We start from the raw sequence: 57,168 nt of genomic DNA, 5'->3' as shown, positions 1-57,168 counted from the left end.
CGCATCGGCAATATGTACTCGTCGCCTACCTCCTGGATGGTGCGTGAGTTTTTCTCGCAGGAATTGTGCCGTCTGGCCGTGCCGGGCTTTTTCCTGATCTCCGGCTACATGTTTTTCTGGAATTTCCAGGGCTCGCTCCAGGGCTATGCCACACGCCTCAAGAAGCGTGTCCCGACGCTGCTGGTGCCCTACATCTTGTGGAACCTGCTGGTGATTGGCCTGTATGCCGCTTTGCAAAGCGTGCCGGCGGCCAGCGGGTTTATCTCCGGACAGAACGTGCCGGTGGCGCAGTTTGATGCCATGGACTGGCTCAACGCCTTTATCGGCTGGCGCGGCTATCCGGCGGCTTACCAGTTCTGGTTTATCCGTGACCTGATGATCATGGTGCTGCTCTCGCTGCCGCTGTACTGGCTGTTGCGCTATGCCAGCCATGTGGTGATGGCGCTGATGCTGGCGGCCTGGTTTTTGCAGCTGTTGCCGGGGATTCCACCGTTTGATGAACCCCCGCTGTTTTTTGTCGCCGGTGCCTACATTGCCTACCACCGCATCGGCCTTGCCGGGCTGGACCGCCTGGGCCCGTGGCTGAGCGCGCTGACGCTGGCGCTGGCCTGCGTGTCGACTGCCAATGAGGTGAATAACCTGGGGCTGGGCGCCGTACCACACCAGCTGATGATCCTCTCCGGCCTGGCCAGCATTTACTGGCTGGTCGGGCACATTCGGGCGCAGTCGGCCTTGTTCAAGGGCCTGATGTGGGGCGCGGGTGCCAGCTTCTTTGTGTTTGCTGCCCATGAGCCGCTGATGATGGGCGTGCGCAAGTTGATCTATTACGTGGTGCGGCCGGACGCCGACGGTGCGCTGCTGCTGTATTTCCTGATTCCGCCGCTGGTGATCGGCATTTGCCTTGTCGTGTGGAGTGCCATGCGGGTGGTGATGCCGCGCGTACTGGCGGTACTGACCGGAGGCCGAGCATGACCCCCATTCCCGCTGTGATCCGGACTGCAGAAGAAGCCGCGCTTGATTTTGTGCTGCTGACCACCTGCGACTATCAAGGCGGTCGCCGCGACGAGCTGGAACGGCTGATCGAGAGCGTGAAAAAGAGCGTGGCCGAACACGGTCTGCGGGTGCGCCATTACCTGCTGCTGCAACGCTGCCAGGAGACCGACCCCGCGCCGGAAGTGCCGGCGTATACCGAACTGATGCGCGTGGGTCGCCAGGTATCGCTCTCCGCCGCGCGTAATCTGATGTTGCGCAAAGTGCATGCTGACGGCGTGCTCGCGCAGGCCCGCACCGTGTGTTTTCCCGATGATGATGCCTGGTATCCGGACGGTACGCTCAGCGCCATTGCCACGCTGTTTGCCCGCGATGCGCAACTGGGCGTGATCATTTGCCGTTACGCGTCCAGCCCGGTCACCATCAAGGAATGCCCCGGCGGCCTGGCGCTGGCCCGGCGGCCTGGCTCCAAAGCGTTTGTGGTCAACGCGTCATCCAACACGCTGTTTGTGCGGGCGTCGGTAGTCGAACACGTGCGCTATTTTGATGAGCGGCTTGGTGTCGGTGCCGCGCTCAATGGTGGCGAAGACCTGGATTTCGCCCTGCGGGCACGGGCCTGGGCCAAGGGGCACGCCTTGTGGCTGGATGCCCCGCTGGTCGGACATCGCGACAAGAACCGTACGCTGCGGGCCCGCTACTTTACCGGCAGCCTGTATGCCATTGCCCGTTCCTCGGGCGATCCGGGTGTTGCGGTGCAGGCTTTGCGCAAGATTGCGGTGGGCCTTTATATGGTGGTGACCGGCGACTTTGCGCCGCGCGACTGGCTGCATTCGGTGCGCGTGGGCCTGCAAGGTCGCAGCCAGCCAGAGCCGGAGGTCAGCAGTCAATGACCCAGGAATCTGCATCCGCCATGTACCCCGGCCAGATCCTGGCCAATGCCCCGGGCCGTGAAGCCGCCAGCACGCGCTGGCCGGATATCGAGCGGGGTAAAGGGCTGGCGATCATTCTGGTGGTGCTGGGGCACTTGCTGCGCTACGACACGCTGTCAGAGCCGGCATGGTACGAGTGGGTCAAGCACACCATCTACTACTTTCACATGCCGTTCTTTATGTACCTGAGCGGTTTTGTGTTCTTCCTGACCGGCGCGCAGACCACCTGGGGCCATGCGTTCGGCCAGTATCTGAAGCGCCGGGCCAACCGCTTGCTGCTGCCCTTTGTGCTGTTTGCCGTGCTGATCATTACCGGCAAATACCTGGCCGGCTTTTACATGTATGTGCAAGACCGCCCGGAGGGGTACTGGGCCGGCTACTACCACCTGTTCTTCCAGACAGAAGACAGCCCGGCATTGTCGGTCTGGTATGTGCTGGTGCTGTTTGTGTATTCGCTGATCACGCCGCTGCTTTGGCGCGTGTCTGGCGGGCGCATTGTGTTGCTGGTGGCGCTGGCGGCCTTGCTGCACTTCGTGCCGCTGACAGATGACCTGTATCTGGATCGCATCTGCCGCTTCTTTGTGTTCTTTCTGTTTGGTGGCGCCATGGCGCTGCACCGCGCGCAATGGCTAGCCTGGCTGGACCGCCTGACCTGGCTTGCGCTGGGGCTGTTTGTGGCAGCGGCGGTCAGCATGAACGACGGCCCGTACACCATGTTTGTGGTCGGTGGCCTGTCCCTGTTTGCCCTGCATGGCCTTGTGCGGTTGCCGTTCCTGAGCCAGGACAAGCTGCTGTACTTCTTTGGCCGTAACTCCATGGTGATCTACCTCTTCAACACGATCTTCATCGGCGTGGCCAAAGGGGTGTTCATCAAGTTCTTTCCCTACACCGGCAACTGGATGTTCGTGCTGCTGCTGGTGACGTTCTGCGCCGGGCTGTTGCTACCCGTGCTGCTCAAACAAGTGATAGACCGCTTTGAGGTGCTCAAGCCGGTCTCCCGCATCATTGCCTGAGCCTGGGGTATCGCCATGTGCCAATGTGTTGAATCCGTTCATGATCACGCCGCCCTCGCGGCCCTCAGGCAAGGGGCCCGCGCATGAGCAGCCAGGTAGATGGCGGTGTCGCCGTGCTGGGCAAAGAGAGCGTTGCCGGCAAAGTACGTTCCGGTCTGATGTGGTCGGCCATCCGGAACTGGGGCGGCCGGCTGGTGGGCTTTGTCATTTATTTCCAGCTGGTGCGCTTGCTGGAACCGGCCTCTATTGGTGCGTTTGCCGCTGCCTTTGCCGTTTTCTCTTTCCTGGAGCTGTTTGTCGACCAGGGTCTGGGTGACGCGATCGTCCAGCGGCCGGATGTCACCCAGGGCCAGCTCAATACGGTGTTTCTGGTCAATTTCCTGCTGTCGCTGGTCGTCGTCGCGTGCATCTGGCTGCTGGCGCCGCTGATCGAGCACGCCATGAAAATCCCGGGGCTGGTTTCGATCTTGCAGATCGGCAGCCTTTCCTTGCTGATCAATGCGCTGGGTTTTTGCCAGCTGGCATTGTTCCGGCGTGACTTTCAGTTCAAGCGCCTGGCCATGCGCGGGCTGGTGTCCACCATTGCCGGCGGCGTGGCAGGCGTGGTGCTGGCCAGCCTGGGCTTTGGCGTATGGGCGCTGGTTGCGCAGTTGCTGGTGGCGGCGGTCGTCAATCTGGCCATGTTGTGGTGGCGTTCGCGCTGGTATCCCTCACGGCAACTGGACTTCACGGGTCTGGGGCAGATGAGCCGGTTCGGCCTGAACATTCTGGGTGTCCGGGTGATCGAGTTTGGCGCGTACCGGGTGCTGGATCTGGCGGTCGGGTTCTGGATGGGCGTGGTGGCGCTGGGGATGTATTCGGTTGGCTCCAAGCTGTATTACATCTTTGCCCAGTTGCTGGCCTCGGTCTTGCTGGATGTTGCCATGCCGGCGTTCTCGCGCATTGCCGGAGATCGCGTGCGTTTGCGCGAAGCCTATTACCAGGCGGTGTCGCTGACCGTGTTCTTTGCCGTGCCGGTGTGGATTCTGGTGGCGGTGCTCTCGCCGGAAATGTGCCATGTGGCGTTCGGTGCGCGCTGGGCGGGCAGTGAACACATCCTGTTCCCGCTGGCGCTGGTCGGCGCGGTGCTGTCGACCCAGTACTACGACAGCACCATCCTGAATGCCAGCGGCAAGCCCTCGCATTCGCTGATGCTCTCTTCGGTCAAGGCGCTGGCGGTACTGATCAGCATCTGGTTCACCCATCACTATTCCTTGCAGGTGATTGTCCAGGGGTATGTGCTGGCCTTGCTGGTGCCCATGCCACTGAGCTTCTGGCTGACCCGGTCTGCGCTGGGGCTGTCGTTGCCGGCATTGCTTAAACGGATCATGCCGTTTGCGCTGGCGGTGCTGGTGATGGCTGCCGGCGTGGTACTGCTCAAGGAGCCGTGCGCCAGCATGCCGGCCCTGATGGCGTTGTTGTTCAAGGGCAGTGTCGGCGTGTTGTTGTATGTCGCCACGCTCTGGCTGTTTGCCCGTCAGCGCCTGCTGACCGTGCTGTCCACTGTGAGGAGCATGAAACGTGGCGCGGCTTGATCCGGTTTACCGTTGCGTTGTGAATGGCGTGCTGGCGCTGCTGCTGGCACCGGCGCTGGCGCAGGCCGCCGATGACGACCAGGCCGTGCGCGCACGCATGGCAGAGGTCAAGGCCGGCAGCGGACCGTATGCGCCTGCCCGCCAGGCCCAGGAAGACTGGGGCCGTGCCCGCAAACTGATGAGCAGCGATCCCGCCTGGCAAGACTTCCTTAACCAGCGGCGTTATGCGCTCAACGCCTGGATGAAAGACCAGCACGATGACCCGACCCAGCCGGTGGGCTGGGGCCATGACTATGTTGATCTGGCCACGGGGGCCTGGCTGACCTGGACGCCGTCAACGCCCATTCCGCCGGCCACGGGCAACAACCAGAAACAGCGTGCCGCCTGGGTAGCGCTGACGCGCATGTACAACGTCGATCGCATGCTTGATGCCGCGCGCTTTTACAAGCTGAACGGCGATACGCGGTATCGCGACTGGGCGGCGGCGCAAATGGATATCTACGCCCGCAACTATCAGAAGTTCCCGCTGCAAAGCTGGAATGGCCAGTCGCGCATGTTCAGCCAGGCGCTGGATGAATCCGTCCAGATGTTCGCCCTCATTGAGATCGTGCGCTTGTTGCGCGGCGGGGTGGAGCCCTCCCGGATTACCGACTGGCAGAACAATCTGTTTGCACCGATGGTGGATTTGCAACTGCAGTCGCGCCGCCAGGTGCACAACATTTCGGTGTGGGAGGCCGCTGCGGTGACCGCCGCCGGTATGGAATTTGGCAAACAGGACTGGATTGCCGCCGGCACGCAAGGGCCACTGGGCCTGCGCGGGCTGCTGGATGCTGGCGTATCGCCGGATGACTTCTGGTTTGAAGGCACTTTGTCTTATCAGGAATACGTGGTGCAGGCGCTGGTATGCGTCCTGACCGCTGCGTCGGTACGTAATCAGCTCGACGGGTTGAAAGACGTACTCTGGCGCGCCCAGAATCTGATGATCGCCCCGGCACAGCTGACTTTCCGCCCAGGCGTGACCCCGGCGATGAACGACACCCAGCCCAACCGGCCCAGCCCCAACCGTCCCCTGTGGTTGCAATCCTGGCGCGTGTTGCCGACCTGGGTTGCGCTGGCTGACGTTGGCAAAGCCCGTGACTGGAGCACCTTGCTGGATGCCCCCCCGGCCGCCAGCAAGCCCGAAGTCATCCCGGTGGTCAAAACCGCGCATTTTCCAGGGCTGGATGCAGTCCAGCTGGTCAACGGGCAATGGCATGCGCTGCTGGTGTACGGACAGAAATCACGCTCGCACGCGCATCAGGAAGGGCTGAACCTGCAACTGCAATACGGCGACGACTGGATTTTGCGTTCGCCCGGCACGGTGGGTTATGGCTCGCCCTTGCATGCACGCTACTTCCGCCTTGGGCCATCGCATAACGTGCCGCTGGAAGAAGGCGACGGGCAATTGCCGTATCCGGCGGAAGGGCGCTTTGTCAGCCTGACCGACGATACCGCCGCGGCCGCGCAACCCGAATGGCGCAAGGATGCCTCGGCCCAGCGCCAGGTCTCTGTACGCGGTAACGAGCTGACCGACACGGTCGAGATCACCCGCCAGCAGCCCACGCAAGCGCGGCTGGGCATGACCTACAACACCAACTGCCAGGTCAAGGCAGAGGGCACGGCTGGCGACGGCGCCTTGCCGGGCTCCACGGCGTTCTCGTACTGGAAGAACACGGCGGCTTACACCGTGCCGGGCAACTGGTCTGCGGTCTTGCAATGCGGTGCACACAACTATCGCCTCAGCGTATCCGGCACGGCTTTGCAGCGAGTGTTTGTCGGCACAGTGCCCGATTCGGTCAAGCCCTGGACGCGGACCGGTATTTATCTGGAAGGCACCGCGGCCACCGCGCGGTTTGTCACCCGTTTCACCCCTTTGAATTGATACCAGCGAGACACGGTTCATGCGATTGACCATGATTTGCGGCGAACTGCCTTATCCCCCTAACCATGGCGGCACAGCCGACATGTGGCGGCGGGTGTGCGCGCTGAACGCGGCCGGGGTGAAGGTGCGCATTGTGTGCTGGCATCAGGCCGCAGCAGAGGATGCCGAACTGGCCGGGCATGTGGCCAAAGTGCGCGAAGTCGCTGAAAGCGTTGCTGTTTATCCATTTCAGAACAGTGGAAGCAGCAAGATCTGGCGCCTGGCCAGTTTGTCCTCGTTGCCATGGGGCGCCAGCGCCCGCGCGCTGTCAGGCAAGAACTTTGCGGCTTTGCTGGCCAATGAGCGCGCTGCTGCGCCGGATGCCATCTGGCTGGATGGCCTGTTTGGCGGGGACGTGGCGCTCAAGCTCACCCGCGCCTTGAACAAGCCGCTGTTCTACCGCTCGCAAAATATCGAGCATCGTTACATCGGCTATCAATTGGCCAGTGCAAAGGGCATCAAGGCATACCTGCATTGGGGGCTGCGCAACCAGGGCATCCGCCAGTTCGAACTCAAAGTGATGCAGACGGCGCAAGCGTTTTTCGATATTTCGGTCGATGACCTGGCCTGGTGGCAGCAACAAGGATTTCGTCACGGCCACTGGCTGCCGACGCTGGTCGATACCGGCATGACCAACGCGCTGAGCGCACCGCTGACCACGCCGGCCACGTATGACGTGGGCTATCTGGGCAATCTGTTCATGCCCAACAACGTGTTCGGGGTCAGCTGGTTTGTCCGGGAGGTCGTGCCCTTGCTGCTGCGCCAGCGGCCGGAGCTGCGCATTTTCATCGCCGGCAATCGCCCGTGCGCACAGATCCGCGAGTTGCTGGCCGGTACGCCGCACGTTCAGTTGATCGAAAGCCCGGCGGACGCAGTGCCAGTGCTGCGCAGCGCGCGCGTATTGATCAACCCGGTGTTCGCCGGTAGTGGCGTCAACGTGAAATCCGTGGAAATGCTGTTCACCCCGGCCCACCTTGTCAGCACGCCCAAAGGCTTGGCGGGTTTGCCGCAAGCCGTGGTGGATTGCTTTCAGGTGGCAGACCAGCCGCAGCCCTTCGCCGAGTCCATTCTCAAAGCCCTGCAAGCGCCCGCCGCTGAAGCAACCCCGCTGCCGCGGCAACGCGCCCGGCGCCTGTTCATGCCTGCGCGCATTGCCGACATTCTGCCCATTTTGCAGGAGGCCCCCAGCCAGATAACGCACCCTGAGGTGATGTGTGATACGCCGCAGCCCCAGGAAAGCGCGCAGTGACGGATACGTTTATTTCCAGACCAGAGGGATTCTAACAATGTCAGCCCAAGCACCGACCGTCAGCGTCGTGATTCCCAGCTACAAGCGTGCGCATCTGCTGGAGCAGACCTTGCCGACGTATCTGCAGGACCACGTCATTGAGCTGATCCTGGTAGATGACTGCTCGCCGGATAACACCCCGGAAGTGATGGCCCGGCTTATGGCGGCCGACAGTCGTATCCGCTATTTGCGCCAGGATCGTAACCAGGGGCAGATGGCCGCCAAGAATCGCGGCAAAGCCGAGGCCCGCGGTGATTTTGTTTACTTTGGCGATGACGACTCTGTGTTGTTACCGGGCGCAATCGGCGCGCTGCTGGAAACCCTGCGCCAGCACCCCGGCAGCGTTGCCGGTGCGGCATCGGTTTACATGAACCACAACGAAACTTCAGCGGTGGCTGCCGCAGCGCGGCGGCGCAAGGTGCAAACCCCGCTGGAAGTGGTCGATCTGCGCCATCTGCGTTTTCGCTTCGACTGTGTGGCTGATCGCCTGCTGGAAATTGCGGTGTGCCCTAACTGCTTCATGGTTGAAACCAGTCAGGCCCGCAAGCAGGACTTTGACAGTGTCTACAAGGGCAACGCCTATCGCGAGGAAACCGATTTCCTGCTGCGCGTGCGGGCGCAGGGCGCCCCCATGATTCTGGATACCCGCGCAGTACAAGTGAACCTGCCGGCCCGAATGTCTACCGGTGGCTCCCGCAAGGGTTTCTGGCGTACCGAGTACTACGTCATGGCCAATTCCTTGCTGATGCTCAAGCGCAACCGGCAAATCCTGCGGGAACTGGCCCCCGGTTTTTCTGGCGCCACCGCCATGACCTCATTGCTGGGCGAGCGGATCGGCGGGGTGATCCGGCGCAATCGCCAGCGGGGCAGAAAACTCTGGAGGATGCTCAGCGCCCGTGCCTGAGCGTCTTCACGACCATTTCATCATTTCAAAAAGAGGTACAGGAAAATGAAAATCAGCATCTTTGGTATGGGTTATGTGGGCGTGGTGGCTGCGGGTTGTCTGGCCAGCGAAGGCCATACGGTGATCGGCGTCGAGCCCAATGCCGGCAAGGTGGAACTGATCAACAAGGGGGTGCCACCCATTGTTGAAAAAGACATTGCCGAAATGGTGGCCGCCGCTGTCAGCGCCGGTCATCTGCGCGGCACAACCGACGTGCACTCGGCCGTGCTGGCGACGGAGATGTCGTTTATCTGCGTCGGTACGCCCAGTCAGCTCAACGGCGCGCTGGATCTGCGCTATGTGCGCCGTGTGTGCGAAGAAATCGGTACGGCCATCAAGGAAAAGAGCGATTTTCATATTGTCGTGGCACGCAGCACCATGCTGCCCGGCACCATGAAAGACGTGGTGATTCCGACGCTGGAACAGTATTCGGGCAAGAAAGCCGGTGTGGACTTTGGCGTGTGCAACAACCCGGAATTCTTGCGTGAAGGCACCGCCGTGTGGGATTACCGCAACCCGCCCAAGACCGTGATTGGCGAAACCGACCGGCGTAGTGGCGACGCCCTGGCGGCGCTGTATGCTGACCTGAAAGCCCCGCTGATCCGCACGGATATCGAAACGGCCGAAATGGTGAAGTACGTCGATAACGTCTGGCACGCGCTCAAGGTGTCGTTTGCCAACGAGATCGGCAATATCTGCAAGAGCCTGACCATTGATAGCCATCAGGTCATGGACATTTTCTGCAAGGACACCAAGCTGAACCTGTCGCCGTACTATCTGAAGCCCGGCTTTGCGTTTGGCGGTTCTTGCCTGCCCAAAGACGTGCGCGCACTGACCTACAAGGCGCGCAGTCTGGATCTGGAAGTCCCGATCCTGAACGCGATCCTGCCCAGCAACGAGCGCCAGATCGAACGCGGCTACAGCATGATTACCGCCAAGGGCAAACGCAAGATCGGCGTGCTGGGTTTCTCGTTCAAGGCCGGTACGGATGACCTGCGTGAAAGCCCGATTGTGGAAGTGATCGAGCGCCTGATCGGCAAGGGTTACGACCTGAAGCTGTACGACCGCAACGTGAACCTGGCCGCGCTGACCGGCGCCAACCGCGATTACATCTTCAACATGATTCCGCACATCTCCCGCATCATGGAGCAATCGCTGGATGCCGTGCTTGATCATGCCGAAGTGCTGGTGATCGGCAACAACGCTGCCGAGTTCCAGGATGCCTTCACTCGCCTGCGCCCCAACCAGGAAGTGATCGACTTTGTCCGCGTGCTGGATCACAAGAGCGAGGAGGGCAAGTACGATGGCATCTGCTGGTAAAACTCGCAAAGTATTGATTATCGTAGAGAACCTGCCATCCCCGTTTGATCGTCGGGTATGGCAGGAAGCCACCACACTGCGCGATGCCGGTTATGAAGTCTCGATTATCTGCCCGACCGGCAAAGGCTATGAACAGCACTTTGAGGTGATCGAAGGGATTTACATCTATCGCCATGAATTGCCGCTGGAAGCCGAAGGCGCCAAGGGTTACTTGCTGGAGTATTCCGCTGCGTTGTTCCACGAGTTCCGGCTGGCTTTCAAGGTCATGTTCAGCCGTGGTTTTGATGCCATTCATGCGTGCAATCCGCCCGATCTGATCTTTCTGGTGGGCGGGTTTTTCAAGGTCTTCTTTGGCAAGAAGTTCCTGTTTGACCACCATGACATCAACCCGGAACTGTACGAAGCCAAGTTTGGCCGGCGCGACTTTTTCTACAAACTGATGGTGCTGTTTGAGCGCTGGACTTTCAAAACCGCCAGTGTGTCGATTGCGACCAACGAATCGTACAAGCGCATTGCCATTGAGCGCGGCGGTATGGACCCGGCCAAAGTGCACGTGGTGCGCAGCGGCCCCAAGCTGGACCGCCTGCGCACGGTGCCGCCAGTGCCGGCGCTCAAGAACGGGCGTGACTATCTGATCGGTTATGTCGGGGTCATGGGCAAGCAAGAGGGGATTGATTACCTGCTGCGCGCCATGGCCTACATCGTGAAAGAGAAGAAGCGCACGGACATCCAGCTGGGCCTGGTGGGTGGCGGGACGTCGCTGGATGAAATGCAGGCGTATGCCGCAGAACTGGGCATTGCCGACTACGTGACCTTTACCGGGCGCGTGCCGGACCAGCAACTGCTGGAGATGCTCAATACCGCGGATGTCTGCGTGAACCCGGATGTCGCCAATGAAATGAACGACAAGTCCACCATGAATAAAATCATGGAGTACATGGCGCTGGCCAAACCGATCGTCCAGTTTGATCTGACCGAGGGACGTTTCTCGGCCCAGGATGCTTCGCTTTACGCCAAACGTAACGACGAAGTCGACATGGCAGAGAAGATCCTGACCCTGCTGGCCGACCCGGCACTGCGCAAAACCATGGGTGATTACGGCCAGCGGCGTGTCATGAATGAACTGGAATGGAAATACGAGGCCCCCAAACTGCTGGCTGCCTATGATGCGCTGTTTGCGCAGGCAAGCGTCAAACCGGTGATCGCGCAGACGCAGACGGCCAACGAGTCCATCCGGCCTGATTAACCCGGCAGCACTGTGTTCCCGTGTTGCTGACAAGCGCGGGGCCTGGCTTTATCGCCGGGCCCTTTTTTTATGCGACGCGCGCAGGGGTGACCAGGGTTGACGTCTTGCGGCAGCCCAAAAAAAAAGCCCATGGCGGCATCCATGGGCTTTTCATACGATTCGCACTTTGTCATACCGTGCTGGTTTCACCGACAGGGCGAAAAACAACGAGGCAGACGGAGTGCATCAACAACTGCTCAGGCGGCAGAAGCTTCAGTGGTGAAGCTAGCGCCAGTCTTGCGACGACGGGCACGTGCAGCAACCAGAGCCACCAGACCCAGACCCATCAGGGCATAGGTTTCGGGTTCCGGCACCGGGGTCAGGGTGCCCTGAATGCCGTAGGTACCAGTAGACTTGCCAGCTGCCAGGCTACCCAGGACAGTCAGGGTATATTGGTGGCCCGAATAGAACAGTTCCGCTGCGGTGAACGCTGGCTCATTGATGGGGACCGAGCCGTAGTCTGTATGCGTCGTCAGGTCGTACAGGCTCAGGGTCGTCGTCGAGGTGTCAAGGCTCTGATTGGTGCCGCCACTAAAGATGAAATTGGCGAAGACCACGCTGGTTGCTGCGGAGGTCGGGTCCACCATGAACATGTAAACATCTTTGAACGTGCCATCGGGCAAAAGATCGCTCTTGGTGATGGTGTTATTGATGTTGAAGTCAGCTGGAGCCATAGCAGTCCCCAGATTATAAGAAGTGCCATCCACCTCGGAGCCACCGCCCAGCGGAGTGATAGTCCAGCTAGGAACGGCAAATGCACCGGCAGATGCACCAATGAAGGCTAAGCCTGCAACTAAAGTACGAAGTTTCATGACCCACTTCTCCTGATTCGTTGTTGCTTGATGCTAAGAAGACCCGTGGCAGTACGGGTCCGGTTAGTGCCCGGAAAAACGTAGGGTTAAAAGCGGTCTCAAGCTGTGGGCAACCTGCTTGTGACTGAATCCTCGGGATGCCCCCCCGTGGTCAGGCTCAGTGACGTGTTTTGTTAGGTCTGAGGCCGTGTCACCTTGCGATGTACTGACGAGTTCCTTGACTCATCGCATCAGGACAAATTCTAACAAGTAAGTAAACTGCTTTCAAATACTATTTATTAAATTTAACTTAAATCGAAAGAATTTGTAAGTTTACAAAAACTGGAATGATATTTGCTGCATCGCAATATTTACAAATACGAGATTTTTGACGAGGCGTTTTTTTAAAAAACTCTTTATAAATAATGAGTTTGTATTGTTTTTTTGATGAAAAGCATGATTTACAAACGTAAGAAATATGGGTTTTCTTCCCTAAGTCTTACCAAATTTTGTAAGTTTGTTGCTTTCCCGGAAATTGCCGTTTATCGGTTTTGCAAGCCCAAAAATGTATTATTTTAGCTAAAAACCGTTTCGTGTAAGGTTTGTGTGAGAATGACAATGAGCTGGAGCGTGTTTTGCCGGGTGGTCGACAACTACGGTGACATCGGTGTGTGCTGGCGTCTGGCACGTCAATTGCACCTTGAATATGACGAGCAAGTGACCCTCTGGGTGGATGATCTGGTCGCCTTTGGCCATATCGCGCCGGTACGGGCCGATGCTGAAGAGCAGTTGCTGGAAGGGGTACGCATTTGCCATTGGCATGCGGCGGCGCAACCGGCCGATGACGCTGATGTCGTGATTGAAGCCTTTGCCTGCGAGTTGCCTGCCAGCCAGAAAGCGGCCATGCGGGCGCGGTCTGTGACGCCTGTATGGCTGAACCTGGAATATCTGTCGGCAGAGGACTGGGTGATCAGTTGCCATGGTATGGCTTCGCCCCAGGGCGGCGGTCTGACCAAGTATTTCTTCTTTCCGGGTTTTGCGCCGGGCACCGGTGGGGTGCTGGCGGAACAGCGCATGCTGGCGGCCCGGGCGGCGTGGACAACGCAAGACCGCTTTGCCTTGCTGGCCGGCCTTGGCGTGGCGCGGCCGGATATCACCACCCTCAGTCTGTTTGCCTACGAGAATTCGGCCATCGCTGACCTGATCGGCCAGTTGCGGGCCAGTGGCGAGCCCGTCAATCTGCTGGTGCCCATGGGGCGGGCGCTGCCGCAAGTAGCGGCGGCGATCGGGCATGGCACGCTGACCCCGGGTCAGCACGTGCAGGTGGACGCACTGAATATATATACAGTGCCCATGCTGCCGCAGCATCGGTACGACCAGCTGCTGTGGAGTTGCGATCTGAACTTTGTGCGGGGCGAGGACAGCTTTGTCCGGGCCCAGCACGCCATGCATCCGTCGGTCTGGCACATTTACCCGCAGGATGACGCCGCGCACGAGATCAAACTGGAAGCATTTGTTGATCGCTATACGCGCCATTGGCCCGCGCAGGATGCGCAAGTGCTGCGCGCGTTCTGGCTGGCCTGGAACCGTGGCGCGCTGGTACCGGGGCAGTGGGCGCTGCTGCGCGCCTTGTTGCCGCAGTGGCAGGGCTATGCAAGAACCTGGTCGGCGCGTCTGGATGCACTTGGCAATCTTGCCGGCAATCTGGTCAAATTTGCCAAAACCAAGTTAAAATAGCAGGTTACCAAGTTTCGTTTTATTTGCCGCCCGCTGTGATTGCTATTGATAAGCGCACCTGGGCAGCATTCGCAAACCCCATCCAGGCCTTTGGCAATCAGGAAACTTTAGCAAATGAAGACCGCACAGGAAGTCCGCTCTGGCAACGTGATCATGGTTGATGGTCAACCGCTCGTTGTGCAGAAAACCGAATACAACAAGTCGGGTCGTAACTCGGCTGTTGTGAAGATGAAGATGAAGAACCTGCTGAACGACAGCCCGTCCGAAGCAGTGTACAAGGCCGACGACAAGTTCGACGTGGTTGTGCTGGACAAGAAAGACTGCACCTACTCGTACTTTGCTGACCCGATGTACGTGTTCATGGATTCCGAATACAACCAGTACGAAGTGGAAGCCGAAAACGTCGGTGACGCTGCTGCGTTCATCGTTGACGGCATGGAAGAACACTGTGAAGTGACCTTCTACGAAGGCAAGGCGATCTCTGTTGAACTGCCGACCACCATCGTGCGCGAAGTGGAATACACCGAACCGGCCGTCCGTGGCGATACTTCGGGCAAGGTGATGAAGCCTGCCAAGCTGAAGGGCTCCACCGTTGAGATCCCGGTTGCTGCTTTCGTTGAAATCGGCGACAAGATCGAAATCGATACCCGCACCTACGAATTCAAGCGTCGCGCCTGATCGTTGTTGCCGTATCCAGCAAAAAACCCGCCAATGGCGGGTTTTTTGTTTTCGGCCTGCCGCTTACGGTACGGCCCAGCCCAGGGCGCTGATCACGGCGGCAAACTCGTCCGCCAGCGGGCAGTGCAGCGACAGGGGTTCTCCCGTGACCGGATGCAAAAACGTCATTTGGCTACAGGCCAGAAAGAGCCGGTTGACCCCCAGTTCTTCGGCAAATTTGCGGTTGTGAATCCCTTTGCCGTACGTGGCGTCGCCAATGATGGGGTGGCTGATGTGTTTCATATGGCGGCGTAACTGATGCCGCCGCCCCGTGACCGGCGCTAGCGCCATGAGTGCATAGCGCGTGTGCGGGTAGCGATCGACGCTCCAGGGCTGCTCGGTGATTGCCAGGCGTTCAAAATGCGTGCAGGCCGGCTGGATGGGGCCTTGCGGCGCACCGGCGCGGATTTCAGATTCATCAAGCTGTTTGGCGAGGGCATGATCAATCACTCCATTGGCATCTGGCCAGCCGCGCACAATGGCGTGATAGCGTTTTTCTACACCTTGCGCTTCAAAAGCCATTGCCATGGCGCGGCCGCTCTCGGGGGTCAGCCCGAACAACAACAGGCCAGATGTGCCCTTGTCCAGCCGGTGTGCCGGATAGACCCGACGCCCCAGCTGGTCGCGCAATAACTGCACGGCAAAACGCGTTTCGTGCCGGTCCAGCATGGAGCGGTGTACCAGCAGGCCGGCAGGTTTGTGGATGGCGACCAGGTCTTCATCCTGATAAATGATCTGCAACACGCGTCAGTCGTGCCCGAACGCGCGTTCGCGCAGCGTCTTGAGTTGATCGCGCAATTGCGCGGCTTTTTCGAACTCCAGATTCTTTGCCGCCGTCATCATGTCCTTCTCCAGTCGCTTGAGTTCGCGCGCCAGGTCTTTCTCGTCCATATCGGTCACTACGCGCTGGCGTTTGGCTTCCAGACGCTCTGCTGCGGCTTCTTCGGCGTTGTAGACGCCGTCGATGATGTCCTTGATGCGCTTGGAGACCGAACGCGGCACGATGCCGTTGGCTTCGTTGAATGCCATCTGCTTGGCGCGGCGCCGCTCGGTTTCGTCGATCGCCCGTTTCATGGAGTCAGTAATCACGTCGGCATACAGAATGGCCGTCCCGTTCAGGTTCCGCGCGGCGCGGCCGATGGTCTGGATCAAGGAGCGTTCGCTGCGCAGGAAGCCTTCCTTGTCGGCATCCAGAATCGCCACCAGTGAGACCTCCGGGATATCCAGGCCTTCACGCAGCAGGTTAATGCCGATCAGCACGTCAAACACCCCCAGGCGCAGATCCCGCAGGATTTCCACGCGCTCGACGGTATCAATGTCCGAGTGCAGATAACGCACCTTCACGCCGTGCTCGCCCAGGTATTCGGTCAGCTGTTCAGACATGCGCTTGGTCAGCGTGGTCACCAGCACGCGCTCGCCCACGGCCACACGTTTGCCGATCTCCGACAGCAAATCATCCACCTGCGTGCCAACCGGGCGGATTTCGACCCGTGGATCAACCAGGCCAGTCGGGCGCACCACCTGTTCTACGACCTGGCCCTGGTGTTCTTTCTCGTAATTGGCTGGCGTCGCCGAGACAAACACGGTCTGCGGCATCATGAGTTCGAACTCTTCAAACTTCAGCGGGCGGTTATCCAGCGCCGAGGGCAGGCGGAAACCGTAGTCGACCAGGTTTTCCTTGCGTGAACGGTCGCCCTTGTACATGGCGCCCACCTGGCCGACCAGCACGTGTGATTCGTCCAGAAACATCAGGCTGTCTTTGGGCAGATAGTCGATCAGGGTTGGCGGGGCTTCGCCGGCTTTCTTGCCAGAGAAATGGCGCGAGTAGTTCTCAATGCCTTTGCAAAAGCCCATCTCGTTGAGCATTTCCAGGTCAAAGCGCGTGCGCTGTTCCAGCCGTTGCGCTTCCACCAGTTTGTTTTCGCGGTGGTAGAACGCCAGCCGGTCGGACAGCTCGGCCTTGATGGTATCGACGGCCCGCAGCACGGTGGCGCGCGGCGTGACGTAATGGCTGGCCGGGTAAACCGTGAAGATGCCCATGCGCTGCTTGATATGGCCCGTCAGCGGGTCAAACAGCTGGATGGTTTCCACCTCGTCATCAAATAAACTGATGCGCACGGCCAGTTCGGCGTTTTCTGCCGGGAAAATATCAATGACATCGCCCCGCACGCGAAAATGCCCGCGGCTGAATTCCATTTCGTTGCGCTGGTACTGCATGCCGGTCAGGCGCTTGATGATCTCGCTCTGCGGACGCGTTTCGCCTTCTTTCAGGTGCAGGATCATCTGATGGTATTCAGACGGATCGCCAATACCGTAAATGGCCGAGACGGTGGCGACGATAATGCAGTCGCGGCGTTCCAGCATGGCCTTGGTGGCCGACAGCCGCATCTGTTCAATGTGCTCGTTGATGGCCGAGTCTTTCTCGATGAACAGGTCTTTGGACGGGACGTACGCTTCTGGCTGGTAGTAGTCGTAATAAGACACGAAATACTCCACCGCATTTTCCGGGAAGAACTCGCGGAACTCAGAGTACAACTGCGCCGCCAGTGTCTTGTTGGGCGCCATGACAATGGCGGGGCGGCCCGAGTGGGCGATCACGTTGGCCATGGTGTAGGTCTTGCCCGAGCCCGTGACCCCCAGCAGTGTCTGGTATTTAAGGCCGTCATCCAGGCCGTCCAGCAAGCTGGCGATGGCGGTGGGTTGATCGCCGGCCGGAGGGAAGGGCTGGAACAACTTGTAAGGTGAACCGGGAAATTCAACAAACACGTGGCACTCCTTCGCGCGGGGCGGGCCTGGGCCGATGACAAGCGCGTTATTCTACGCCCATGTTGCAGCAAATGAAACGATCGTTCTACGTTGATTAACCAGCAAGATGTGGCCAGCCGCCGCCAAAAAAAAGACCCCATGCGAACATGGGGTCATTGTGCGCTGCCGGTGTCGGTCGACAGCAATTGCTGCCGTGAACCCAACCCTGCTTGCTGCGTTACGCTCACAGGCCGTACTGATTTGTACTGTCTGCGTTCGCGTGCCTTGCCAGCAGGGCGGTGTTCACGGCTTTGGGTGGATCGGATTACAGCGCGCTATGGCGCAGTTGATCCAGAATCGCCGGGTTTTCCAGGGTGGAGACGTCCTGGGTAATTTCCTCGCCCTTGGCGATCACGCGCAACAGGCGGCGCATGATCTTGCCGGAACGGGTCTTGGGCAGGTTGTCACCAAAGCGGATTTCATCAGGCTGGGCAATCTTGCCGATCTCGTGCGCCACCCATTCACGCAGTTCCTTGGCGATGCGGCGGGCTTCATCGCCTTCCGGACGGGCTTGTTTGAGCACCACAAAAGCTACCACGGCTTCACCCTTGATTTCGTGCGGCTTGCCGACCACGGCAGCTTCGGCCACCAGCGGGTTGGCCACCAGGGCAGATTCAATTTCCATGGTGCCCAGGCGGTGGCCAGAGACATTCAGCACATCGTCGATGCGCCCCATGATCCAGATGTAGCCGTTTTCATCAAAGTGGGCCGAATCGCCAGCCAGATAGAGCTTGCCGTTGAATTCTTCCGGGAAATACGTTTTCTTGAAGCGGTCCGGATCATTCCAGATGGTCCGTACCATCGACGGCCACGGGCGCTTGATCACGAGTGCGCCGCCCTTGCCCGGATCAACCGGGGCGCCGGCTTCATCCACAATATCGGCCATGATGCCCGGCAGCGGCAGGGTGCAAGAACCCGGCTTGGTCGCCACGGCGCCCGGCAGCGGGGCAATCATGTTGGCGCCGGTTTCGGTCTGCCACCAGGTATCCACAATCGGGCAGCGGCTGCCGCCGACCACTTCGTAATACCAGATCCAGGCTTCGGGGTTGATCGGCTCACCCACGGTGCCCAGGATGCGCAGGCTGGACAGATCATGCTGTTTCGGCAGATCTGCACCCAGCTTGATCAGCGAGCGGATCGCGGTCGGTGCGGTGTAGAAAGTGGTGACCTTGTGTTTGGCGATCATGCTCCAGAAGCGCGAGGCATCCGGGTAGGTTGGCACGCCTTCAAACACCACCTGGGTGGCGCCAATGGCCAGCGGGCCGTAACACACGTAGCTGTGGCCGGTAATCCAGCCCACATCGGCCGTGCACCAGTACACGTCGCCTTCGCGGTAATCAAACACCCACTTCATGGTGACCAGTGCGCCCAGCAGATAGCCGCCGGTGGTGTGCTGGATGCCCTTGGGCTTACCAGTGGAACCGGAGGTATACAGAATGAACAGCGGGTCTTCCGCGTTCATCCATTCCGGCTCGCACTGGGCGGGCTGGTCCTGGGTCAGTTCGTGCCACCACAGATCACGGCCGGCCTTGAAGGCGACGTTGTCGTGATCGGCGCGGCGATAAACGATGACGTTCTTGATGGATTCGCTGCCTTCCAGTGTCAGGGCTTCATCCACTACGGCCTTGAGCGGTACCGGCTTGCCGCCGCGGACGCCTTCGTTGGCGGTAATCACCAGCGTGGCTGCTGCATCCTGAATACGATCGCGCAGGGCGCCGGCAGAGAAGCCACCAAACACCACCGAATGGATCGCTCCGATGCGGGCACACGCCTGCATGGACACCACGGCTTCGACGCTGTGCGGCATGTAGATGACCACGCGGTCACCCTTTTTCACGCCTTGTGCCTTGAGCGCATTGGCAAACTGGCACACCTGGGTGTGCAACTGGCGGTAGGTGACGTGTTTTGACGAACCGTCGTCTGCTTCGAAGATGATGGCGGTCTTGTCGCCACGGGCATCCAGATGCCGATCCAGACAGTTGTAAGAGATATTGAGCTCGCCGTCTTCAAACCATTTGAAGAACGGGGCGTTGGTCTCGTTCAGGACCTTGTTGAACGGTTTCTTCCAGGTCACCAGATCACGGGCCAGTTCAGCCCAGAAACCTTCGTAGTCATTGTTGGCTTTCTCGCACAGGGCGTTGTAGCCCTCCATGCCAGACACATTGGCCTTGACGCGGAAGTCTTCGGACGGTGGGAACAGCCGGTTTTCCTGGAGAACAGAATCGATAGTACTCATGAGGGTTCCTTTATTGCACGCCAACGTAGGTAATTTTGTGTATGCCGACTGTAAACGGCACATCGCAAGCAATCCAATCGTGTTTTCTGATGCGCTGAATCAGTTCCGCTGATAGTGCGATGCAGCATGAAAACGGCCCCGACACATCGCCTCAATGAATTTTGAGAATTTGATTCTTCAATCATTTGGCATATGACAAGCCATTGAATTTACGTAGTTATTGTTTGATCCAGTTGCTAGATTTCGCCGTTTTCAAGTAAATGAGGCGAGGGGGGCAACATGGCAAGCAAGGCATTGGGTGCCGAATTCCTGGGGACAGCCATTCTGGTGTTGTTTGGCTGTGGGTCCGCAGTCTTTGCGGGTGAATACATTGGTTACGCCGGGATTTCGCTGGCATTTGGCCTGGCGATTGTCACCGTGGCCTACGGTTTTGGTCATCTGTCTGGTGCGCATGTAAACCCGGCGGTGACGCTGGGCGCGTGGGTTGCTGGCCGCATGCCGCTGAACCGCGCACTGGGTTATATCACGGCACAGTGTCTGGGCGCGCTGGTCGGGGCAGGGGTGATCTATCTGATTGCCTCCGGTCTGGGCGCTCATGCCGGCCAGTACGGCCAGAACATGTTTGCGCCGGGCGCAGTGCAAGCCGCGCTGGTGTTCGAGTTTGTCGCCACCTTCATCTTTGTGCTGATGATCCTGGGTACCACTTCACGCGTGGATAACGGCCTGGTCGCCGGCCTTGCCATTGGCCTGACGCTGACGGCGATTCACCTGGTGGGTATTCCGCTGACCGGCACGTCGGTCAACCCGGCGCGCAGCTTTGGCCCGGCGTTGCTGGCCGGGGGCCAGGCGCTGGATCAATTGTGGCTGTTTGTGGCGGCACCGGCCGTGGCCGGCATTGCTGCCGGCCTGGTACACCGCAAGGTGCTGGGCCAGTCCTGAGCCCGTCTGGATGTGCTGAAATGGAAAACGCCCCGCAGTGCGGGGCGTTTTCGTTTCTTCTTCTTGTTTGCAGTGTCGTACCTTCTTTTGAGGTCTCGCTCTGTCCATCCATCCTGTTGTTACGGTGACAACGTCTTGTTAGTGCTTGGCGGCGCCTTCTGCCCCAACGCCCGTCATGGAGCGCACAAACTGGGCCGGGAAGGCAGCGTGCTCGCGCTGCGCTGCGGCGCTGGTATCCAGTTTGGACACCACGTAGATCACGAAGAACGCCAGCGGCATGGAGAAGATCGACGGGTTGTCATACGGGAAGATTGGTGCCGCATTGCCCAGAATCTTCACCCACACCGTCGGGCCGGTCACGATCATGCCCACAGCGCAGATCAGGCCGACCGAGCCGCCTGTGACGGCGCCACGGGTAGTCAGGCCACGCCAGAACATGGACGTGAACAGCACCGGGAAGTTGGCCGAAGCCGCAACCGAGAACGCCAGACCTACCATGAACGCCACGTTGGTCTTCTGGAAGGCAATGCCCAACAGGATGGCGATCACACCCAGGGTCAGCGTGGCGTACTTGGACACGCGGATTTCCTTGGCTTCATTGGCATGGCCACGGGCAAACACGTTGGCGTACAGATCATGCGATACCGCCGAGGCGCCCGACAGTGTCAGGCCGGAAACCACGGCCAGGATGGTGGCAAAGGCCACGGCCGAGATAAAGCCCTGGAACAGGTCGCCACCGACAGCATCAGCCAGGTGAATGGCCGGCATGTTGGCGCCCCCAATCAGTTGCGTCACGGCCTTGCCCTTTTCCATCACGGTAGTGGTGTACTCCGGCTTGCCCATGACCAGCATGATCGCGCCAAAGCCGATGATGAAGGTCAGGATGTAGAAGTAACCGATGAAACCCGTGGCAAAGAACACCGACTTGCGGGCTTCCTTGGCGTCTTTCACCGTGAAAAAGCGCATCAGGATGTGCGGCAGGCCAGCCGTACCAAACATCAGGCCCACGCCCAGTGAGATCGTCTCGATCGGCGCGCCGTTACCCGGTGCCATGATGGCGGCGGCTTTCGGGTGCACCTTGATCGCAGCAGCAAACAGGTTGTCCAGGCTAAAGCCGGCGGCAGAAAGCACCATGAACGCCATGAAGGTGGCACCAGCAAGCAACATGACCGCCTTGATGATCTGCACCCAGGTGGTTGCCAGCATGCCGCCGAAGGTGACGTACAGCACCATCAGCACGCCGACGATGACCACGGCGTAGGAATACGGCAGACCAAACAGCAACTGGATCAGCGCACCCGCGCCCACCATCTGGGCGATCAGGTACAGCGTGACCACCACCAGCGTACCCACGGCCGCAAAGGTGCGGATCGGGGTTTGCTGCAGACGGTAAGAAGCGACATCGGCAAAAGTGTACTTACCCAGGTTGCGCAAGCGCTCGGCTACCAGGAAGGTGATCAGCGGCCAGCCCACCAGGAAACCCAGCGAGTAGATCAGGCCATCGTAGCCCTTGGTGAACACCATGGCCGAAATGCCCAGAAACGACGCGGCAGACATGTAGTCGCCGGCAATCGCCAGGCCGTTTTGCAGGCCGGTAATACCGCCGCCAGCGGCATAGAAGTCTTTGGCGGAACGGGTGCGTCGCGAGGCCCAGTAAGTAATGCCCAGGGTAAACGCGACAAAAATGACAAACATGATGATGGCGTGCCAGTTGGTGGCACGCTGGGTGACCGGGCCTTCCAGCGCGCCGGCAGCCATGCTCTGCAGGCTGGTACCCAGGGTCAGCGCAGCCAGACCCAGGCGGTTGACGATACCTGTTTTCATCGACGTGCATCCTCGACAAGTTGTTGATTGAGCTGATCAAACTCATTGTTGGCGCGGCGTACGTAAATGCCGGTCAACACAAATGCCAGAACAATCAGCGCAAGGCCAAGCGGAATGCCCAGCGTCATGACCCCGCCTGCAGACACGGGGGCGCCCAGCACGGCAGGCTCAAAGGCAATCATCAGGATCAGCCCGAAATAGGCCACGAGGATTACCGCCGTCAACAACCAGCTCAAACTGCTTTTCTTCTGTACCAGTTCGTGGAACTTGGGATTGTCCTGGATTCTTTGAATCACCTGGTCATCCATGTTGCTCTCCTCTCATCAGTGCGGAACACCCTGCATTGGTGCACGGGCACGCTCTCCCGACGTGCTTGGTCCATGCGTACAAGGCCCACGGCTAATGTATGAGCAGCGCCAGGCATAAGCTAATTGCAAATTTTGATGTGCGAAATCAGGAATGCTTATGTTGCGTTGCACGAATCTTACGCAAAGTGGCGTAGTTGCTTGATTGCAACTACATGCCGCACAGCTTTGCGGCACCCGCCAGCGATCTGCGCAATAATCGGGCATATGGAAATCTATCAACTGCGTACATTTGTTGCGGTTGCACAGCAGGGCCACCTGACGCAGGCGGCCGAGCTGTTGCATCTTTCCCAACCAGCCGTCACCGCCCAGATCAAGGCGCTGGAAGAAGAACTGGGCATGTCGCTGTTTGAACGCTACCCCGGCGGCGTGCAACTGACTGAAGCCGGCAAGGCGTTCCTGCCCGATGCCGAGCACATCCTCTCGGTCTCCCGCGATATGCTGTACCGCGCCAAATCCATGTCGGCAGAGCCGCGCGGCAAGATCCGCATTGGTACGGTCGGCGTGCCGGCCCGCCTGCGCATCGGCCCATGGCTGGCTTTGCTGCGCCAGCGTTGCCCGCTGATTACCGTACAGACCACGCACGGCATCTCTGGCGTCATTCTTAACGACGTGCGTAAAAAGATTCTGGATGGCGGTTTTTATTTTGGCCGTAACCCGTTTCAGAACGTGAATACGGTGCAACTGGCTGAACTGGGTTTCTGCGTGGCCATGCCGCCCGCCATGGGGCATGAACACCATGAAGCAGACTGGAAAACCCTGGGCAAACTGCCCTGGCTGGGTTTGTCGCAATTCATGAGTCTGTGCGGCATTACCCAGGAATTGTGGCGCACCCACAATATCTCGCCCAAGCGGGTGGGGGAGTTTGACGACGAAGGCACGCTGGTCGAACTCGTCAAAGCTGGCTTGGGGATTTCCTTGCTGGCCGAGCGCACGGCGCGGCGCTTTGCCGCAGATGGCTCGATCGTTCTGTGGCGCGGTGGCGAGATTGCGATCTCAGCGCCGCTGCAGTTCCTGTATTCGGCAGAGCGCCAGAGCGACCCGATGATCGCGATGCTGCTTGATACCCTGCGCGAGGTCTGGATGCCGGAATAAGCCTGTTGCGCGGCTGGCCCGCCGCGCATGGGGCATCTCGGCGCGACAAATAAAAAACCCGCTCGATGAGCGGGTTTTTTATTTCCGGCACGGGACCAGGGAATCCGTTTGCCGTTGGAAAAGCCAACGACGAAGCTGAATTACTTCAGCTTGATTTCCTTGTAAATCACGTGCTTGCGAACAACCGGATCGTACTTCTTGATCTCGAGTTTTTCGGGAGTGGTGCGCTTGTTCTTGGTCGTGGTGTAGAAGTGACCGGTACCGGCGCTGGATTCGAGCTTGATTTTTTCACGCATGATCGTTTACCTGGTTACAGTTCGCCGCGGGCGCGCAGGTCAGCCAGGACGGCGTCGATGCCGTTCTTGTCGATGGTGCGCAGGGCAGCATTGGATACGCGCAGGCGCACCCAACGGTTTTCGCTTTCAACCCAGAAACGGCGAGATTGCAGGTTCGGGAGGAAACGACGCTTGGTTTTGTTGTTGGCGTGGGAAACATTGTTCCCGGTCATCGGACGCTTGCCGGTGACTTTGCAGACACGTGCCATGGTTAGGATTCCCTGACTTCTGGAAAAAACACGATTTATATCACGACTTGGTCTATTTGTTCAAGCCAAATCAGCGGGCGACATATTCTACACGCGACAGGGCTGTGCTGTGTAAACAAGCAGTTAAGTCTTGTCGGTCCCAGGCCAGAAGCGTTGCGGCTTTGGCCTGCGGCGCCCGGTTTCGTGATGTCGGACGCGTATGCTAAAGCGCAAAGGCGTATTTGGGAATAGTTGTGATGGGATGTGTGGTGGGCTGGTTAAATTTTTGTGACGAAATGACAAGCCTGTCCGTCTTTGATTCCGGAGTTGTTGTATGCATCCAGCCAGGGTAAAGCGTGAACGCGTGGTGCTGTTGACTGACCTGCCCAATATCGGGCCGGCCATGGCGGCGGATCTGCAGTTGCTGGGGATAAGCCGGCCTGAGCAGTTGTCTGGCCGTGATCCTTATGTGTTGTATGAGGCGCTTTGTGCCAGGACGGGGGAGCGGCATGATCCTTGTGTGATTGATGTGTTTATTTCGGCTGTGCGGTTTATGGAGGGCGGGGAGGCGCGGGTGTGGTGGGATTTTACTGCTGAACGGAAGGGGGCTTTGTTGGTGCCTGACGACACGGTGGTTTGATTGCCAGAGGGAAGTGGGAGGGTGGATTTGGAGGGGTGGCGATAATCCAACTTGGCTGGCTGTGGAAGCTTAACCTCTTGTTAGCGCCTGACGGCGCGGTGTTTTGATACCGGCGGTGGCCGGAGCACGTTACTTTTCTTTGCTTCGCCAAAGAAAAGTAACCAAAAGAAAGGCGACCCCTGCGACGGCGCCCCTTCGGGGTTCCCTGCGCTTCTCGCAAGGCGCGGCTGGCTGCGGGAACTCGCTTCGCTCAAACACCCCTCCGCCGAAACCCCGCGCCTTGCTGCGATGCTCGGCGCAGTCAAGGGGGCTCAACGTCAAAGGCAACGGCAACTTCGAAAATCAACGGCAAGTTCAAGAGCAACTTCAACAGCAACTTCAAAAGCAACTTCAAAAGCAACTTCAAAAGCAACTTCAAAAGCAACCCGACCCTGCAAACCGTCCGTTCGCAAGAATGGTGGGTTTAGCCCACCACCTCGTCATTCCTGCGAAGGCAGGAATCCAGGCCGCAGCCCAACGGGCTGCTTTCGGTGGTCTATCACGGCCGTCTTGTGGTGGTTCCGTGGTGCTTGCATGCATTGCAGCTGGATTCCGGCCAAGGGGGCCGCCGAGGTCCGGAATGACGAGTCAATGGGGTGCGGGTTGGATTTGCCGCTGCCACTGCCATGGGCAGGTATTGCTGTGGTTTGGGTTTTGCCGTTGTTGTTGCCGTTGTTGTTGCTGTTGTCGTTGTAGTTGCTTTTGACTTTCCTCCCCCATTAAAGCCAAGCGCCGATGGAGCGGAGGGAGACCTTAGGCTCCCGACCGACTGAGGGAAGCCCGGAGGGCCGCCAGGCTGGGGTCGCCTTTCTTTGCCTACTTTCTTTGGCGAAGCAAAGAAAGTAGGGTGGGCCCGGCACCCCGGGTATCAAATGCTTTTAAACCCGCGCCGAAGGCGCTAACAAAATGTCCAGGTTTTCAAGGCTCCGGCCCCCAAAGGCCACCTTCGGCGGCCAGACTGGATTCCTGCCTCCGCAGGAATGACGAAGCGGAGTGCAGCCTCTCAGCAAACCAGGCCCACCCCCGCGCCACCGCGCAAAAATAGTTTGCTGCCCACACCCCCCAAAAACAAAAAAGCGCCGGATTCCCCAGCGCTTCTCCGTGCTCCGAAAAGCAAAAACCTCATTCCCCCGCAGCCGGCGCCAGCACCGTCCGGTTGCCATTACTCTCCATGGCACTCACCAGCCCCGCATTCTCCATCTGCTCAATCAACCGGGCCGCCCGGTTGTAACCAATGCGCAGTTGTCGCTGCACAGACGAGATCGAAGCGCGGCGGCTTTTCAGGACAAACGATACCGCTTCGTCATACAGCGGGTCGCTTTCCTCGCCACCGGCCTCGGCCCACGGGGCGCCGCTGCTGCCGGCGGCGGCTTCGGCATCAAGGCCGCCGTTGAGGATGCCTTCGACGTAGTCCGGTTCGCCGGTGGTCTTGAGGTATTCGACCACGCGGTGGACTTCGTCATCGGCCACAAAGGCGCCGTGCACGCGTTGCGGGTAGCCGGTGCCGGGCGGCAGGAACAGCATGTCGCCCTGGCCCAGCAGGGCTTCGGCGCCCATCTGGTCCAGGATGGTCCGGCTGTCGATCTTGGACGAGACCTGGAACGCCACGCGCGTCGGGATGTTGGCCTTGATCAGGCCGGTGATCACGTCCACGCTGGGGCGCTGGGTAGCCAGGATCAAATGGATGCCGGCGGCGCGGGCTTTCTGGGCCAGGCGGGCGATCAGTTCTTCGATCTTCTTGCCCGCCACCATCATCAGGTCGGCAAATTCATCGACCACCACCACCACGAACGGCAGGTGCGTGAGCGGTTCGGGGTTGTCCGGGGTCAGGCTGAACGGGTTGCTGAGCGGCTTGCCGGCTTTCTCGGCTTCTTTCACTTTCTGGTTGAAGCCGGCCAGGTTACGCACGCCCATGGCGCTCATCAGGCGGTAGCGTTTTTCCATCTCCGCTACACACCAGTTGAGCGCGTTGGCGGCCAGTTTCATGTCGGTGACCACCGGGGCCAGCAGGTGCGGAATGCCGTCGTAGACGGAGAGTTCCAGCATCTTGGGGTCGACCATGATGAAGCGCACTTCGTCCGGCGTGGCCTTGTACAGCAAGGACAGGATCATGGCGTTCACGCCGACCGACTTGCCCGAACCCGTGGTGCCGGCCACCAGCATGTGCGGCGCTTTGGCGAGATCCGTGACGATGGGCTTGCCGGTGATGTCCTTGCCCAGTGCCATGGTCAGTCTGGAGCTTTGGGTATGGAATGCCTCGGAACTGAGGATCTCGCTCAGCCGGATCATCTGCCGCGTCGGGTTGGGTAGTTCCAGACCCATGCAGGTCTTGCCGGGAATGGTTTCCACCACGCGGATCGACACCAGACCCAGCGCGCGCGCCAGGTCTTTCATCAGGTTCACGATCTGCGAGCCCTTCACGCCGGTGGCTGGGTCGATCTCGTAACGGGTGATGACGGGGCCAGGGTAGGCGGCAATCACTTTGACTTCGACATTAAAGTCCGCCAGCTTGCGTTCGATCAGGCGGCTGGTGAATTCCAGTGTTTCGTGGCTGATGGTTTCCTGCGCGGCCACGGGCGGCGTCAGCAGGTTGAGCGCGGGCAGGGCGGCCTCGCCTGGCGGCAGGTCAGCAAATTCGAACAGCGAGGGCTGCACGGCTTTTTTCTGTTCTTGCGCGGCTTTCTTTTCCTCAGCCTTTGCTACGGCCTTGGCGACCGGGATTTCCATGACGGGTTCAGAAATCACCAGCGGCGGCGCTTCGTCTTTCTTTTTCTTCTCTACGCTGACGCGTTCTTCACGCGCAACAGAGGCTTGCCGGCCAATGCGGCGGTCTTGCGCGGCCTGCCAGGTATCGATGACCTTGAGGACGACCCATTCCACAATCGCCCCGATGCGTTCCATCAGGTCCAGCCAGGACAAGCCGGTAAACAGCGATACGCCCACGGCCCACAGTGCGGCGAGCGCGACGGTGGCACCGGTAAAACCCAGCACGTGATACAGCCAGCCGCCCAGCGCCAGGCCCAGCACGCCGCCGGGGGAGAGGGGCAGATTGAAGTGAATGGAGTGCAGCCGCAGCGCTTCCATGCTGCAGCTGGATAACAGGATGGCAAGGAAACCCACACAGGCCAGAAACACCACCGGGCGGGAGGATTCGCTCACCCGGTCCAGCCGGCGATAGCCCCACCAGATGGCCGCAAACAAAAATGCCACCCACCACCAGGCAGAAAAACCGAAGACCGAGAGCAGGATGTCAGACAGATATGCGCCAAACAGGCCGCCACGGTTGTGGACATCGGCGCGGGTGGCGCTGTGCGACCAGCCTGGGTCTGCCGCATGCCAGGTGGCCAGTGCCAGCACCAGATAAAGTACTGCCGCCACCAGCAGCAACCACCAGGATTCGCGCAGGACGTTGGCCAGTTGCGGAGGCAAGGCAGAGCGCGACGAGGCGTTAGAGACATTTTTCTTGCGAAAGAAAGCCATGTGACCAGGAGCTGGGGCCGGAATGTTTGGACTTGGGGATTATAACGACAAGCGGGCTGTGGCAGGCGTCGCCGGCCGCAAATCGTCGATATTGTGCCGGGCCACCGGTCAGGTGGCAGGCGGGTGTCGCACGGTTAAGACACCTGCCGCGTGGCGGCCCTGTTGTTACAGGTAGGCCGCCAGCTTGCTTTCCATCATGCGCGGGTTTTCACCGTTGGCAATGGTGATCAGGCCCTCGGTCAGCATTTCACGGCGGCGTACTTCGGTGCCGATATGAAACTTGAGCTTGTTGGCGATCGGCAGAAAGATCAGGTTGGCAGAGCCGACACCGTAAATAGTGGCCACAAACGCCACCGCGATACCGGCCCCCAGGCGCGAAGGGTCAGAGAGGTTTTCCATGACGTGGATCAACCCCAACACGGCGCCCAGAATGCCGATGGTGGGCGCATAACCGCCAGCGGCCTCCCAGATTTTGGCCGCTGCGCGCGCGTGCAATTCCCAGGCGTCGATATCCAGTTCCATGGCGTGGCGGATGGTTTCGGGCTCAGCGCCATCCACCAGCATTTGCAGGCCCCGTTTGACGAAGGGGTCTTTCTCGCTCATGGCGAACTGCTCCAGCCCCAGCAGGCCGGCGCGGCGGGCTTGCTGGCTCCAGGTGGTCAGCGTATTGAGAATGCGGCGGAAGTCGTGAGCGGGCGGCACAAACACCCATTTGACCATGCGCATGCCGGCGACAAAATCCACCACCCGGCTTTGCAGCATGACAGCGCCGGCGGTACCGCCGATCACGATCAGAAAAGCGGTGAATTGCAGCAAGGAGCCGATGTGGCCGCCTTCCAGCCACTGGCCAAGGGTAATGGCGATGAGGCCCAGCAAGAGGCCGATGACACTGATTTTATCCATGCGCCGGGAGGGTCATTGTTGTTCAGGTTATTTCGGCGGCAGCCGCGTTTTCTTTAATTCTTCAAGCAATTATTTGCAAGGTATTGCTGGCCCGTTCAGCGATGCAGCCAGTCTTTCAGCTGCGCCCGCAACCGGCCGATGGCCTGGCTGTGCAATTGCGATACGCGTGATTCAGTGACGCCCAGTACGGCGCCGATCTCTTTCAGGTTCAGCTCTTCATCGTAGTACAGCGCCATGACCAACTGTTCGCGTTCGGGCAATTTGTTGATGCCCTCGATCAACATGCTTCTGAAGCCGGCATCGGCAATCTGGTTGAACGGGTTGGCGGTGTGGTCTGCGGCAACCTGATCCAGATAGTTGTTGTGCTCGTCTTCGTCTTCAAAATCTTCGTAGTACACCAGTTGATGGCCACGGGCATCGGCCAGCATGCGCTGGTATTCGTCCAGCGGCAGCCCCATGGAACGGGCGATTTCGCTTTCTGACGGCGCGCGCCCCAACTGGTGTTCCAGCGTGGACAGCGCGTTTTCGATTTCGCGCATGTTGCGGCGGGTCTGGCGCGATGCCCAGTCGGCATTGCGCAACTCGTCCAGCATGGCACCACGAATCCGTTGCGAGGCAAAGGTCTCAAACTGCACGCCGGTGGAGGGATCAAAATTGCGTGCGGCCTCCATCAAGCCCATCAGGCCCACCTGGATCAGGTCTTCAACGTCCACACTGGCCGGCAGGCGCGACACCATGTGGTAAGCGATACGCTTGACCAGTGGCGCATGCCTGGTAACCCGATCGTCGTCTCCGGCGTTCTGGGTTTGTTTGTAAAGGTGCAAAGCGCGTTGTGCGGGCATTGGCAAGGCTGCGGATTACGGCAATATCAATATAACAAATCAGGTGCGGCCTGCGACGCCTGATACATGGTCGGGCCGCCCTTCGGGGCGCTGTTGCTACTTGATTGTCATATCAATCACGCGTGCTCGGCAACCCGCTTGTCAGCGTTTGGGCGTTTTACCAGGCGTTACCTTGAGCCAGCTCATCTTGCAGGCGCTGCAGCAAGGCCAGCCGGCTTGGGGCAATGGCGCCGTCGGCAACGGCCTGGCGCATGGCGCAGTCCGGCTCCTGGCGATGGCGGCAATTATGGAAACGGCACTGCCCCACAAACGGGCTCAGGTCCGGCATCAGGCCGGGCAGGGCTTCTTCCTTGATATGCGCCAGACCAAACGACTGCACCCCGGGGGAGTCAATCAGATCAGCGTGTTCATCAAGGTGATACAGCGTGGCGTGCGTGGTGGTGTGCTTGCCGCTATCGAGCGCGGTGGAGATATCGTTCACGCGTGCGCCGGCTTCGGGGATCAGCGCATTCAGCAGCGTTGATTTACCCATGCCGGACTGGCCGACCAGCACCGAGATATGGCCCTGCAGCCGCTCACGCAGCGGGCTGACGTCTTCCCGGGCAGACAGGGCCAGCAGCGGGTAGCCCAGTTTTTCGTAATAGGTGAGTGCCTCACGCGCGGCGGCCGCTTCAGGCAAGTCGCACTTGTTCAGCAAGATCAACGGCTTGATGTCTTGCGACTCTGCCGCAATCAGGGTGCGGCCGATCAGCTCATCCAGATAACTGGGCACTGGCGCGACCACGATCACAATCTGTGTGACGTTGGCGGCAATCAGCTTGGAGCGCCACTGGTCAGAGCGGTACAGCAACGATTGGCGCGGCTGCACTTTTTCAATGACGGCTTGTTCAGCATTCAGAATCTGGATATCCACCAGATCGCCGCAGGCAAAATCAGACTTCTTGCCGCGGGCGCTGGCAGACAGGCGCTGGCCGTCTGCGGTTTCGACGATGTAGACACGGCCATGGCTGGCGACAATGCGGGCGCTGTCAGTCATGCGCATCACGCCAGCCGTTTGAGCGCGGCAACACGCAGGCTGGCCGGCGGGTGGCTGTCGTAGTACACGCTATGCAGCGGGTCTGGCGTCAGGGTCGAAGCGTTATCGCGGTACAGCTTGACCAGGGCGTTGATCAGATCGCTGGCCGAGGCTTGTTCGGCGGCGTAGGCATCCGCTTCAAACTCGTGCTTGCGCGACAGCCACGAACCCAGCGGCGCAAACAGGAAGGTGAACACCGGCAACACCATGAAGAACAGCATCAGCGCTGTGGCCGTGGTCTGGGTCTGTACGCCCAGGCCCTGATAGAACCACGACACCTGCATCAACTGGCCCAGCAACCACAACAAGCCCAGCATCAACACAAAGGTAAAGCCGATGCGTTTGATGATGTGGCGGCGTTTGAAATGGCCCAGTTCGTGTGCCAGTACGGCTTCGATCTCGTCGCCATCCAGTTGTTTGAGCAGCGTGTCAAAAAACACGATGCGCTTGGATTTGCCCAGACCGGTGAAATACGCGTTGCCATGGCTGGAACGTTTGGAGCCATCCATCATGAAAATGCCACTGGCTACAAAGCCGCAGCGGGTGAGCAGCGCTTCGATGCGCAGGCGCAGGCTTTCATCGGGCAGCGGTTCAAATTTGTTGAACAAGGGCGCGATCCAGGTCGGGAACACCCACATCACAAACAGGCTGAACGCCATCCAGGTGATCCACACCCACAGCCACCAGTGCGCGCCCATTTGCTGCATCAGCCACAGGACAAAGGTCACCAGCGGCAAACCCAGCACGGCCGCAATGCCGGCGGTTTTAAGCAGATCGCCCCAGAAAATGCCCGGCGTGCTCTGGTTGAAACCGTACTTGGCCTCAATGCCAAAGGTGCTGTGCCAGGAGAACGGCAGGCTCAGCACGGTCTGGACAATCGCGACGAAGGCGATCATGGCCACGCCCGCGGCAATGCCCTGACCAAACCAGTGCTGTGCCGCCTGGGTTAACCATTCAATGCCACCGCCCAGGGTGAACGCCGCCAGCACCATGGCTTCGAACACGGTATGCACCATGCCGAAACGGGTTTTTTCAACGGTGTAATCTGCAGCGCGCTGGTGCGAGGTCAGCACAATGCTGCCGGCAAACGCGTCTGGCACGGCGTTGCGGTGCCGGCGGACATGATTGATCTGGCGCGCGGCCAGCCACAGTTGCAGCAGCACGCTGGCGGCCAGGGCAAACACGAAAAGGGCAGAAAACTGGGTGGATGTCATTCGGTCCAAAAATCACTGATGCGCCGCCTGGCGCGGGTTTGCAGGGCAAAAGGGTAGATGGCCAGTATGCCACATTTTGCCTGCATACCGCGCAGCCTCAAGGCGTTTTGGGCGTTGGCGAGGGCCGCACCACATGGCGTAATTTGCGCTGCCGCACGCTGCGCCAGCTACCCAGAATCAGCAGCAGGGCAAAGACCACCAGCACAATCGGCAGAACACGCGGCACCTTGGCCAGCAGCGGCGCTTCACCGCCTTTTCGCGAGGTGGCGACGTCCTCCGCCGTCACCTGCACGTTCTGGTTACCGAACTGCTTGAGCGTGTAATTGGCCAGCGCGGCGATGTCGGCATCAGACAGCGGGTTGACCATGCTGTCCGGGCCAAAGCCGGGCATGAAGGCGTGGCGTCCGTCCGGCAAGGGCCGATTCACGCCGTTGAGGATCACGGCGATCAGGTTGCTTGGGTTGGCATGGCCCAGCGCCGTATTGTTGGTCAGCGAGGGATAGGCGGTATCCGTGGTGCCCATGCCGCTGGGTTGATGGCAACTGGCGCAGTTGGCGCTGAAGAGTTCGGCCGCGCTGGTGGCATGGCTGTTTTGCGTCACGCCTGCAGTGCCCCGCAAGGTGGCGTCGTCATGGGCCGGTTCGCCCCAGGCATACGCGGGCCTGGTGTCCGCGGTATTGCGGATGGGGGCAATGGTCTTGAGGTAGGTGGCCATGGCTTGCAGGTCGGCATCGGTCAGGTGGCTCAGGCTGTCCGAGACCGCTTCTGCCATCGGCCCGGCGGCGGCCGCCTTGCCCGGAACATGGCCGGTTTTAAGGTATTGCACCAGTTCATCCTGAGTCCAGCCGCCGACGCCGCTGACCGGGTCGGAGGTGATATTGGGTGCATACCAGGCGCCCAGCTGGCCGCCGGCAAACGGCGCATCGGTACGTTCGGCCATCATCATGTTGCGTGGCGTATGGCAGGCGCTGCAGTGTTCCAGCGCCTCGACCAGATAGCGGCCGCGATTGTACTGGTCGCTCTTGTCCGCTTCTGGCTGGAACACCCGCGGGTCCAGGAACAGGCTGTTCCAGACCGCCATGGACAAGCGGATATTGAACGGAAACGGCAACCGCGTGCGATGAGGCTGGGTATCGACCGGTGCTACGCCGTGCATCAGGTAGGCGTACAGCGCCTCGACATCTTCGGGCTGCAATTTGGCATAGGCGGTATACGGCATGGCCGGATACAAATGCGCGCCATCTTTGCGAATACCGCGGCGCAGGGCGTTGTCGAAGTCCTGCAGCGTGTAATTGCCAATGCCGGCGGTGGCCGAAGGCGTGATGTTGGAGGAATAGATCGTGCCCAGCGGCGAGGCAATACCGTAGCCGCCGGCAAACGGTTTTCCGCCGCGCGGCACCGTGTGGCAGGCAATGCAATCGGCCGCGCGGGCCAGATATTCGCCGCGCTTGATCTGTTCAGAACTGATACCGGCCGCCTGTGCCAGTGCACTGGTCAACAGCAGGCCACACAGTGTGATCCGGCGCAGGGGGGCGATCAGACAAAGCGTCATGGCGGCCCCCTTAGCTGGCACCGTGCCCAAGCTGGCGCTTGAGCGTATCGGCAATGCGCAAGGACAGCGCCGCGATGGTCAGCGTGCAATTCACGCTGCCGGCAGACGCCATCACCCCGCTGGTGGCCAGATACAGGTTGGCATGATCATGCGCGCGGCAGTCGGTATCCACCACCGAGTCTTTCGGGTTGCTACCCATGATGACCGAGCCCATCAGGTGATTGTTGGGCGCGAATTCGTCATCAAACGTGACTTCGGTCCCGCCAAACAGCTGCGCGATCTTTGCGTAGGACTCATGCGTGTGTTCCGCACTGCGCTTGGTGTAGTCGCCAATCTTGTAGGTGATTTCCATGCGCGGCAGGCCCAGCGCGTCTTTCTGGTCTGACAAGACAAGGCGGTTGTCCGGATCAGGCAAGATGTCGTGAAAACTGTTGATGTTGACCGTGTGCGACGCCCGGTAGCGGATTTCCTCCTCCAGCTTTTTGCCGACCAGCCCCATGGAGAGCGCCTTGAGTGTGGCCTTGCGGGTTTGCGACTGGTTGTTCAGGTGCAGCTTCTTGCTGGCCCAGTCGCGGCGGAAATCACCATCACGATGATCGACAATCGAGGTCAGCTCCATCGGCCCGCGCCCCGGCCACAGCGGTTCATTGGCCAGAAAGGTCACGCCGGTGCCAGGGTGATCCATCAGATTGCGGCCGACCTGATCGGAACTGTTGGCCAGACCGTTGGCGAATTTGTCGGTGTGCGACATCAGCAGAATCTTGGAGGACTCCAGCGCATTGGCCGCCAGCACAAAGTATTTGCCGGTCACGCGGTGGCTGTTGCCCTCCGGGTCTTTGTAGAGCGCGGCGATGATGTTGTCGTGGGCGTCGATTTCCAGCCGGTACACCACCGCGTTGGTCAGCAAGCGGGTGCCGGCACGCTCGGCCTTGAGCACGTGGACAATCCCGCTGTACATGGCCGCGATCGGGCAGATAGGCATGCAGTTGTTGTTGCCGCAGCAGGTGGGGCGCTCGTCATACGGGCGGCTGTTGCGTGCAACGGGTTCAGACACCAGCCTGAACCCGTTGGCGTTCAGGACATCGGAAAAACGCTGGTCGTTCCAGGACAGCGGCAGGTGATCCATGGGGTAGTTCTGCTTGCGCGGCGAGCCCAGATCCGTGCCGTCGTTAGGTCCGGACACGCCCAGTTCCAGCTCGGCCTTGTAATACCAGGGCTCCAGATCGTCGTAACTGATCCCCCAGTCCCGCCCGACGCCGTAGACCTGTTTCATGTGAAAGTCGTTGGGCAGAAAGCGCCAACAGGACGCCGCCCAATGCCAGGTGGTGCCGCCGACCACGCGCAGATATTGCGAGGCATAGGCCTTGGCGTCCGGCCCTTTCAGGATCAGGTAGTCGTTATCGGGTTTGTATTCCGGATGTGGTGCATGTTTAGAGGCCGGGTAAGGCTGCTGGTTATCGTCCTTGCTGGCGCCATTGCGGTAGTTTTCGACAATGCGCCAGCGTTCCAGCCGTGGTCCGGCTTCCAGCATCAGCACTGTGGCGCCGGCACTGGCAAGGTCATGCGCCACCAGCGCGCCGGCCACGCCGGAACCAATCACGATGACATCTGCGGAATGATCATTTGCAGGCATAAACGGATTCCAGATCAGGCCAGAGGCGGCTTGGCCGACCAGTACAGCGGCGCGGCCTGACAATAAGACGGGGGCATGGTGGCATCCTTGGTGAGATCAAACATCAAGGCATCCGCATAGGTAATGACCAGCGCTTGCGGGCCTTCGCCCACCACGCCGGAATACCACGCTGCAATGATCGTGCGGGCGGTTTTGGCCAGTTCTGGCTTGTTGGCATCCAGCGCCGCCAGCAATTCCTCGGCGCTGGTCAGACTGTTGGTCTGCGCTTCACCGGCGATCTCCTGAATCTGGCTATCCAGCTGGCCATTGCTGACGCCCAGTGCCGAATAAAACCGGTGAGCGATGGTGGCATCCAGTTGTGGCCGGCCGGTGAGCAGTTGCGACAACTGCAAAAACGCCGCGTCACGGGCCGGCGTATCGGCCAGCACCGTCTGCACCAGCCGCCCCGATAGCGCCAGCGAACCCAGCAACAGGCCAGACGCGATCAGCACGCGGCGGCGGCCTGCGCTGGCGGGTTGATCTGGCAAGATTGCGTGTGGATCACTCATGGCTGGGCGCTCCAGGCGGCCGGATGGGAAGAATGCAGGCGCAGCACTGCCTATTGAGTTTCGGCAGGCAAACCGCGCCCGGCAAGGTCAACTGTGCGCCAAATCGTGCAGGAATCGTCTGACGCCCGTCTCGGGGGCTAGTCTGGCCGGATCGCAATACGGCCGCTGCCGGCACCCGCCAGCGCCAGGTAACCCCCGGTGATGGCGATGTTTTTCCAGAAATGAATGAACTGGTTGCCGTGCTGGGCGGCGTCCGCGACATCCCAGAAGTTGTGAAAGAACAGCGCCGTGGCCACGGTATAGATGGCAAACACCCAGGCCAGCAAGCGCGTCTGCCAGCCCAGGATCAGCAAGATTGCCAGCGGCAATTCAACCAGGATGGCAATCACAATGCCCACTTGTGGCAAGGGCAGATTGTGCGACGCCGCGTATTGCACCGCGCCGTCAAACGCCGTCACTTTGGACAAACCGCTCAGCAGATAAAGCAGGGCCAGCAGGATACGCGCAGCCAAAAGGCTGATATCCCGATTCGGTAAAGGGGCAGGCATGATGGGCTCCCGGTAAGGGCGGGCCTTGTCCGCATCAGATCGGGCTGTCCCGCCATTTCTTTCTTGCCGAGCGCCATGCCAATGTCAAGCCAGCCGCGGTGCAGTCAGGGGATGCGCTATAATCTGCGCATTCTGAATCAGGCAAGCAAGGAAAGCGCAATGGCACAAGACCAGAACAATCTGCTCTGGCTGGACATGGAAATGACCGGTCTGGACCCGGATAACGACCGCATCATTGAACTTGCCATCGTCGTTACCGACAGCCAGTTGAACATCATTGCCGAAAGCCCGTCCTGGGCCGTGCATCAGCCCGACAGCGTGCTGGACGCCATGGACGACTGGAACAAAGGCACGCATGGCCGTTCCGGCCTGATCGACCGCATCAAGGCCTCGACCCTGAGCGTGGCCGATGTCGAACGCGAAGCACTGGCCTTCGTGCAAGAGTACGTCCCGCAGCGCACCTCGCCCATGTGCGGCAACTCCATCTGCCAGGACCGCCGCTTCATGGCCCGCGGCATGCCGCAACTGGAAGAATGGTTCCACTACCGCAACCTGGACGTCTCTACGCTCAAGGAACTGTGCAAACGCTGGCAACCCGAGATCGCCCGCCAGTTCAAGAAACAAGGCAAGCACACCGCTCTGGCCGACATTCACGAGTCGATTGAAGAACTCAAGTTCTACCGCGAACACTTCTTGCGCGTGCCCGCCACGCCGCTGATTGTGGATTGATGGTGTGAACTGACTGGCCCGCGAATGCGGGCCTGTGTTTTTGGTAGATCGGGATGTGCGACTGGCGTTGAAGCTGCTGTTGGGGTTGAAGTTGTTTTTGAAGTGAGTCCCCTTCGGCAGTGCTGTTGGGCGCTAACAGCGGTTCGGGTTTACTGGTCCAGGCACACAGTGCAGCTTGATTCCCGCCAGGGGCCGCCCAGGTCGGCAATGACGAAGTGATGGACAAGCGCTTTCATCCATGCAAATTGCGCATGGCTCCACCCACATGACGAAGTAAACCGACTCACCTCTACATATTGAAAAAATGCCGCAAGACGCCACTTACCCCACTTACGTCCTGGCCGAAGAACTCGGCCACCTGCTGCTGGCCCACGGTCAGACTGTCACCACCGCAGAATCCTGCACCGGTGGCCTGATCGCCGGTGCGATCACGGATGTGCCCGGTTCCAGCAACTGGTTCGAGCGTGGTTTTGTCACCTACGCCAATATCGCCAAGGTCGACATGCTGGGCGTGCCGCCCATGTTCCTGGAAACCGTCGGCGCAGTCAGCGAGCCCGTGGTTGCCGCCATGGCGCAAGGCGCGGCAGACGCTGCCCGGGCGCAGTGGGCGGTGGCGGTGTCCGGTGTGGCGGGGCCGGGTGGCGGGTCGGCAGAAAAGCCGGTCGGCACGGTCTGGTTTGCCTGGGCCACGCCCATGGGGATAGAAACAGAACGCAGGATTTTCAGCGGTGATCGCCACGCCGTGCGCGCCGCCACTGTGCAGCACGCATTGCGCAAACTCATCGCATTCATCAAGGATAATCAATGACCACGGTTGTGGTAGTCCGTAAAGGAAACCAGGTCGCCATTGCGGCGGATAGTCAGTCCACCTTTGGCGAAACCCGCCTTGGTGCGGGGCTGGATGCACAATGGAACAAGATTTTTGAAGCACACGGCGGGTATTTTGCGATCTCGGGCAGTGCCGCGCATGACCTTGTCTTGCAGGCCGCGCTCAAGAAACCCAAAAAACTGGACTTCAGCAGCCGTCCGGCCATTTTTGAGAGCTTTCGCAAACTGCACGTTAAACTGAAAGACGACTTCTTCCTCAAGACCGAAGAAGAAGACAACGACCCGTATGAATCGAGCCAGATGACTGTTTTGCTGGCCAATCCGCATGGCATTTACGGCATTTTCAGCCTGCGCGAGGTCTACGAATACAGTCGTTTCTGGGCCATCGGCAGCGGCGCGGATTATGCGCTGGGTGCCATCCATGCACATTACGACAACCCGAAAATGGACGCGACGGAACTGGCGCGGATCGGCGTTGAAGCCGGTTGCGCGTTTGATGTGAATTCGTCGCTGCCCATGACCAGCTATACCATCGAGCTCGCCAAAGCCTGACCGGCCAGCGCGTTTGACCCCGGAATCAGCCAGCAAAGGCAATCAGGAATACACCATGCAAGACATTCTGGAACGATTTGTATTTGAAGAAGCGCCCGTGCGTGGCGAAGTCGTGCAATTGCACGACACCGTGCACGAGGTCATGAGCCGCCACAACTACCCGCCGGTGCTGCAAAAGCGCATTGGCGAACTGATGGCCGCCGCCGCGCTGTTGTCGGCCACGCTCAAGTTTGAAGGCACCATGATCATGCAGCTGCACGGCTCCGGCCCGGTGAAGCTGATTGTGGTCGAATGCACCAGCGACATGACCCTGCGTGCCACCGCCCGCTGGGATGGCGATATCCCGGACGCCGAACTGGGCGATTTGCTGGGCAAGGGCCGCTTCATCATCACGCTGGACCCGGACGAAGGCGAGACCTATCAGGGCATCGTGGCCTATGAATCGGGCCAGAGCGTTGCCCAGATCATCGAACACTACATGCAGCACTCCGAGCAACTGGAAACCCGCATGTGGCTGACCAGCCAGAACGGCGGCGCCGCCGGCTTGCTGGTGCAGAAAATGCCCGCCGGCAAAGGCGATGCCGATGCGTGGGACCGCGTGCAGAAACTGGCCGAAACCATCACCGACGACGAGCTGCTGGGCCTGGCCCCGCGTGACGTGCTCTACCGCCTGTTCCACCAGGAAATCGTCCGCGTGTTCGACCCGCAAACCCCGCGCTTTTCTTGCACGTGCTCGCGCGAGCGCGTTGGCGGCATGCTCAAGATGGTCGGCCGCGAAGAAGTGGAAAGCGTGATCCAGGAACGCAAGAAGGTCGACGTGACCTGCGAATTCTGTGGCAAAGAGTACGAGTTCGACGCCGTCGACGTCGCCCAGCTCTTTACCGGCGCAGCCGCAGTGCCGCCCGGCCCGCAAGTACATTGACCGGTTGCCGGTCAGCCATAAAAAAAGGCGCCAGCAGGCGCCTTTTTTGTTGTCCACCGCGCCCGATATGCCACAGCGGCGCTACAAGATTTCCCGCATCTTCTGCCAATTGCCGGCACTTCAGCCACAATGACAACAGCTTATGCATTGGTGATTCAGCGCGCGATCTGCGGCTGATGTCACGCAAGTTCATGAAATAAATACGTTTTTGTAGGGTCGGGGTTTGCCCGGCTTTTTGGCAAACCGGATTTCGATTTCAGGAGTAAAGCATGCAAGCTCGCTGGTTTCTGGCAGGTGTGGTGCTGGCTGCAACGGCCGGCCAGGCGTTCTGTGACGATGACGTCATCCGCCTTGGCAACCTCAAGTTCGCCCATTACGGCGCGATCTCTTACATGAAAGAACTGGCCCCCAAATGCGGGATCAAGATTGAAGAGCGCATGTTTGCCAAGGGGCTGGATATCATGCCGGCCATTGTGGCGGGCGATATCGATGTGGCGGCCAGCGCTGCGGATGCGGCCATTGCCGGGCGCGCGGGCGGGGCGCCGATCTTTGCCGTGGCGGGGTTTGCCAAGGGCGGCGCGCGCATTGTGGTCGCTGCCGGTTCGCCCATCAAGAAAGTGGCCGACATGAAGGGCAAGAAGATCGGCGTGGCGCGTGGCGGGGCGCAGGAACTCTTGCTGCTGGCTGAACTGGCCAAAGCCGGGCTGACCTGGTCTGACCAGCCGGGCAAGGACGTGCAGATTGTCTATCTGCCGTTTGCCGATCTGAACCAGGCGCTGATGCAAAAGCAGATCGACGCCATGGCGCAATCTGAACCGCAGGCCTCGCAAGCCATCAACAAGGGCTTTGGTACCGAATTGCTCAAGCCGTACGACACGCCCATGGGCGAGCCGATCCGAACCCTGGTGATGACGGAAAAGCTCTACAACAACAAGCCACTGGCCGCCAAATTCATGAAGTGTTTTGTGCAATCCACCCGCGCGTTCATGGATGACCCCAAGCTGGCGCAGAACTATGTGGTCAACAACATGTTCAAGGGCCAGATCACGCCCGATGATTACAAAGACGCCATCGAAAACTCGCCGTTTGCCTATGAGTTGACGGTGGAGCATATCCAGACCACGACGGATTTCATGGTCAAGTATGGGGTAGGGCGCATGGCCAAACCGCCGGTGGCCAAAGACTGGGTGAAGCTTGATCTGCTGGATCAGGCCAAAAAATCGCTCAACGTGAAGTGAGGCGCTGTGGCTGATTCCCGTCTCAAAGCCGCCTTGCGCGGGCTGTGGGTGCCGCTGACGTTGCTGATCCTCTGGCAACTGGCCTCTACCCTTAAATGGATCAACCCGCAGGTGTTGCCTTCGCCCGTGCAGGTGGTGGTGCGCTGGTGGGCGTACCTGACCCCGGCTGATCCGTACGACCCCGCAAGTGGCAGCAAACTGGCGTGGCTGTTTTCTGGCGAACTGATCCGTGACGCCATTGGCAGCCTGACCCGCGTGGTCTCCGGCTTTGCCATCGGCACGGTGCTGGCGCTGCCGTTGGGATTGGCGATGGGTGCCAGTACGCGGGTGAACGACTGGTTCAACCCGCTGATTCAGCTGATCCGGCCCATTCCGCCGATTGCGTTTATTCCGTTGTCGATCCTGTGGTTTGGCCTGGGTAACCCGCCCGCCATTTTCCTGATTGCGCTGGGCGCGTTTTTTCCGGTGCTGATGAACACCATCGCCGGCGTGCAGCATGTTGATCTCATTTACCTGCGCGCTGCGCGCAATCTGGGCGCGGACCGTTTCACGCTGTTCACCCGCGTGATCATGCCCGCCGCTACGCCATATATTTTGTCCGGCGCGCGCATTGGCATGGGCACGGCGTTTATTGTGGTGATCGTGGCGGAGATGATTGCCGTGAACAACGGCCTGGGGTTCCGCATTCTGGAAGCGCGGGAGTATTTCTGGTCCGACAAAATCATTGCCGGCATGCTCAGCATTGGCCTGATCGGGCTGGCGATTGATCTGATCATGGCGCGGATCAACAACCATTTGCTGCGCTGGCATCGTGGCCTGGAGCGGGATCGTGGCTGAAGCGCAAATCCGGATTGAACACGCCAGTAAAGTGTTCGCTTCTGCGGGGGGCGATGTCGAAGCCCTGCGCGATATCAATATCGATATCCCGGCTGGCCAGTTTGTCTGTTTGCTGGGGCCGTCCGGCTGCGGCAAATCCACGCTGCTCAACGCCGTGGCCGGGTTCTCTCTGGCCAGTGCCGGGCAAGTGCTGGTGGCAGGTAAACCGGTGACCGATACCGGCCCTGATCGTGGCATGGTGTTTCAGGAATACGCGCTGTTCCCCTGGATGACCGTGGCCCAGAACATCGGCTTTGGTTTGCAGATCCGCAAAACGCCTGCCGCCGCGCTCAAACAAACCGTAGACCGGCTGCTGGAAACACTGCGGCTGACCGAATTCAAAGACCGCTTCCCCAAGGATTTGTCTGGCGGCATGCGCCAGCGCGTGGCCATTGCGCGGATTCTGGCGCTTGATTCCCCCATCATGCTGATGGATGAACCCTTTGGCGCGCTCGATGCGCTCACCCGCCGCAGCTTGCAGGATGAACTGCTGAAGATTCAGGCGTCGCTGAAAAAGACGGTGCTGTTTGTCACGCACAGCATTGAAGAATCCATCTATCTGGCCGACCGCATCATTGCGCTGTCTTACCGGCCGGGGACGGTGAAGCTGGATATCGCCGTTGATTTACCCCGCCCGCGTGACGCCAGTTCGGCTGAGTTTAATGCGCTCAAACGGCAGTTGGCCGATGTGGTGATGCATGAGCAGGAACGGCACCAGGAGGCAGAGGTGCGTGGGTTGACGGTGGATTGAAAAGAGGGGGCGCGGCAAGTCAATGCCATTGCTCAAACTGATTGGCATGATGTTGTGCTGGATGTTTGCCTTGTTTATTGCACCGATCAGTTGGCTCTACTTCTATTTATCTGCCCTGGGCGTATCAAAACCCGCTCCCCGGCAACGCCAGATGCACCTCTTCCGCCGTCGTATTCTCCCGCCCCAACACCGCATTGCGGTGCGGAAACCGTCCAAATTCTTCGATCACTGCATGGTGCTTCACGGCGTAATCGTAATAGTTTTCCATCTCAGGGTTACCCTTGAACTGCGCCATCAGTGATACGCACCGATGTTGATGCGCCAGGTCTTCCGAGTGTTCCAGCGGCAGGTAAAAGAACACGCGCTGCACCGGGGCAACTTGCTGATCCCAGCCATGTTCCAGCGCCACATTGGCCCAGTGGCGGGCGCGTTCGTCCTGGGCAAATGCCTGCGCGGAACCGCGGAACAGATTGCGGGAAAACTGATCCAGCAGGATCACAAGGGCCAGCGCGCCTTGCGCATCTTTGCCCCAGCCATCCAGCTTGCCCTTGGCGGCGTCGTGCAGCGCCCCTTCAAAGTGGCGGCGGATCACGTGATCAAAGGCCTCGTCTTTCTCAAACCATACTTTGCGCGGCTGGTTGAAGTCCGGGTCGTCCGGGCAGCCAAACCAGAATGCCAGCACGGTATCTGGCGTGACTTTGTGCGGGCGGCGGCCAGATTTAACCTTGCCTTCCGGGCTGGCGCGGTGGATGAGCGGGGTATCGGACATGATCATTGCATGCAAAGGGAATGTTTCAGGATAACGCGTTGCCATGCAGTGCGCCAAACCACGCCACAGCGCCGGGCGCCAGGCTTGACCCGGCCCGCCTGAGCGGGCAGACTGCCCGCCATGATTTTGATTACGAAACCCGCATTCACACATTGGTGGCGCTCCATTTAGGAGCAGCGCGGTTTCGTCTGTAAAACCCGGATGCTCTCAGCTGGCACACCGGGTTTTTTTATGCGCGGCGTGCCGGCGCAGCACCTGGCAACCGGCAACTGAATTGAGGTTATGTCATGTCTACCAATACCGTCACGTCCAGCGACATCATCCTGACCGGTGACCGCACCACCGGCCCGCTGCACCTGGGCCACTTTGTCGGCTCTTTGCGCAACCGCGTCATGCTGCAAGACGTTTGCAAACAGTATCTGCTGCTGGCCGATACCCAGGCGCTGACCGACAACATGGGCAATTACACCAAGGTCAGCGACAACGTCCTGCAAGTGGCGCTGGATTACCTGGCCGTGGGTATTGATCCTGCCAAGAGCACGATCTTTATCCAGAGCCTGGTGCCGGAACTGCCGGAACTGTTCTCTTACTATCTGAACCTGGTGACGGTCTCGCGGCTGGAACGCAACCCGACCATCAAGGATGAAATCAAGCTGCGCGGCTTTGAGCGCGATATTCCGGCCGGTTTCATGACCTACCCGGTGGCGCAGGCGGCCGATATCAGCGCGTTCAAGGCGACCGTGGTGCCAGTCGGTGCGGATCAGATCCCGATGATCGAGCAAACCAACGAAGTGGTGCGCAAGTTCAACGCCAGCGTGAACCAGGAAATCCTGGTCGAATGCCGCGCTCTGGTGCCGGAAAACGGCGCGCGCCTGCCAGGCATTGATGGCAAGGCCAAGATGTCCAAGTCTTTGGGCAACTCGCTGACGCTGGGCGCATCAAGCGACGACATCACCAAAGCCGTGAAGATGATGTACACCGATCCCAACCACCTGCGCGTGGCCGACCCCGGCCAGGTGGAAGGCAACGTGGTGTTCACCTATCTGGACGTGTTTGATACGGATATCGAAAAGGTGGCTGAGCTAAAAGCGCACTACCAGCGCGGCGGCTTGGGCGACAGCGTGATCAAGCGTTATCTGGAAGAAAAACTGCAAGCGCTGCTGGCCCCGATCCGCGCGCGCCGCGAAGAACTGGCCGCGCATCCGGATCAGGTCATGGCGATCCTGAAAGCCGGCACCGAGAAAGCCCGCGAGCAGACGGCGAAGACGCTTGATGAAGTCAAACGCGCCATGGGCATTGTGTACTTCTGATCGTGCCATGCCAGACAAAGGCGGCTGCGGCCGCCTTTTTTTATCCACTGCCGGCGCGAACAGGCTGTGTAAAACCGCTAAAATCGCTTTTTTCCTGAAAGAGTAAGCCGCCATGCCGGTCTGTGATGTTGTTGTTGTAGGTGCCGGTGCGGCAGGCATGATGTGCGCGGCCACAGCAGGCCAGCGTGGCCGCAAGGTGGTGTTGATCGACCACGCCACCAAACTGGCAGAGAAAATCCGTATTTCTGGCGGTGGCCGCTGCAATTTCACCAATCTGGATGCCCGGCCGGAGTGTTATCTCTCGGATAACCCGCATTACGTCAAATCTGCGCTGGCGCGTTACTCGCAGCACGACTTCATCAAGCTGGTACAAAAACACGGCCTCGGGTTTCATGAAAAAACCCTGGGCCAGTTGTTCTGTGACGATGGCTCGCAAGCCATCATCGACATGCTCAAGGCCGAGGTGGATGACGGCGGCGCGACCTGGCGCATGGGTACGGCGGTGCTGGCAGTACGCCAGGTGGAAGGCGGGTTTGAGGTAGAGACCGCCGCAGAGACCTGGCAGTGCCAGTCTTTGGTGGTGGCCAGTGGCGGGTTGTCGATCCCGCAAATCGGCGCTACGGCGTGGGGCTACGAGCTGGCAAAACAGTTTGGCCTGAACATGTTGCCTACAACGGCGGCGCTGGTGCCGCTGACCTTCCAGCCGCAGGACTTGTGGACAGAACTGGCCGGCGTGGCGATTGATGACGTGGAAGTGCGCAGTGGCAAGGGCAAGTTCCGCGAGGCCATCTTGCTGACGCACCGCGGGGTGTCGGGTCCGGCCATTTTGCAGATTTCATCGTATTGGCAGCCGGGCCAGCCGATCACCATCAACCTCTTGCCGGATGTTGATATGGCCGAATGGCTGGCATCGGCCAGCCGCGATGCGTACCTGCTGACCATCCTCTCGGAAAAACTCCCGCGCAGCTTTGCCCAGGCCTTTATCAGCCGCTGGGGCCAGAACCTGCCACTCAAGCAATACAGCCCCAAACAACTGGCCAGCCTGACGCCGGCATTGCAGCAATGGCAGATCGTGCCGTCCGGCACGGTGGGTTACAAAAAGGCCGAGGTCACGCGGGGCGGGGTGGATACGCGCGGTCTGGACTCCAAAACCATGATGGCCAAAAGCGTGCCGGGCCTGTACTTCATTGGGGAGGTGGTGGATGTCACGGGCTGGCTGGGGGGCTATAACTTCCAGTGGGCATGGTCATCCGGCTATGCCGCAGGGAGTGCGGCCTGAGGCTTTACCCATAAAAAACGGCGCCCTCTGGCGCCGTTTTTTGTTGCGGGCCACGCCCGGTCAACGCATCCGCATACGGCTCATGATGCCGTCCCTGATGACAAACTGGTGGAACAGCGCCGCCAGAATATGCAGGCCGACGATGTAATACACGGCGTTGCCGACCCATTCATGGAATTCTTTGACCGGCTCGCGCAGATCCGGGTTGGCAGCAAAGAGGTGCGGCAGGGCCGTGCCGAAGAACATCACGTCGCGCCCACCGGCTTGCACAAAGTAGATACCGGCCAGCGGCAGGGCAAACATGATCAGGTACATCAGCAAGTACATGAGTTTGGCGGCGGCCGTCTGCCAGATCGGGCCGGGCAATTCACGCGGGGCAGGGCGGGTGATACGGACCAGCACCCGCAAACAGGCCAGCAGCAGCACGAGCACCCCAGCAGTCATGTGGATCATGGTGATCACGGGGCGGGATGGATCAGTTTTGGGCACGAATCCACGGTATTCAATGGCGGCCAGCGCCACCACAAACAGCAAAAACATCAACCAGTGCAGCAGCACCAGCGAAGGTGCGTAGCGGTTTGCTTGCATGAACCCGATTCCCCCGTTTGAACCGTCAAAAGCCGCCATGATGCCAGGGCGGACTTAATCCGCACTTAACACAAATCAAAAGCGCCCCGGTGTGACGGGGCGCAATTGAATTCGCGGCAAAGCCTGGTGCGCTGCGCTTAACGCAGGCCCAGTACGTCCTGCATGTCAAACAAGCCCGTCTTCTTGTCTTGCAAGAAGCGCGCAGCGCGCAAAGAACCCGCCGAATAGATCAGGCGGCTGGAGGCCTTGTGGCTGACTTCCACGCGCTCGCCCATGCCGGCGAAGATCACCGTATGGTCGCCCACCACATCGCCACCACGCAGCGTGGCAAACCCGATGGTCGAGGGCGCGCGCTCGCCAGTGATGCCTTCGCGGTCATACACGGCCACATCCTTGAGCTGGCGGCCTTGTGCTTCGGCCACCACTTCGCCCATGCGCAGGGCAGTGCCGGAGGGTGCATCCACCTTCATGCGGTGATGCATTTCCAGGATTTCGATGTCGTAACCGGTCGCCAGCGATCTGGCGGCGATTTCCAGCAGCTTGAACACAAGGTTGACGCCCACGCTCATGTTCTGCGCGTACACCACACCGATCTCGCCCGCGGCGGCCTGGATGGCGGCTTTGTCTGTCTCGCTCATGCCGGTGGTGCCGATCACGATATTCACACCATGCTTGCGGCAGACTTCAAGGTGCGCCAGCGTGCCCTCAGGGCGGGTGAAGTCGATCAGTACGTCGGCGCGGGCCAGCGTGCTGATGTCATCGGTAATGAGCACGCCGCTTTCCTTGCCCAGGAACGCAGTGGCATCCAGCCCCAGCGCAGGGCTGCCGGCGCGGTCCAGCGCAACGGCAAGTTCACAATCATCGGCGCCGGCAACGGCCTCGATCAGCATGCGGCCCATACGGCCGCTGCTGCCGGCAATGGCAATTTTCAAAGACATAATCGATATTCCGTCAGGTCAAACCGGCAGGGCGTTAGTTGCTGGCCGGGGCCGAAGCCGTCGGCGTGGCCGATGCGGCGGCAGCGGAGGCGACCGGATCATCCAGCGACGGCGCGCTGGCGGTGTTGTCTGCGCCCAGCTTGATCAGCTTGTTGGCCGGCAGGACATCGCCGCCCCAGCTCTTGAGTTTGTCGCTTTCAAACACCACGTGGAAAGTATGTTTTTCCCGCAGCGAACCGCCCTTGGCGTCGGTGTAGATGTAATCCCAGCGATCCGAATGGAACGGGTCGGTCAGGAGCGGGGTGCCCAGCACAAAGCGGACCTGGCTACGGGTCATGCCTTCTTTCAGCTGGAGAACCTGGTCCTGGGTGACTTCATTGCCTTGCGGAATGGCCAGTTTGTACGGGGTAAGAACGTTGGCGACATTGCAGCCGGCAAGGACGGAAACGGCGGCAATGGCCAGAAAAAATGATTTGATATGCATGCGTCTGGGCTGTTTCACAACGTGGGTCGGTTGGAGCGTAGGGTGCAAACGCTATATCATAACCTGTTCTTGCGGCTTGCCGCAGCCACGTGGGTACAAGTTGTCGACACAACTTGTGAACCTGGGTGGAATACCATCTACAACCATGACGGGGTAAGCAATGAGTTCTGCTGCTGATCTGAAAGAAATGGGCCTGAAGGCCACCGGTCCCCGCCTGCGCATCCTGAATCTGTTCGAGAACAGCGAACAGCGTCACATGACTGCGGAAGATGTGTACCGGCTTTTGCTGGCCGAAAATATCGATATTGGTCTGGCGACGGTGTATCGCGTACTGACCCAGTTTGAGCAGGCCGGTATTCTGGTCCGACATCATTTTGAAACCGGTAAGGCCGTGTTTGAAATGAACCAGGGCGGCCATCACGACCATCTGGTCTGCATGAAGTGCGGCAAGGTGGAAGAGTTTTGCGATCCAGAGATCGAAAAACGCCAGGATGCCATTGCCGCCAAGCACGGTTTTGAAATCCAGGACCATGAAATGTACCTGTACGGTTTGTGTGCAAACTGCCGTATCAAGTAACGCGTCATTGCCGCACGGCGGGAGGCAGCGGTGATTGCATGGCTGGATGACAGCAACCGGTTTCCACCCTTGCAGCACGCCATGGTGGAGCCCAACGGGCTGCTGGCTGCCGGCGGCGATCTGACTCCCCAGCGCCTGCTGGCGGCATATCATCAGGGCATTTTCCCCTGGTATATGCCGGGCGAGCCCATCTTGTGGTGGAGCCCCAACCCGCGCATGGTGCTTATGCCGCCAGATCTGCATGTGCCGGGCTCGCTGGCCAAAACCCTGCGCAACAAACCCTATCGCGTGACCTTTGATCTGGTGTTTGACGAAGTGATCAACGGTTGCGCCTCGCCCCGTCGCGGCGAAAACCTGACCTGGATCAGCCAGGAAATCCGCGATGGCTACGGCGCCTTGTACCGCCTGGGCTACGCCCACAGCGCCGAATGCTGGATGGATGATGAACTGGTCGGCGGCTTGTACGGCGTGGCCATTGGCAACATGTTCTATGGCGAATCCATGTTTGCGCGGCGGCCGGATGCCTCCAAACTGGCATTTGTGCATCTGGTCAGGTATTTGCACCAACATGGGTTTGGCATGATCGATTGCCAGATGCATACTGAACACTTGGCAAGATTTGGTGCAAATGAAATCGACCGGGACCAGTTTGCCCGCAAGCTGGCCGAACTCGTGATTGCACCCAGGGCGCCGGCACACTGGCAATACGATTTTCACAATCCGGGAAGCTGATATGAACCCGCGTGGACACACGCTGCAACTTCAGTTTTACGCGACGACGTCTTACCCCTGCAGTTATCTGCCCGAGCGCATGGCCCGCTCGCAAGTGGCCGTGCCCTCCGAGTTGATCGACGCGCGTACCTATAGCCAGCTGGTGCTGCATGGCTTTCGGCGCAGCGGGCAGTTTGTCTATCGCCCGCATTGTGACCATTGTCAGGCCTGTGTCCCCGTGCGTATTCCGGTGGCGGATTTTGTCGCAGACCGCTCGCAACGGCGTGCGCAAAAGCAGCACGGCAATCTGCGCACGCGCTTGCTGGGGCTGGAGTACTCTGAAGCCCATTTCCAGTTGTACCAGCGTTACCAGTTGATCCGTCATGCTGGCGGCGGCATGGATCAGGACAATCGCGAGCAGTACGAGAACTTCATCCTCAAGAGCAACGTGGCCAGTTTTCTGGCCGAGTTCCGCGACGACACCGGCGTGCGCATGGTCAGCCTGATCGACCAGCTTGATGACGGGCTCTCGTCGGTCTACACCTTTTATGATCCGGACATGACCGGTGCCAGCTACGGCGTGTTCAACATTCTGTGGCAGGTGGGCCTGGCTAAACAGCTGGGGCTGCCGTATCTGTATCTGGGTTACTGGATTGAAGACTGCCGCAAGATGGCCTACAAGACGCGCTATCAGCCTATGGAAGGGTTGGTGAATGGCGAGTGGCAGCGCTTGCCGGCGGCGCCGGCCCCCGCGCCCGGTGGCAACAAGGTGATTCCGCTGCATCAGAAATAACCGTTCAGATCACTGCGCCGGACGCGCATGAAAAAAGCCGGATCCATGATCCGGCTTTTTTGTGGGTCAACGGGCGCCTCAGTTGGCCAGACCGTTGTGACGCAGCAAGGCATCGGTTTGCGGTGCCCGGCCGCGGAAGGCGATGAACGACTCCAGCGCCGGCCGGCTACCGCCGCGGGCGAGGATTTCCTTGCGGAATCGCGCGCCGGTCTGCGGGTTGAGCACGCCGCTTTCTTCAAATGCGGCATAGGCGTCGGCCGACAACACTTCCGCCCACTTGTAGCTGTAATACCCGGCCGCATAACCGCCAGCAAAGATATGGCTGAAGCTGTTGGGGAAACGGTGGTAATCCGGCACGCGCGGCGCGTCGAACTCTTCAAGCAACTGGAAATAACGCTGCAGTGCGCGCGGGCCGGTGGCGTCTACGTGCAGTTCCATATCGAACACGCTGAACACGATCTGGCGGATCATGGCCGAGCCCGACATGAAGTTGCGCGCCGCCAGCATTTTGTCGAACAGTGCGCGCGGCAACGGTTCGCCCGTTTGCACGTGGCGGGTCAGTTGCGGCAGCAGTTGCCATTCCCAGCAGAAGTTTTCCATGAACTGGCTGGGCAACTCGACGGCATCCCACTCCACACCGTTAATGCCAGAGACATCACGCTCGTCCACTTCAGTCAGCAGGTGATGCAGCGCGTGACCGGTTTCGTGGAAGAGGGTGATCACGTCGTCATGTGGCAACAGCGCCGGCTTGCCGTCGACACCCTGGGCAAAGTTGCAGATGATCAAGGCCACCGGCGTTTGCACGTCGCCATCGGGCAGCTTGTGACGGCTGCGGACTTCGTTCATCCACGCGCCGCCTTGCTTGCCTTCGCGCGCGTACATGTCCATGTACAGGCCGCCGACCAGGCTGCCATCCTTGTTGCGCAGTTCAAAATAACGCACGTCCGGATGCCAGACCGGCGCTTGGGCCGGCACAAACTGCAGGCCATAGAGGGTTTCCACCAGATGGAACAGACCGTTGATGACGGTGGGCTCGGTGAAATACTGTTTCACGTCCTGTTCAGAGAACGCATAGCGCGCCTCGCGCAGCTTTTCGGACACATAGGTTTGATCCCATGGCTCCAGCGTCTTGATCCCCAGCTCATCCTGGGCAAAACGCAGCAACTCGGCCCGGTCGGCCTGCATGTACGGCTTGGCGCGGTGGCCCAAGTCACGCAGGAAACCCAGCACTTCGGCCGGCGTATTGGCCATTTTGGTTTCCAGCGATTCCTGGCCATAACTGGCAAAACCCAGCAGCGCTGCCCCTTCCTGCCGCAGGGTGTGGATGCGGTCAATCAGCGGGGTGTTGTTCCATTCATTTTTGCCAAACTCTGCCGCACGCGTGGCGTAGGCATGGTAAAGCTGTTCACGCAGCTTGCGGCTGGTGGCGTATTGCATGACCGGGAAATAGCTCGGCATTTTCAGCGTGAGCTTGTAGCCGGTTTTGCCATCGGCTTGCGCCTGGGCGCGGGCGGCGGCCAGGTTGTCTTGCGGCAGGCCATCAAGCTCGCTGAGGTCTTCGATATACAGCGCAAAGTCATCCGTGGCATCAAGCACGTTTTGCGAGAAGCGCGTGGTCAGTTCAGACAACTCTTCCGCGATTTCCTTGAAACGCTGCTTTTGCGCGGCCGGCAGTTCAGCACCCGACAGACGGAAACCGCGCAGGGCGTGATCGATCACCACCCGGCGCGCCGGCTCAAAGCCGGCATAAGCCGGGCTGGCGGCAATGGCTTTGTAGTGCGCGTACAGGGCCTCGTTCTGGCCCAGTTCGGTAAAGAAATTGGAGATCCGCGGGATATTGCTGTTGTACGCTTCGCGCAGTTCCGGCGTGTTGACCACGCTTTCAAGGTGGCCAACGGTGCCCCAGGCACGGCCAAGGTCTTCCAGCACTTCGTCCAGCGGCAGGACAAAGCTCTCCCAGGTGGGGTTTTGCAGCTTCTCGGCATGGGCCACGGCAGCGGCGGCCGCTTCAAGCAACTGGTCAAGCGCGGGGGAGACATGTTCCGGGCGGATGTCGCTATAACGCGGCAGGCCGGAAAAATCGAGCAAAGGATTGGCTTGGGTCATATAGGACTCGTTTAATATGGTGCGGCAACCGGTCCGGCCGGTTCCACAGGGTTACGGGCCCGCGTCAGGCAAGTGCCCGGCGAAACCATCTATGGCCTTCATCTGTCTAGATGTACGCGTCGTTCATCATTATCAAGTGAGAAATGCATGGCTGTTGAAACTTTTGAGCATCACCACCCCGTGATACCGGCAACAGCCTGGGTTCACGCCTCGGCCCAGGTGATCGGCGAAACCACCTTGGGGCAGGATGTCTCGATCTGGCCGGGCGCCGTGGTGCGGGGCGATGTGAACTTCATCCGCATTGGCGACGACAGCAATATCCAGGATTGCAGCGTATTGCACACCACCCACCGCCGCCCGGAAGACCCGAACGGTGCCCCGCTGATCATTGGCGAGCGCGTCACGGTCGGCCACGGCGTGATGCTGCACGGCTGCACCATTGGCAACGAATGTCTGATCGGCATGGGCAGCATCGTGCTGGACCGCGTGGTGATCCAGGATCACGTCATGATGGGCGCGGGTTCACTGGTGCCACCGGGCAAGGTGCTGGAATCCGGCTACCTCTACGTCGGCCGCCCCGCGCAAAAAGTGCGCGCGCTGACGCAAGCGGAGATCGCCCACTTTGCGTATTCGGCACAGCACTATGTAAAGCTGATGAAGAAGTACCGCGAACGCGATGCGATGGTGGCACGCGATACGGATCACGGTTAACCGTGCTGCCGCAAAACAAAAAAGGGCCGTGAAGGCCCTTTTTTGTTGTTGGCGATGCCGGATCAGCTCTTGGGCAATTGCAGCCACAGGAAATTCACGTGCGGAATGCTGGTCAGCACTTGCAGGGCGCGCACATAGACGGGCTTGGCGCTGCTGCCAGTATTGATCAGGTCAATCGTGGCCAGACCACTGAATTGCTGGCCAAGCGGCAGCGTGCAGTTGAGCGACTGGGTGGCAGTGAACGTGACCTTGAACAGATTCTTTTTGGTGGACGGTTGGAACTGCAGCAGGCTGCCGCTGACGTTACAACGGCCGGCTTCGGTGGTCGAGCCCGAGAAATTGCCACTGGCATCAACGGTGACGCCGTTTGTCAACGAGCCCCAGGTGCCGGTTGCATCCGCCTGCGTGACAGCCAGCGCGTTGGCAATCGAGTACGTATCAAAAGTCAGGTCAGCGCTGGTCGGATCAGTAAACGAGCTTTGGGCCACAAATGTGCCCGTGTCGTTGAAAGTGCCATCTGTCTGGCCGATGGCGCGTTCACCGGAGGCAGCCCACGTGCTGCCAGAGAACGTCAGCGTGCCCTGGTTGTAAGTGTCGGTGGCGCTGGAAAAGCCGAACATTTCGCCATCCGGGGCGATCAACACCAGATTCTTGGACGCGTTTTTCGGATCTGCCACCGAGGCGGAATTCGTCCAGTAGCCTTCAATACCGTTACCCACGGCGGCAGTTGAACCGGCCTGCGGGTTTTGAATGGTCGGGACGGGGGTCGGGGCCGGTGTGGGCGCAGGTGTCGGGGTCGGTGTAGCCACCGGAGCCGAAGTAGACGTGCTGTCACCACCACCGCCACCACATGCGGCCAGAGCCAGTGACAATGCGACTGCGCTGAATGCAAAAACCTGTTTCATAACGAAAAATTCCCTGAGATCGACTGAGTTTTAGATGTGTGGCGCCGAGTATAAGGAATTTCTGATTAATCAATCCAAGTTTGAAGTAAGTATTTATCCAACGGTGCTTGTAAGTATTTGACGTGCGGAATGGACCGCTGCGTGATCCAGCCCATGAACAGGTGGTATGAAAACCTGGACAGGCTCGATGGCAGAGGTGAAAACAGAAGAGTATGTTAATTAATTGATTTTTATTGATTATTTTTAATGTCAGCACACCGTATCTGGAACGCCCCGCACCTCTCCCGCACAAAGTGGTGTTATCCCTGCAGGCATAAACCAGCGCTGAAAATACGTCGGAATGTGTCAGTCCTGCGTATTTCATTTGACGTAATCAATAAATCAAACAATGTTGTATGTATTTGAATTTAATGAAATTCTTATGAATTGACTGCATGCCGACGAACGGCAGTGGTTTGTATCTTGATGTATCCAGTTGGCAACACTTCTGCCCACCGCGCTCACTGACCCCCTTTGTCTTTACGCAATTTTTATATCCCGCCCCCCAGGCTTTACCCGGCCTTTATCTCTTCTTTCTCACAATTCACGGTGTCCAAAAGCCCGCAATCAGTCGGGCATTCCATTCAAGGAGAACGTCATGGACGTCGTGTATCTGCTGCTGATCGCCGCCTTTTGTGCGGCGATTCAGGGGCTGGTGGTTTTCTGCAGGCATCTGGAGGCGCGCAAATGAACTGGCTATATCTGATGGCGGCGGCCGTGTTCGTGCTGCTGCTGGTGTATCTGGTCTATGCGCTGTTTAACGCGGAGGACGTGGCATGAACTCGTCGATCGTGTTCCAGACGGCCATGTACCTGGTGGTGCTGTTTGCGCTGGCGTGGCCGTTGAGCCGCTTGCTGGCGACGGCGCTGGATGGTTCTCTTTCAAATCGTTTTGCCTTTCTGGGCAAATCAGAACGCGCTTTGTGCAAGCTCATGGGCATCAACGCGGATGAAGACATGCCGTGGTGGCGCTATGCGCTGGCGCTGCTGGTGTTTCATCTGATTGGCGCGGTGTTTGTGTATGCCCAGCAGCGTTTGCAGGGCAGCTTGCCGCTGAACCCGGCCAATATGGGCGCGGTCAGCCCGGATTCGTCGTTCAATACGTCGATTTCGTTTCTGACTAATACCAACTGGCAGGGCTATGCCGGTGAATCGACCATGAGTTATTTCACGCAGATGCTGTCGCTGGCTGCGCATAACTTCATGTCTGCTGCTACCGGTCTGGCGGTTGCCGTGGCGCTGATCCGCGGGTTTGTGCGCCGCAAGGCTTCTGGCGTGGGGAATGCCTGGCTGGATCTGTATCGCGCCACCGTTTACATCCTGTTGCCGTTGTCGCTGGTCGTGGCCGTGTTCCTGGTGGGGCAGGGCGTGATCCAGAATTTTGATGGCTACAAGGATGTAAAACTCACCGAAACCGTCACTTATCAAGTGCCGAAAACCGGTGCAGATGGCCAGCCGGTCAAAGACGCCAAAGGCAATCCGGTGATGGTCGACAGCAAGACCAGCACGCAAACCTTGCCCATGGGCCCGGTGGCCTCGCAAGAAGCCATCAAGATGCTGGGGACCAACGGCGGCGGTTTTTTCAACGCCAACTCGGCGCATCCGTATGAGAACCCGACGCCGGTGTCCAACTTTGTGCAGATGCTGAGCATCTTTTTGATCCCGGCGGCACTGGTGTTCATGTTTGGTCGCTGGGTGGGGGATGCGCGTCAGGGGCTGACGGTGCTGGGTGCCATGACGCTGTTGTTTGTGGCGATGGTGGGCGTGGAGTACTGGGCGGAAATCCAGGCCAATCCCATCCTTACCCATCTGGGCATGTCTGGCGCCGCCGGCAATATGGAAGGCAAGGAGACGCGCTTTGGCATCGTGGCTTCCGCCTTGTTTACCGTGATCACCACGGCGGCCTCGTGCGGGGCGGTGAACACCATGCATGACTCGCTGATGCCGCTGGGTGGCCTGGTGCCGATGTGGCTGATCAAGCTGGGCGAAGTGGTGTTTGGCGGCGTGGGCGCGGGCCTGTACGGCATGCTGATTTACGCCGTTCTGGCCGTGTTCCTCTCTGGCCTGATGATTGGCCGCACGCCGGAATACCTGGGCAAGAAGATCGAAGCGTTCGAGATGAAGATGGTTGCCATCGCCATCCTGGCCACGCCGTGCCTGATCCTGGGCGGCACCGCGCTCTCTGTGATGCTGGATGTTGGCAAAGCCGGCATGGCCAACCCCGGCGCGCATGGCTTTTCTGAAGTGCTGTACGCCTTTGCTTCTGCGGCCAACAACAATGGTTCGGCCTTTGCCGGCCTGTCTGCCAACACGCCGTTCTACAACACCCTGCTGGGCATTGCCATGTGGTTTGGTCGCTTCACCGTGATCATTCCGGTGCTGGCCATTGCCGGCAAGCTGGCCAGCAAACCGCGCCTGGCGCAGACCTCCGGCACCTTGCCGACGCATGGTCCGCTGTTTGTGATGCTGCTGGTGGGCACGGTGGTGATTGTGGGCGCGCTGACGTATATCCCGGCGCTGGCGCTGGGCCCGGTGATCGAGCACTTGCAGTTGTTTGCGCACTAAGCCGGTCACTTTCGGAGAACCAAGATGAGTAAAGCTGGATTGTCATTATTTGATCGCAAGCTCGCCGTACCGGCGATCTTCGAATCGTTCCGCAAGCTCTCGCCGGTGGTGCAATGGCGCAACCCGGTGATGTTTGTGGTGTGGGTGGGCAGCGTGGTCACCACGGTGCTCGGGTTTCATGCGCTGGGCGGGCATGGTGAAGCACCGGCCGCGTTCATTCTGGCGGTCGCGGCGTGGCTGTGGTTTACCGTGCTGTTTGCCAACTTTGCCGAAGCCCTGGCCGAAGGCCGCGGCAAGGCGCAGGCCGATGCCCTGCGTGCCACCCGCAAGAATGGCGTGGCCAAAAAGCTGGCCAGTGCCTCGCGCAATGCCAAAGTGCAGATTCTGGATTCCAACTCGCTGCGCAAAGACGATTACGTGCTGATCGAGGCCGGCGATATCGTCCCCGCCGATGGTGAAGTGCTGGAAGGCGTCGCCTCGGTGGATGAATCGGCCATCACTGGCGAATCTGCGCCGGTAATCCGTGAATCCGGCGGTGATTTCTCTGCCGTGACCGGCGGCACCCGTGTGTTGTCTGACTGGCTGGTGGTGCGCGTGACGGCCAACCCGGGCGAGGCTTTCCTGGATCGCATGATCGCCATGGTGGAAGGCGCCAAGCGCAAGAAAACGCCGAACGAAGTGGCGCTGACC

General features: G+C 59.6%; 53 protein-coding genes (2 of these 53 cut by a window edge). 30 read left to right on the top strand and 23 right to left on the bottom strand.

Translation table 11 applies throughout. The features are described 5' to 3' along the window. From IEX57_RS08905 to IEX57_RS08865, 9 genes are all read left to right on the top strand, one after another. A protein-coding gene (locus tag IEX57_RS08905) for an acyltransferase family protein (protein ID WP_188703920.1) crosses the window boundary here: on the top strand, nucleotides 1-972 show its 3' portion. Its footprint begins 183 nt before the window's first position; 972 of the gene's 1,155 nt are visible here — the last part of the coding sequence; the start codon falls outside the window, past its left edge; it ends in the stop codon at nucleotides 970-972. Then, complete coding sequence (locus tag IEX57_RS08900; RefSeq protein ID WP_188703919.1) at nucleotides 969-1,880, top strand: glycosyltransferase family 2 protein; 912 nt, start codon at nucleotides 969-971, stop codon at nucleotides 1,878-1,880. Before IEX57_RS08905 ends, IEX57_RS08900 begins: the two co-directional genes overlap by 4 nt. Next, on the top strand, nucleotides 1,877-2,932 hold the full coding sequence (locus tag IEX57_RS08895; protein WP_188703918.1) for an acyltransferase family protein: 1,056 nt from the start codon (nucleotides 1,877-1,879) through the stop codon (nucleotides 2,930-2,932). The genes IEX57_RS08900 and IEX57_RS08895 overlap by 4 nt, the downstream gene beginning before the upstream one ends. A gap of 83 nt (nucleotides 2,933-3,015) precedes the next feature. Continuing rightward, the gene (locus IEX57_RS08890; protein WP_188703917.1) at nucleotides 3,016-4,506 is read left to right on the top strand and encodes a lipopolysaccharide biosynthesis protein; all 1,491 of its coding nucleotides are present in this window, start codon (nucleotides 3,016-3,018) and stop codon (nucleotides 4,504-4,506) included. Further along, entirely contained in the window at nucleotides 4,493-6,427 is a 1,935-nt protein-coding gene (locus tag IEX57_RS08885; RefSeq protein WP_188703916.1) for a heparinase II/III family protein, read from the top strand. The genes IEX57_RS08890 and IEX57_RS08885 overlap by 14 nt, the downstream gene beginning before the upstream one ends. A 19-nt stretch (nucleotides 6,428-6,446) precedes the next feature. Next, entirely contained in the window at nucleotides 6,447-7,715 is a 1,269-nt protein-coding gene (locus IEX57_RS08880; protein WP_188703915.1) for a glycosyltransferase, read from the top strand. 37 nt (nucleotides 7,716-7,752) lie between these two features. Next, nucleotides 7,753-8,658 carry a glycosyltransferase family 2 protein gene (locus IEX57_RS08875; protein WP_188703914.1) on the top strand — a complete coding sequence of 302 codons (906 nt, stop codon included), beginning with the start codon at nucleotides 7,753-7,755 and terminating at the stop codon, nucleotides 8,656-8,658. Between the two features lie 45 nt (nucleotides 8,659-8,703). After that, nucleotides 8,704-10,017, top strand: coding sequence for a nucleotide sugar dehydrogenase (locus IEX57_RS08870; RefSeq protein WP_188703913.1), 1,314 nt, complete (start codon nucleotides 8,704-8,706; stop codon nucleotides 10,015-10,017). Then, complete coding sequence (locus tag IEX57_RS08865; RefSeq protein ID WP_188703912.1) at nucleotides 10,001-11,263, top strand: glycosyltransferase family 4 protein; 1,263 nt, start codon at nucleotides 10,001-10,003, stop codon at nucleotides 11,261-11,263. The genes IEX57_RS08870 and IEX57_RS08865 overlap by 17 nt, the downstream gene beginning before the upstream one ends. Nucleotides 11,264-11,499: 236 nt before the next feature. Here the strand turns inward: IEX57_RS08865 and IEX57_RS08860 are convergent, their stop codons facing one another. Then, nucleotides 11,500-12,114 (bottom strand): FxDxF family PEP-CTERM protein, encoded by a 615-nt coding sequence (locus IEX57_RS08860; protein WP_188703911.1) that lies wholly within the window; start codon nucleotides 12,112-12,114, stop codon nucleotides 11,500-11,502. A gap of 591 nt (nucleotides 12,115-12,705) precedes the next feature. Here IEX57_RS08860 and earP point away from each other — a divergent pair. Both earP and efp read left to right on the top strand, forming a co-directional pair. Further along, nucleotides 12,706-13,830, top strand: a complete 1,125-nt coding sequence (gene earP, locus IEX57_RS08855) for an elongation factor P maturation arginine rhamnosyltransferase EarP (RefSeq protein ID WP_188703910.1) — start codon at nucleotides 12,706-12,708, stop codon at nucleotides 13,828-13,830. A 114-nt stretch (nucleotides 13,831-13,944) separates the two neighbouring features. Further along, a complete protein-coding gene (gene efp, locus IEX57_RS08850; RefSeq protein ID WP_188703909.1) occupies nucleotides 13,945-14,508 on the top strand; it encodes an elongation factor P in 564 nt (187 codons plus the stop codon). Nucleotides 14,509-14,571: 63 nt separating this feature from the next. Here efp and IEX57_RS08845 read toward each other — a convergent pair whose 3' ends face one another. From IEX57_RS08845 to acs, 3 genes are all read right to left on the bottom strand, one after another. Further along, nucleotides 14,572-15,291: a pseudouridine synthase gene (locus tag IEX57_RS08845; RefSeq protein ID WP_188703908.1), complete on the bottom strand. Its 720-nt coding sequence runs from the start codon at nucleotides 15,289-15,291 to the stop codon at nucleotides 14,572-14,574. 3 nt (nucleotides 15,292-15,294) lie between these two features. Next, nucleotides 15,295-17,313, bottom strand: coding sequence for an excinuclease ABC subunit UvrB (gene uvrB, locus IEX57_RS08840; RefSeq protein WP_188703907.1), 2,019 nt, complete (start codon nucleotides 17,311-17,313; stop codon nucleotides 15,295-15,297). Nucleotides 17,314-17,617: 304 nt separating this feature from the next. Beyond that, nucleotides 17,618-19,588: an acetate--CoA ligase gene (gene acs / locus IEX57_RS08835; protein WP_188703906.1), complete on the bottom strand. Its 1,971-nt coding sequence runs from the start codon at nucleotides 19,586-19,588 to the stop codon at nucleotides 17,618-17,620. 279 nt (nucleotides 19,589-19,867) lie between these two features. On the opposite strand from acs, the gene IEX57_RS08830 reads away from it, so the two are divergent. Beyond that, nucleotides 19,868-20,527, top strand: a complete 660-nt coding sequence (locus IEX57_RS08830) for an aquaporin (RefSeq protein ID WP_188703905.1) — start codon at nucleotides 19,868-19,870, stop codon at nucleotides 20,525-20,527. Between the two features lie 138 nt (nucleotides 20,528-20,665). On the opposite strand, the gene IEX57_RS08825 is transcribed toward IEX57_RS08830, so the two are convergent. Continuing rightward, nucleotides 20,666-22,351: a cation acetate symporter gene (locus IEX57_RS08825; RefSeq protein WP_188703904.1), complete on the bottom strand. Its 1,686-nt coding sequence runs from the start codon at nucleotides 22,349-22,351 to the stop codon at nucleotides 20,666-20,668. After that, nucleotides 22,348-22,659, bottom strand: coding sequence for a DUF485 domain-containing protein (locus IEX57_RS08820; protein WP_188703903.1), 312 nt, complete (start codon nucleotides 22,657-22,659; stop codon nucleotides 22,348-22,350). The genes IEX57_RS08825 and IEX57_RS08820 overlap by 4 nt, the downstream gene beginning before the upstream one ends. A gap of 264 nt (nucleotides 22,660-22,923) precedes the next feature. Here IEX57_RS08820 and IEX57_RS08815 point away from each other — a divergent pair, with 264 nt between their 5' ends. After that, nucleotides 22,924-23,811 (top strand): LysR family transcriptional regulator, encoded by an 888-nt coding sequence (locus IEX57_RS08815; protein WP_188703902.1) that lies wholly within the window; start codon nucleotides 22,924-22,926, stop codon nucleotides 23,809-23,811. A gap of 140 nt (nucleotides 23,812-23,951) precedes the next feature. Here IEX57_RS08815 and rpmG read toward each other — a convergent pair whose 3' ends face one another. Continuing rightward, nucleotides 23,952-24,107 carry a 50S ribosomal protein L33 gene (gene rpmG, locus IEX57_RS08810; protein ID WP_184099169.1) on the bottom strand — a complete coding sequence of 52 codons (156 nt, stop codon included), beginning with the start codon at nucleotides 24,105-24,107 and terminating at the stop codon, nucleotides 23,952-23,954. 14 nt (nucleotides 24,108-24,121) lie between these two features. Further along, a complete protein-coding gene (gene rpmB, locus IEX57_RS08805) occupies nucleotides 24,122-24,355 on the bottom strand; it encodes a 50S ribosomal protein L28 (RefSeq protein WP_184099167.1) in 234 nt (77 codons plus the stop codon). Nucleotides 24,356-24,668: 313 nt separating this feature from the next. Between rpmB and IEX57_RS08800 the strand changes: the two genes are divergently transcribed. Continuing rightward, nucleotides 24,669-24,974, top strand: a complete 306-nt coding sequence (locus IEX57_RS08800; protein ID WP_188703901.1) for a helix-hairpin-helix domain-containing protein — start codon at nucleotides 24,669-24,671, stop codon at nucleotides 24,972-24,974. 1,161 nt (nucleotides 24,975-26,135) lie between these two features. Here the strand turns inward: IEX57_RS08800 and IEX57_RS08795 are convergent. From IEX57_RS08795 to IEX57_RS08755, 9 genes are all read right to left on the bottom strand, one after another. Then, nucleotides 26,136-28,493 carry a DNA translocase FtsK gene (locus IEX57_RS08795; protein WP_188703900.1) on the bottom strand — a complete coding sequence of 786 codons (2,358 nt, stop codon included), beginning with the start codon at nucleotides 28,491-28,493 and terminating at the stop codon, nucleotides 26,136-26,138. Nucleotides 28,494-28,658: 165 nt separating this feature from the next. Next, nucleotides 28,659-29,396, bottom strand: a complete 738-nt coding sequence (locus tag IEX57_RS08790; RefSeq protein ID WP_188703899.1) for a flagellar motor protein — start codon at nucleotides 29,394-29,396, stop codon at nucleotides 28,659-28,661. 95 nt (nucleotides 29,397-29,491) lie between these two features. Next, nucleotides 29,492-30,238 (bottom strand): RNA polymerase sigma factor FliA, encoded by a 747-nt coding sequence (locus tag IEX57_RS08785; protein WP_188703898.1) that lies wholly within the window; start codon nucleotides 30,236-30,238, stop codon nucleotides 29,492-29,494. Between the two features lie 157 nt (nucleotides 30,239-30,395). Continuing rightward, nucleotides 30,396-31,274: a ribosome small subunit-dependent GTPase A gene (rsgA, locus tag IEX57_RS08780; RefSeq protein WP_188703897.1), complete on the bottom strand. Its 879-nt coding sequence runs from the start codon at nucleotides 31,272-31,274 to the stop codon at nucleotides 30,396-30,398. Between the two features lie 5 nt (nucleotides 31,275-31,279). Continuing rightward, on the bottom strand, nucleotides 31,280-32,527 hold the full coding sequence (locus IEX57_RS08775) for a M48 family metallopeptidase (RefSeq protein ID WP_188703896.1): 1,248 nt from the start codon (nucleotides 32,525-32,527) through the stop codon (nucleotides 31,280-31,282). A gap of 97 nt (nucleotides 32,528-32,624) precedes the next feature. Then, on the bottom strand, nucleotides 32,625-34,079 hold the full coding sequence (locus tag IEX57_RS08770) for a c-type cytochrome (RefSeq protein WP_188703895.1): 1,455 nt from the start codon (nucleotides 34,077-34,079) through the stop codon (nucleotides 32,625-32,627). 10 nt (nucleotides 34,080-34,089) lie between these two features. Further along, entirely contained in the window at nucleotides 34,090-35,712 is a 1,623-nt protein-coding gene (locus IEX57_RS08765) for a GMC family oxidoreductase (protein ID WP_188703894.1), read from the bottom strand. Nucleotides 35,713-35,726: 14 nt separating this feature from the next. Then, nucleotides 35,727-36,260, bottom strand: a complete 534-nt coding sequence (locus IEX57_RS08760) for a sugar dehydrogenase complex small subunit (protein WP_188703893.1) — start codon at nucleotides 36,258-36,260, stop codon at nucleotides 35,727-35,729. Between the two features lie 137 nt (nucleotides 36,261-36,397). Next, nucleotides 36,398-36,772: a DoxX family protein gene (locus IEX57_RS08755; protein WP_229708927.1), complete on the bottom strand. Its 375-nt coding sequence runs from the start codon at nucleotides 36,770-36,772 to the stop codon at nucleotides 36,398-36,400. Between the two features lie 195 nt (nucleotides 36,773-36,967). On the opposite strand from IEX57_RS08755, the gene orn reads away from it, so the two are divergent. From orn to IEX57_RS08720, 7 genes are all read left to right on the top strand, one after another. Then, entirely contained in the window at nucleotides 36,968-37,537 is a 570-nt protein-coding gene (gene orn, locus IEX57_RS08750) for an oligoribonuclease (RefSeq protein WP_188703891.1), read from the top strand. A 304-nt stretch (nucleotides 37,538-37,841) separates the two neighbouring features. Next, the gene (locus IEX57_RS08745; protein WP_188703890.1) at nucleotides 37,842-38,345 is read left to right on the top strand and encodes a CinA family protein; all 504 of its coding nucleotides are present in this window, start codon (nucleotides 37,842-37,844) and stop codon (nucleotides 38,343-38,345) included. After that, nucleotides 38,342-38,917 (top strand): MFS transporter, encoded by a 576-nt coding sequence (locus IEX57_RS08740; protein WP_188703889.1) that lies wholly within the window; start codon nucleotides 38,342-38,344, stop codon nucleotides 38,915-38,917. Before IEX57_RS08745 ends, IEX57_RS08740 begins: the two co-directional genes overlap by 4 nt. Before the next feature lie 55 nt (nucleotides 38,918-38,972). Further along, nucleotides 38,973-39,839 carry an Hsp33 family molecular chaperone HslO gene (hslO, locus tag IEX57_RS08735; protein WP_188703888.1) on the top strand — a complete coding sequence of 289 codons (867 nt, stop codon included), beginning with the start codon at nucleotides 38,973-38,975 and terminating at the stop codon, nucleotides 39,837-39,839. Between the two features lie 269 nt (nucleotides 39,840-40,108). After that, nucleotides 40,109-41,077: an ABC transporter substrate-binding protein gene (locus tag IEX57_RS08730; protein ID WP_188703887.1), complete on the top strand. Its 969-nt coding sequence runs from the start codon at nucleotides 40,109-40,111 to the stop codon at nucleotides 41,075-41,077. Between the two features lie 6 nt (nucleotides 41,078-41,083). After that, on the top strand, nucleotides 41,084-41,914 hold the full coding sequence (locus IEX57_RS08725; protein ID WP_188703886.1) for an ABC transporter permease: 831 nt from the start codon (nucleotides 41,084-41,086) through the stop codon (nucleotides 41,912-41,914). Further along, nucleotides 41,907-42,704, top strand: a complete 798-nt coding sequence (locus tag IEX57_RS08720; protein WP_229708926.1) for an ABC transporter ATP-binding protein — start codon at nucleotides 41,907-41,909, stop codon at nucleotides 42,702-42,704. The genes IEX57_RS08725 and IEX57_RS08720 overlap by 8 nt, the downstream gene beginning before the upstream one ends. Nucleotides 42,705-42,828: 124 nt before the next feature. On the opposite strand, the gene IEX57_RS08715 is transcribed toward IEX57_RS08720, so the two are convergent. Further along, a complete protein-coding gene (locus IEX57_RS08715) occupies nucleotides 42,829-43,473 on the bottom strand; it encodes a DUF924 family protein (protein WP_188703885.1) in 645 nt (214 codons plus the stop codon). A gap of 287 nt (nucleotides 43,474-43,760) precedes the next feature. On the opposite strand from IEX57_RS08715, the gene trpS reads away from it, so the two are divergent. Both trpS and IEX57_RS08705 read left to right on the top strand, forming a co-directional pair. Next, nucleotides 43,761-44,783 carry a tryptophan--tRNA ligase gene (gene trpS, locus IEX57_RS08710; RefSeq protein WP_188703884.1) on the top strand — a complete coding sequence of 341 codons (1,023 nt, stop codon included), beginning with the start codon at nucleotides 43,761-43,763 and terminating at the stop codon, nucleotides 44,781-44,783. A 112-nt stretch (nucleotides 44,784-44,895) separates the two neighbouring features. Further along, the gene (locus IEX57_RS08705) at nucleotides 44,896-46,062 is read left to right on the top strand and encodes a BaiN/RdsA family NAD(P)/FAD-dependent oxidoreductase (RefSeq protein WP_188703883.1); all 1,167 of its coding nucleotides are present in this window, start codon (nucleotides 44,896-44,898) and stop codon (nucleotides 46,060-46,062) included. Between the two features lie 60 nt (nucleotides 46,063-46,122). On the opposite strand, the gene IEX57_RS08700 is transcribed toward IEX57_RS08705, so the two are convergent. The 3 genes from IEX57_RS08700 to IEX57_RS08690 all read right to left on the bottom strand — a co-directional run bounded on the left by IEX57_RS08700 (nucleotide 46,123) and on the right by IEX57_RS08690 (nucleotide 48,072). Then, nucleotides 46,123-46,650: a cytochrome b gene (locus tag IEX57_RS08700; RefSeq protein WP_188703882.1), complete on the bottom strand. Its 528-nt coding sequence runs from the start codon at nucleotides 46,648-46,650 to the stop codon at nucleotides 46,123-46,125. A 137-nt stretch (nucleotides 46,651-46,787) separates the two neighbouring features. Next, nucleotides 46,788-47,591: a 4-hydroxy-tetrahydrodipicolinate reductase gene (dapB, locus tag IEX57_RS08695; protein ID WP_229708981.1), complete on the bottom strand. Its 804-nt coding sequence runs from the start codon at nucleotides 47,589-47,591 to the stop codon at nucleotides 46,788-46,790. 31 nt (nucleotides 47,592-47,622) lie between these two features. Beyond that, nucleotides 47,623-48,072: an outer membrane protein assembly factor BamE gene (locus tag IEX57_RS08690; protein ID WP_188703881.1), complete on the bottom strand. Its 450-nt coding sequence runs from the start codon at nucleotides 48,070-48,072 to the stop codon at nucleotides 47,623-47,625. Between the two features lie 160 nt (nucleotides 48,073-48,232). Between IEX57_RS08690 and fur the strand changes: the two genes are divergently transcribed. The 3 genes from fur to IEX57_RS08675 are packed head-to-tail and all read left to right on the top strand — an operon-like array spanning nucleotide 48,233 to nucleotide 50,153. Beyond that, the gene (fur, locus tag IEX57_RS08685; protein WP_188703880.1) at nucleotides 48,233-48,649 is read left to right on the top strand and encodes a ferric iron uptake transcriptional regulator; all 417 of its coding nucleotides are present in this window, start codon (nucleotides 48,233-48,235) and stop codon (nucleotides 48,647-48,649) included. Nucleotides 48,650-48,679: 30 nt separating this feature from the next. Then, a complete protein-coding gene (gene aat / locus IEX57_RS08680; protein ID WP_188703879.1) occupies nucleotides 48,680-49,381 on the top strand; it encodes a leucyl/phenylalanyl-tRNA--protein transferase in 702 nt (233 codons plus the stop codon). Between the two features lies 1 nt (nucleotide 49,382). Next, complete coding sequence (locus IEX57_RS08675; RefSeq protein ID WP_188703878.1) at nucleotides 49,383-50,153, top strand: arginyltransferase; 771 nt, start codon at nucleotides 49,383-49,385, stop codon at nucleotides 50,151-50,153. 78 nt (nucleotides 50,154-50,231) lie between these two features. On the opposite strand, the gene IEX57_RS08670 is transcribed toward IEX57_RS08675, so the two are convergent. Next, entirely contained in the window at nucleotides 50,232-52,259 is a 2,028-nt protein-coding gene (locus tag IEX57_RS08670) for a M3 family metallopeptidase (RefSeq protein ID WP_188703877.1), read from the bottom strand. A 147-nt stretch (nucleotides 52,260-52,406) separates the two neighbouring features. On the opposite strand from IEX57_RS08670, the gene IEX57_RS08665 reads away from it, so the two are divergent. Beyond that, a complete protein-coding gene (locus IEX57_RS08665) occupies nucleotides 52,407-52,970 on the top strand; it encodes a gamma carbonic anhydrase family protein (protein WP_188703876.1) in 564 nt (187 codons plus the stop codon). Between the two features lie 62 nt (nucleotides 52,971-53,032). Here IEX57_RS08665 and IEX57_RS08660 read toward each other — a convergent pair whose 3' ends face one another. Next, the gene (locus IEX57_RS08660) at nucleotides 53,033-53,875 is read right to left on the bottom strand and encodes a hypothetical protein (RefSeq protein ID WP_188703875.1); all 843 of its coding nucleotides are present in this window, start codon (nucleotides 53,873-53,875) and stop codon (nucleotides 53,033-53,035) included. Between the two features lie 726 nt (nucleotides 53,876-54,601). Here IEX57_RS08660 and kdpF point away from each other — a divergent pair. The 3 genes in view from kdpF to kdpB are tightly spaced (at most 24 nt apart) and all read left to right on the top strand, a layout consistent with a single transcriptional unit that may run on beyond the window. Then, nucleotides 54,602-54,694 carry a K(+)-transporting ATPase subunit F gene (gene kdpF, locus IEX57_RS08655; protein ID WP_188703874.1) on the top strand — a complete coding sequence of 31 codons (93 nt, stop codon included), beginning with the start codon at nucleotides 54,602-54,604 and terminating at the stop codon, nucleotides 54,692-54,694. Then, nucleotides 54,691-56,478 (top strand): potassium-transporting ATPase subunit KdpA, encoded by a 1,788-nt coding sequence (gene kdpA, locus IEX57_RS08650; RefSeq protein WP_188703873.1) that lies wholly within the window; start codon nucleotides 54,691-54,693, stop codon nucleotides 56,476-56,478. Before kdpF ends, kdpA begins: the two co-directional genes overlap by 4 nt. 24 nt (nucleotides 56,479-56,502) lie before the next feature. Beyond that, on the top strand, nucleotides 56,503-57,168 hold the beginning of the coding sequence (kdpB, locus tag IEX57_RS08645) for a potassium-transporting ATPase subunit KdpB (protein ID WP_188703872.1). It continues 1,449 nt past the right edge of the window; the window shows 666 of its 2,115 coding nt (coding positions 1-666); it begins with the start codon at nucleotides 56,503-56,505; its stop codon lies beyond the right edge, outside the window.

It is taken from the genome of Silvimonas iriomotensis (assembly GCF_014645535.1).
Classification (GTDB): domain Bacteria; phylum Pseudomonadota; class Gammaproteobacteria; order Burkholderiales; family Chitinibacteraceae; genus Silvimonas; species Silvimonas iriomotensis.
This window is presented reverse-complemented; position numbering and strand designations above follow the sequence as displayed.

Coding starts and splice junctions, on each gene's coding strand:
- rsgA (WP_188703897.1), bottom strand. CDS start 31,274: ATGACTGACAGCGCCCGCATTGTCGCCAGCCATGGCCGTGTCTACATC.
- IEX57_RS08705 (WP_188703883.1), top strand. CDS start 44,896: ATGCCGGTCTGTGATGTTGTTGTTGTAGGTGCCGGTGCGGCAGGCATG.
- orn (WP_188703891.1), top strand. CDS start 36,968: ATGGCACAAGACCAGAACAATCTGCTCTGGCTGGACATGGAAATGACC.
- IEX57_RS08875 (WP_188703914.1), top strand. CDS start 7,753: ATGTCAGCCCAAGCACCGACCGTCAGCGTCGTGATTCCCAGCTACAAG.
- IEX57_RS08745 (WP_188703890.1), top strand. CDS start 37,842: ATGCCGCAAGACGCCACTTACCCCACTTACGTCCTGGCCGAAGAACTC.
- IEX57_RS08765 (WP_188703894.1), bottom strand. CDS start 35,712: ATGCCTGCAAATGATCATTCCGCAGATGTCATCGTGATTGGTTCCGGC.
- IEX57_RS08665 (WP_188703876.1), top strand. CDS start 52,407: ATGGCTGTTGAAACTTTTGAGCATCACCACCCCGTGATACCGGCAACA.
- IEX57_RS08785 (WP_188703898.1), bottom strand. CDS start 30,238: ATGCCCGCACAACGCGCTTTGCACCTTTACAAACAAACCCAGAACGCC.
- IEX57_RS08700 (WP_188703882.1), bottom strand. CDS start 46,650: ATGCAAGCAAACCGCTACGCACCTTCGCTGGTGCTGCTGCACTGGTTG.
- earP (WP_188703910.1), top strand. CDS start 12,706: ATGACAATGAGCTGGAGCGTGTTTTGCCGGGTGGTCGACAACTACGGT.
- IEX57_RS08690 (WP_188703881.1), bottom strand. CDS start 48,072: ATGCATATCAAATCATTTTTTCTGGCCATTGCCGCCGTTTCCGTCCTT.
- IEX57_RS08860 (WP_188703911.1), bottom strand. CDS start 12,114: ATGAAACTTCGTACTTTAGTTGCAGGCTTAGCCTTCATTGGTGCATCT.
- IEX57_RS08660 (WP_188703875.1), bottom strand. CDS start 53,875: ATGAAACAGGTTTTTGCATTCAGCGCAGTCGCATTGTCACTGGCTCTG.
- IEX57_RS08900 (WP_188703919.1), top strand. CDS start 969: ATGACCCCCATTCCCGCTGTGATCCGGACTGCAGAAGAAGCCGCGCTT.
- IEX57_RS08675 (WP_188703878.1), top strand. CDS start 49,383: ATGAACCCGCGTGGACACACGCTGCAACTTCAGTTTTACGCGACGACG.
- trpS (WP_188703884.1), top strand. CDS start 43,761: ATGTCTACCAATACCGTCACGTCCAGCGACATCATCCTGACCGGTGAC.
- acs (WP_188703906.1), bottom strand. CDS start 19,588: ATGAGTACTATCGATTCTGTTCTCCAGGAAAACCGGCTGTTCCCACCG.
- IEX57_RS08800 (WP_188703901.1), top strand. CDS start 24,669: ATGCATCCAGCCAGGGTAAAGCGTGAACGCGTGGTGCTGTTGACTGAC.
- IEX57_RS08880 (WP_188703915.1), top strand. CDS start 6,447: ATGCGATTGACCATGATTTGCGGCGAACTGCCTTATCCCCCTAACCAT.
- IEX57_RS08815 (WP_188703902.1), top strand. CDS start 22,924: ATGGAAATCTATCAACTGCGTACATTTGTTGCGGTTGCACAGCAGGGC.
- rpmG (WP_184099169.1), bottom strand. CDS start 24,107: ATGCGTGAAAAAATCAAGCTCGAATCCAGCGCCGGTACCGGTCACTTC.
- IEX57_RS08830 (WP_188703905.1), top strand. CDS start 19,868: ATGGCAAGCAAGGCATTGGGTGCCGAATTCCTGGGGACAGCCATTCTG.
- IEX57_RS08770 (WP_188703895.1), bottom strand. CDS start 34,079: ATGACGCTTTGTCTGATCGCCCCCCTGCGCCGGATCACACTGTGTGGC.
- IEX57_RS08670 (WP_188703877.1), bottom strand. CDS start 52,259: ATGACCCAAGCCAATCCTTTGCTCGATTTTTCCGGCCTGCCGCGTTAT.
- kdpA (WP_188703873.1), top strand. CDS start 54,691: ATGAACTCGTCGATCGTGTTCCAGACGGCCATGTACCTGGTGGTGCTG.
- hslO (WP_188703888.1), top strand. CDS start 38,973: ATGCAAGACATTCTGGAACGATTTGTATTTGAAGAAGCGCCCGTGCGT.
- IEX57_RS08890 (WP_188703917.1), top strand. CDS start 3,016: ATGAGCAGCCAGGTAGATGGCGGTGTCGCCGTGCTGGGCAAAGAGAGC.
- IEX57_RS08775 (WP_188703896.1), bottom strand. CDS start 32,527: ATGACATCCACCCAGTTTTCTGCCCTTTTCGTGTTTGCCCTGGCCGCC.
- IEX57_RS08895 (WP_188703918.1), top strand. CDS start 1,877: ATGACCCAGGAATCTGCATCCGCCATGTACCCCGGCCAGATCCTGGCC.
- IEX57_RS08760 (WP_188703893.1), bottom strand. CDS start 36,260: ATGAGTGATCCACACGCAATCTTGCCAGATCAACCCGCCAGCGCAGGC.
- IEX57_RS08740 (WP_188703889.1), top strand. CDS start 38,342: ATGACCACGGTTGTGGTAGTCCGTAAAGGAAACCAGGTCGCCATTGCG.
- IEX57_RS08820 (WP_188703903.1), bottom strand. CDS start 22,659: ATGGATGACCAGGTGATTCAAAGAATCCAGGACAATCCCAAGTTCCAC.
- IEX57_RS08865 (WP_188703912.1), top strand. CDS start 10,001: ATGGCATCTGCTGGTAAAACTCGCAAAGTATTGATTATCGTAGAGAAC.
- IEX57_RS08730 (WP_188703887.1), top strand. CDS start 40,109: ATGCAAGCTCGCTGGTTTCTGGCAGGTGTGGTGCTGGCTGCAACGGCC.
- rpmB (WP_184099167.1), bottom strand. CDS start 24,355: ATGGCACGTGTCTGCAAAGTCACCGGCAAGCGTCCGATGACCGGGAAC.
- IEX57_RS08795 (WP_188703900.1), bottom strand. CDS start 28,493: ATGGCTTTCTTTCGCAAGAAAAATGTCTCTAACGCCTCGTCGCGCTCT.
- IEX57_RS08870 (WP_188703913.1), top strand. CDS start 8,704: ATGAAAATCAGCATCTTTGGTATGGGTTATGTGGGCGTGGTGGCTGCG.
- kdpF (WP_188703874.1), top strand. CDS start 54,602: ATGAACTGGCTATATCTGATGGCGGCGGCCGTGTTCGTGCTGCTGCTG.
- IEX57_RS08790 (WP_188703899.1), bottom strand. CDS start 29,396: ATGGATAAAATCAGTGTCATCGGCCTCTTGCTGGGCCTCATCGCCATT.
- efp (WP_188703909.1), top strand. CDS start 13,945: ATGAAGACCGCACAGGAAGTCCGCTCTGGCAACGTGATCATGGTTGAT.
- fur (WP_188703880.1), top strand. CDS start 48,233: ATGAGTTCTGCTGCTGATCTGAAAGAAATGGGCCTGAAGGCCACCGGT.
- IEX57_RS08825 (WP_188703904.1), bottom strand. CDS start 22,351: ATGAAAACAGGTATCGTCAACCGCCTGGGTCTGGCTGCGCTGACCCTG.
- IEX57_RS08715 (WP_188703885.1), bottom strand. CDS start 43,473: ATGTCCGATACCCCGCTCATCCACCGCGCCAGCCCGGAAGGCAAGGTT.